Consider the following 55,444-nt stretch of genomic DNA (forward strand, 5'->3'; position numbering starts at 1 on the left):
GGCGGTAAGAATACCGCCAGGATGGCGGCGTTACCTAATCGTGCCTAAGTCCTGTAACTTGCAGAAACTACGGCAATAACTTCAACCAGTTATTAACATCAACTGTCAACTTTTGACCTAACTCTAATAACTTCCGAATCTGAGGTAATTCCCAGCGAACTTCCGCCTCAATACAAACTAAAGCATGAGAATCTGTAGAGCCGTTTCCTTCATCTGATGCGATCATCTCCTCGGCTTCTTGGCGTTGTACCCATCCCAAACATACGGGCACGATTTGACTGTGAAGCGATTGGAAATACAACTCTTGGACGCGATCTAGATTTAAGCCGAAATTGAGTTTATTTCCCAAATTAATCAGCGTATCCATACGGTCAATTTCAGCTTCGATGATGGTTGTGTTTTCCTCTTTTAACATCGCCTCAAGGGATTGTAAAATCAAGCGTTCTAAAGTTTCTTTTACTTCTGGAATATTCATCCGACACCGAAGCTGACTCGCTTCCACCGCGATCGCCTCCAATTCTGCTATGGTTGTCAAACTATAGCGTTCCTCGTAACTTTCAGCGACAAGAGCCCTCGCCGCCGTTAAACAGCGATGTCCCAAAGCCACCTCCGCAGCTACTTGTAACTCCGCAGGAACTGTCAACTCATCGCGGTGGAAAGCCATCATCACCCCGTAATTGTCCCGGTAAACTTGACTATAAAGCTGATCCAGCCGTGTCAAAGTTTCCTGACTCAATAACCTCATAATTCGGTGACGTTCCTCAGCAAATAAATTCCGCAAACTAAAGGATTGATCTCCAAACAGCCGTACCATTTCCAGAATTGCCTGGGCCGCAGAAGCCTCTTCTAGAACTGCAAACAAGCGCTCTTTGAGCATCGTATACGACCTGCGACCGCCAAAAGGTTGAATGCAGCAGTGGAAATCCCACCCCCCCAAGTGAAACACAGCAAACACAAAAACCTGAGCTTCTTGAGTAATTTCTGAGACTAACTGCACTTGACCTACTGCTAACGCCAGAGAACCCATCCGCTGCATTTGGTAATCTAGCTGGTGCGCTTGGTAACAGTAAACTTGTTGTTCGCGGGCAAAAGTAGTAAAGAGAGAACTGATCGCATAATGAGCAGTCACTTGCTCTAGACTAATTTGGGCAGTGACAACCAAATGCCGATAAACTTCCGCACCTGTCTTAAAAAAGTCCACATTACTTGGTGCAAGACTTAGACGCTGAATAAACTCCGCTTCGCAATGTATTCCTGTCACATCGGCCGCCAATTCCAAAGCACGAGCCGCATAGCGGAGGATTTGTACCCCTTCCGGTCGGGAAATCTCCTCAAAAAACCAGCCGCAGCTAGTGAACATCAGCAAGGCGTGTCGCTGCATTTCCAAGAGTCGCAAAGCGTCTACCCGTTCTGAATCATCGAGTTCGCGATCGCAATGCTTGGTTAAAAAGCGATTGACATTAGCAATAGAGCGATCGCGAATTACCTCAATATACTCATCCCGCGCCGCCCAAGGATCGGTAAAAAACTTGCGCCCCGCCCCCTCATAAATGGGAATCAATCGATCCCTGAGCCAATTGAGGCTATCTCGCAGGGGTCGCCGCCATTGTTGATGCCATGCGCCACCACCACCACAACCACAATCATCCTGCCAGCGATCGACACCATGACCGCAACTCCAAGCCGTCACTGGCTTCAGTTCCACTTCCCAAGTAGGAGAGTTGATGCTCAAATAATGGGCAAAGTTCGTCACCGTCCAGTTGCGGCGTGGAAACTCCTCTGTAAAACTATAGGCGAGGCACTTCTCAGTACCGCCTTTATGATGGCCAAAAGTTTCCCCATCTGTTGCCACTGCGATTAATTGTGCCGGTCGATGATCCCCTCGCACGGCTTGGCCCAAACGCCCTGACAAGTGCTGAGCACTGCTGAGAACATCGCTAAAGCCCATATCCCGCGAGATGGGGCCATCGTAGAAAAAGATATCAATGTAGGGCGTGTTTGGAGTAGGGATTGGCGACTTGGAATGATTGCGGCTGAAATGTTGAGTGCTGAGAGATTCTAAAGTTGAGGTGAGTGTAGGCTTGAGATAACAGCGGTAGGGGCGAGTGGGATCGATTTGGCTGCCCCCTACTTCGTGCCATTCTGGGCTGGGATCGTCCCCACTAGGAAGGGGACGGCAACGTTCTGCTTGCGATGGAGCCAAGATAATGAAGCGAATACCTTCAGCTACTAGAGTTTCTAGGGTGGCGTAGTCTACACCCGTTTCTGCCAACCACATCCCTTCGGGATCGCGGTTGAAGCGCGATCTAAAATCAGCTATCCCCCAGCGAATTTGAGTGTATTTGTCCCGCTCATTTGCCAGGGGCATGATGATATGGTTGTAGACTTGAGCGATCGCATTGCCTTTGCCCAGACGAGCGCAGGATTTGCGATCGCCCTCTAAAATTCGTTCGTAAACTTCGCGATCGTATCGTTCCAGCCAACTCATCAGCGTTGGGCCGATATTGAAACTCAGATACTCATAGTTATTAACGATCCCCACCAATTCCCCGCGATCGTTCAAAATCCGAGCAAAAGCATTCGGACGATAGCATTCATGGTGAATGCGTTCATTCCAATCGTGAAAAGGAGCCGCCCCCGGTTGGCGCTCGATCGCATCCAGATAAGGATTTTCGCGAGGTGGCTGATAGAAATGACCGTGAACCGTGACATAAACCCCTATAGCCGTGCGTGCCGGATCGACTGCTAGTGAATCAGTGGGAACCGCTGCATCCAAGGTAGAAGGTTTGACCCAGAGCGATTGAGCCGTCGTAGAATGTAGAGCCATAGAATGAGCATTCCTCAAATATTAAACACAAAAACAACCATACAATTAGCCAGACAGACCGTGCAGCAGCGCCGCCTTTTGTTCACAGTCTGTCTCAACTAAGTTTTGTAATCAAAACTTTGATAAGTAGGGACGGATTTAGCCGATACTTTTGGCAATGGAAAGATAATTTGTTTGCAAAACCCGCCCAGAGTGTCCGCTAGTAAAGGCTTGAGCATTCGTCCTAACACACAAGCCGAACCAGAAGACGGAGATTTTTTACACAAATGCCGCAACCCCCAAAGGCAAAATAGAAAAGACGTGCTACTGCTCTAGCGAAATCTAACACCGAATCTAGGTCAGTGCTTAAAGGACTAGGAATTTAATTGCCATCTATTTTACCCGATCGTAAAGTCTAATCAATTGCAGAGCAAGTTCCTATTAAGAAAATTTAACCTTTAGCAATAAGACTTTGCCACTTTAACGTTAAATTTGATATTTTACTACAAGTTTTGACACCCCCACTCCGCTCTAGGCTCTGGGGATGGGATTCTTGAGAGCTGGGCGGAACCTAAAGGCGCACTCGCTTAGCCCAAAAGCTGACTGTATAAACATTCTTCCTTCCTCCTTCCTCCTTCTTCCTTCTTCCTTCTTCCTTCTTCCTTCTTCCTTCTTCCTTCTTCCTTCTTCCTTCCTCCTTCTTCCTTCTTCCTTCTTCCTTCTTCCTTCTTCCTTCTTCCTTCTTCCTTCTTCCTTCTACTTAGCAAATTACATTAATCAGATTGTCACAGGCGATTGCACATAAACTGTAGGGTCTTCCATCGTAAACACAATCCCATGAATCGAGAGGGATTTTGCAATTTCAGCGCTTGCCAACTCTAGTAGACGTTTACGCACCTCGATCGCATTATCTTGAGAACCTAAAATTACAAAACTAACCCTTAATCTTTTTCCTGTCACATCAGCCTGATGAATATTTGTGCTATTAATATCAATCCCTGATAGATAAGCAGTTTTTTCCACTATCACTTGTTGCACTAGGGCATATTCCCGTTCTCCTAAAACACTAGCAAAGTCCATATACAATAATACCATGATTTTTTTGGCAAGAGTAACATTTTCAATTTCTACATTTACAAGAATGGAATTAGGCATCACAATAATTGTACCAGTGCCAAGGGAACGAATTTTGGTCGATCGCAAGCCAATACTTTCTACTTTCCCTAATTCTCCACCTGGTAAGCGGATATAGTCACCACTAACAAAAGGACGATCTAGATATAGAACTAAAGTCGCAATCAGTTGTTCGAGAATTTTTTGAGCAGCAAAGGCGACGGCTAAACCGACTAACCCTAAGCTTGCTACCAATCCAACTAAGTCAAAGTTGAGGCTGCGGGCAAAGGCAACTAAAGCTACAATGAAGATCAGGATATTAATAATCGTCTCAAATACCAGAATAGCATCATCACTACTAGGACTAAATTTGCCGCCTAACTTGAATCCATAGCTACGTAGGTAGCGGCTAGCTAGTTTTATCGATAACCAATATAAGCTGCCAATTAAGAATAGATTGACCAGCGGTTTTAGTAGATTATAAACCACTGGTGCTAATGGTTCTAATAAGCTCAAAGACCAACTGATAGAAATACTGAGAAAGGCAAATTGCAAAAGGCGTTCGCTCTGTTGAAAAACTTCTCTATATATATTTTCCAGGGCGTGGGGAGCTAGTTTTTTAAGCACTAATCTTAGTAAGTCTGTAGCATAGTAGGTCAATACAAAAGATCCTCCTAATGCTCCAAAAAATATCAGCCACTGGGGTTGAGAAAAGGGGGAAACCAACTGATAGCGTAGACTGCGTAAAATGGGAAACCATTCAGAACTAACTATGGCGATCGCAACCCAGCTAACACTAAAAAAAATCTTGCTAAAAAATCCAGTTTTAAACTTAAATAATCGGATTGCTATTCCTAATAAAATACGCACTACGAGCAGTGCTGCGATTACGATCGAAATCCATAGACTTCTCTGTAAAATATATTTGGAAGTGCGTTCTTTTTTAGCTTTGGCGATCGCTGTTTTTAGAATATTCCGCCATTGATCGGCTTGTTGAGATGGAGAAAAACCTGGCAGAACATCATTTGCTGTAACTGTGAGCAGGTAGTTATTATTTAAAGAAATAGAAGTAGCGCTGTTACTATCATTATTCCGCACATCAAAAGTTATGGCTCCATCAGTAGCGATCGCGTCAGCCAGTAAATTATTAGCAAATTGGGTGCGATCCCTGGCGCGAAAATTATCCACAGCTTGCAAATAAAAAAGTGGGATGCCATCAACAACCACAGGAGCGCCAGTATCACCAAAACCTTGAGCCGACACCATCGGAGTCAGCACTAGCAACCAACCCACCAGAAATAAGACAATCAGATGAATTGCACGTTTAGATACTTGTTTAAATCGCGATTGGGGAATCCACATAAATCGTTGGTTGGTCAAGGATAAAAGAAATATTATGCTTTTGAAGTTGCTTTGTAATTTGTTGGGTAGCCAAATCCAGCAATTGCCGTCTCAGATCCATTGATAACTCATTAGAACCGAGAATAAAAAAGGAAATTTGGGCATGATTCTCACCAAATGCCACCTCTGTACTACGCCAGTCTAAACCAAAAATGTCCATAGTGCTGTCCATTACGGTTTGGCGGATCAGTGCTTGCTCATTGGCAGATATCGGTTGAGGAAACTCAATCATCATTACAGACATGACTTTCTTTGCACCTGAAAAATTTTCAATGGTGGCTTGAGTGAGCGCATTATTCGGAATAATAGTGAGAGTGCCTTTACCAGAGGTGCGAATTTTAGTTGACCTCAAACCGATACTTTCTACTCGCCCAAAAGTACCTTGCTTACCCTGCTGCCCATCGGATAAGCCAATATAGTCACCAACGGTAAAAGGACGGTCAAGATTTAAGACAATCCCTCCCAAAAATTGTTCTAAAGTCTTTTGAGCGGCAAAGGCAATGGCAATACCTCCAACCCCTAAACTGGCAACTATGCCTAAAACGTTGATGTTATGACTAATGCAAAAACTTAAAATTAACGCTACAGCGATCGCAAAGTCTCCAAAATACCGAAGTAAGAAGATGGACTCGCCTTTAACTTGAGGGTTTGACTCAAAAGTTACTCCTAAAATTGTGGTATCAAAAAAGTCTCTAAATAGTCTTGACAGCATCCATCCACTAAGTATAGTGATGCCCACACTCAGGCAAAACTCGATTAAACTCAGCCATTCAGTTTGAGGGATTAGAAGTAACGTTACTTCCATTGCCGATAGAGTTAGTAACACCAAAACTATATTTCTTGAGGCAACCAATACACGGATATAAGTCTGCGTTAATAATTTGGGAGCGAACCAACTTAACGGTAATTTTAAGATAGAAAAGAGCGTCATTCCTGCTAATAGCGCCATCCCTCCTGCTATCAGAATTAAGGTGATTTGCAGTAAGCGATCGCCATTATTTAAAACCAGTTCTGATGCTTGAGAAATCTCATTAGTTGTTTCTATCATGGCAAAGTTTAATAATTTAAGTTTCTGGTTTATTATAACGGATCTTCTAATTCTACTATTTTCCCCTTGATAAATCTGTCTTAGGAATTAGTTCTTCACTGTCAAGCGTAATAATGTTTTACCATCCTGGGGTAATTTGATGGGAGTAACTTGATTGGAAATGCTTGACTGTGGGGAAAGAGTTAAACGTTCTTGTCCGATCTGCCACTTGGTATACAGATATGATGAAATCGCTGCATATCGAGATCTCTCAAAATTTATTTGTTCGGAACTGCGCCGTGAAACTGATATAATCAAACTGAGGGAAGGATAACGATTTAATAAAGTACCTATTTTGTCTAATGTACTACTTGCGGATGATGGAAGAGTGGATAAATATAGCTCAAACAAAATCTCTCCAGCTAATGAATCGATCTGTTCTAACTTTACATTCGCATCTTCAACACCCAAACGACTGCGAATATCTTGAATCACTAAGGAACGAGCATCCTCACTCATACTGCGATCGCTCAGATAGGTAATCGAAATCATCATTGACTGGGCTTTACTCGTTGTTACAGCATAGTCTAGTAACTGAACTTTTGGCGGCAATGCTAGATTAATCAGGGAGGAGTTTAGTTTTTGCAAGAGTTCTCCCTGCAATTCATTGAAATTGGGCGCAGGAGTCTCTACTGCCGCTCGCACTTCTTCTTGTTTAGCCAGAATTTCGTTGGAAGCGATCGGAATCTCGTTCAGAGTAAATTGAATCTGTTTTGGTTCCTTGTCAAATTTTTGAGCAAGTTCCTTTATATAGCGCTCTTTTTCTACAGGTGAGTAAAGTTTGCTGGTAAAAATATTTAATTGCAAGTTCATTAGCCGATCTTGTTCGCGCACGGCAACTCGTTCAATCGTAGAGCGTGGTTGCCCATCGGGGAGAGTGCTAAAGTCTCTTTGCCAAACCTCAGTAACAGTGCGACGCAAGAAGTTTTGCCTTTGCTTTTGAGCAACCTCATCGCCCAACTTGACGAAGGCATTACTCAGGGGAATTAAAAGTGCCACAATCGCCAACAATCCTACCAGTAATCTGCCTGGTAAGCTACCAATTGGGCGCAACTTTTGTAAAAATGGATAGCGACCTAGAAATTGCTGAATAGTATCGCTTTCAAGATCGTTTGTTTCCCAAATTCTAACTTTTTCGCGTACCGTATCTGTATCGATGTGTAGAGCTAGAAAAACAAGCAGTGATGAAAATGCGATTGCGACTAAATTAGTTATAAATAGCAGCCCTCCGCCCCTTGCGGTTTGGAATCCATCGGACTGATTCAGGCTTAAAGCAGTACCGATACCATAGCCAACAACGCATAGAGGTGGCATTAAAGCAACGGCGATCGCGGCCCCTGGAATTGAGTTAACCACGCCTTTAATCGGACGACAGGTTGCTAATGCACCAACGGCTCCCGAAAAAAGGGCAATTACCAGATCGAGGGTGTTAGGTTGGGTGCGCCCAGCAATTTCGCTAGTTATTTCCTTAAAAGGCAGTAAGAAAATTAGAATTACGGCAAAACTAATGGCAACTGCACAACTCAAAGTCAGGTTAGCGATCGCACGAGCCAGCAAAACAAAATCCCCTGTTGCCAATGCTAATCCTAGGGAGAGAATTGGCCCCATTAGAGGAGATATTAGCATTGCCCCAATAATTACCGCAGGGCTATTGAGAATCAGCCCAAGGGTGGCTATACCTGCGGCAAAAACAACCTGAAGCCAGTAGGAGGCATCGCGTAGTGTCGCAGCTTGCGAGATTTCTAAATACACCTCGGCTTTACGCTGTTCGTCTACGCCCATTTGCATTCCTAACCAATTACGGTAGTTTTGCCATAGGGTAGGAATATCGTCGGACTTATTCATGGGGTCTTACTCTCTTTTGTTTACTATATACTCTTAAGGCTAAACTTTACCTTACTTTGCTTAACGATTAGGTTAGCTACTCATCCATAGCGGTTATTTTTCCCACTGCGGAAAGCGCAGTGCTATAGTTAGGAGACAACCAGGGGAATAGTTTTGCCTAGCAAGCGTGTTTGAGCGATCGCGTTCGTCAAATCACGATCGCCATGAACGAACTTATAATAATTCGTCAATTGCCACCATAATTCATTGTATAAGTATATGTCAACAAAGTTTTTTACGAATAGGGAAGAAAACACTTTAATCAAAAAATTTGAAGGGGTTTTTACCTATAATCCCAACATTCAATATTTTGACGCTTTAGTAGGCTACTTCAGGGCATCAGGTTATTTCAGAATCAGACCATTTTTAGACAAAGTTCCAAATATTAGAATATTGGTAGGGATCAACATTGACAAAATGCTGGCTGATGCTCACAAATCTGGGCTTGATTTTTTTAGTAACTACGAAAGAACAAAAGAAGATTTTATCAGGGAAATTCAAAAAGATATTGCACAAGCCAATTATGACAAAGACACCGAAAACGGTATTTTACAATTCATTGACGATATAATTCAAAAGAAAATACAAGTCAAGGCACATCCCGAAAAAAAGATCCACGCCAAAGTTTATATTTTACGTCCTGAACCATTTAATGAACATACACCTGCCACAGTAATCACGGGTTCTTCAAATCTTACGGATGCTGGACTTGGTGGAGGAAACTTTTATAATTATGAGTTCAATGTTCAACTAACAGAATATCCTGATGTCCAATTTGCTACCGCAGAATTTGAAAAGCTTTGGGCTGAATCTGTTGATATATTGCCAGTTGATATTCAGGGCATCAAAAAGGAAACTTATTTGAATGAAGAAACAAGTCCCTTTGAATTATATATAAAATTGCTGACTGAATATTTTGACAAAAATATTGAGTACGATCCAGACTCTATAGGTGATTTACCTCAAAACTTTAAAAAACTTTCTTATCAAGTTGATGCCGTCAATGAAGGCTTTAATATGCTGCTAAAACACAACGGCTTTATCTTGGCTGATGTTGTGGGATTAGGTAAAACTGTTATTGCCGCAATGGTTGCCAAAAAGTTTTTAATGCAAAATGGTAGAGAGAATACAAAAATATTAGTTGTTTATCCGCCAGCAGTTGAAAAAAACTGGAAAGACACTTTTAATAATTTTGATATTGACAAATACACCAAGTTTATCAGTAATGGAAGCCTGGACAAAATCTTGAACTCGCATCAAGACTATTGGAACAAAGAAGAATATGATTTGGTGATAGCTGATGAAGCACACAAGTTTCGTAATTACAAAACAGGTACTTTTCAAAACTTACAATTAATTTGCAAAAGCCCCAGAGCAAATGAGGGTTTAATCAAAGGTAGTCAGAAAAAAGTAATTTTAGTATCTGCCACACCTTTGAATAACAAACCTGATGATATTTTTTATCAAATACAAATGTTTCAGGATGCCAGACAGTCAACACTTCCTATTACAAATTTGACTGCTTTTTTTAGTCCCTTAATGGAGCAATACAAAAGCCTAAAACGCTTGGAAGAATTAGATGTAAACAAGCTTAGAGAGATTTATGGTAAAATTCGTAAAAATGTAATTGAACCTATTACTATTCGGAGAACACGAACTGACCTAGAAAATATTGCTGAGTATAAATTAGACTTAGCAGAACAAAAAATTAAATTCCCAAAGGTAGAACCACCTAAAAAAGTGGAATATATAATGGATGATAAACTAAATGAATTGTTTAACAAAACAGTTTCTTATCTAACAGATAAAGCTCAACTAAAATACAGCCGTTACCAAGCCATTGCCGGGTTAAACCAACAAGTTCAAAGCCAGTATTACGAAAACGCAGAAACGGTTTCTAAATCCTTAGCATTTATAATGAAAACTCAGTTGATTAAAAGATTGGAAAGTAGTTTTTATGCCTTTAAAAAATCTCTAAGCAATTTTCAAAAAGCCACCGACAGAATGATTGAAATGTTTAACAATGACAAAATATTTATTGCACCGGATACTGATGTAAACAAACTATTAGATAAGGGTTGGAGTGATGAACAAATTGAGGAAGAAATAAACAAATTAAGCGCAGACAATCCGAAAAACCAAACTTTTAAAAAGGCGGATTTTAAGCCAGATTTTATTGCGAGTTTAGAGAATGATTCTCTACTTTTAAAGGAATTAGTTGAAAACTGGAATGCTATAGAAAATGATCCCAAATTAGATGTATTTATTGCACAATTAAACAAACTATTCCTTGATAAAAAAACTAATTTAGAGGGTAAGTTGGTGATATTTTCTGAGTCAAAAGATACTGTTGACTATTTAGCTGAGGCTCTAAAAAATGAAGGCAGAAAAGATGTGTTGGTAGTTTCAAGTGAAAATAGAAACAAATTGTATGATACGATAGTAACTAACTTTGATGCTAACTGTACGCAAAAACAGGTAAATAATTACAGTATAATCATTACTACTGAAGTTTTGGCAGAAGGAGTAAACTTGCATCGTTCTAATGTCATTATTCACTATGATACACCTTGGAACTCAACCAAATTGATGCAAAGGATTGGGCGGGTGAATCGGATTGGTACTAAAGCTACCGCCATTTATAATTATGTCTTTTATCCTTCGGCCCAAGGCGATTCGCAAATCAAGTTAAATAAAACTGCTTTGATGAAAATTCAGGGTTTTCATACTGCATTTGGGGAGGACAATCAAGTGTTTTCAACGGAGGAAATTTTAGATGAAGTTAAACTTTTTAGCGGAACTTATAAGGAGGAACAAGACGAACGCTTAAAATTTCTTTACTTCCTACGCAATTTCAGGGAAAACAACAAAACTTGGTTCGATAAAATTAAAAAAATGCCTTTAAAATCAAGGGCGGGCAGAAGTGCAACTAAAATTAATAAACCTGATTTACAAAATGGCACGGCGGCATTTTTAAAGACAGATAAAAAGTTTGAATTTTATTGGGTGGATAGCAACAACCAACCCAGAGAAATTACACCCATTGAAGCATTTAAGATATTTGAAGCCGATCGAAACGAAAAAAATGCAGAATTAATCGCCAGTCATCACGATCATGTAAACAATGCGATTAAACATTTTGAAACACTGGAATATGAGTTAGTTCAGGCGCAAACAGACCCAGAAGCATTAGGCGGTGTGGCGCAAAGGGCAAAAAAAGGGCTTTCAGAAATGATTAAATATCCCAAATTAACTGAGAAACAAAGGGAAAATATTAAGAAAATTATCAACCTGATTGATATAGGGAAATATACTAATTTACCTTCGGAGGTTGACAAGCTGCAAAAGAAACAAGTAAAATCAGATACGGCGATTTTAGAACTTGATAAAATTGCTCAAAAATATAGTGTTGATGTCTCGGATGTCCAAAAAGGACAAAAGAGAAAAGTTGAAAAACCAGTTTTAATTATTTCAGAATCTTTTGCATAATTATGACACAACAAATTAAAGATATATTCAATCAACGTTACAATCAAGCCAAATGGAAACAATTTCTAGGCCAAACCTTTGCTAATGCTCAATTAACACCAACTCCCCAAACTCTTACGGGAATTGATAATCATGTAGCTTCCCATGCCCAAAAGTTAGGCTATATTCTGTTAGATGAAAATGGCATTAAACGACAAATTGGGGTGTATGAAGTAACGCTGGAGCCCGGTATTATCTTAGAACGTAATCGGGTAGGATTAAGAAATTTATTGCGTAAATACTGGAAAGATATTGATGCGGCTTTTATTGCTTATCATCGTCCAGAAAGTGCAAATTGGCGTTTTACTTATGTTTCGGAATTAACGGGCTATAATCCAGAAGGCGAATTTATAAAAATCAAAACTGAACCTAAACGCTACACCTATCTATTAGGTGAAGGTGAAAGCATAAGAACCGCTGTTGAACGGTTTGAACTCATTGCTAAAAAAGGGAGTAAAGTTACTTTAGATGATGTCAAAGAAGCTTTCTCAGTAGAGAAACTTTCTAAAGCATTTTTTGATAAGTATAAAGAGCATTATGATATTTTTTGTAAATATATGGTTTCACAACCAGGAATTAGCCAAACGATTTTTAATGGTGACGAAAAAGCTATCCGTGATTTTAATAAGAAATTATTGGGGCGGATTGTGTTTTTATATTTCATCCAGAAAAAAGGCTGGTTAGGTGTGCCCAAAAATCAAAGTTGGGGAAAAGGGGATCGTAACTTTTTAACTAATCACTTTCAAGGTTTTCCCCATCCAGAACTTTTTTATCACGATTTTTTATCAGTATTATTTTTTGATACGCTCAACACCAAACGCCGGGATGATTTAATTAAATTGGGAGAATGTGAACCTTGCAGAATCCCTTTTTTGAATGGTGGTTTATTTGAAGAAGAAAATAAGAATCATCGCAACTTAATTTTTACTGCTAACTTATTTAAAAATCTTTTTAACTTTTTTGATCAATACAATTTTACCATTTATGAAGATGATCCCAACGATCATACTGTGGCGGTTGATCCTGAAATGTTGGGGCATATTTTTGAGAACTTACTGGAAGATAATAAAGACAAAGGCGCATATTATACACCGAAAGAAATTGTCCATTATATGTGTCAGGAAAGTTTGATTGAATATTTAACTACTTGGTTTGAAAGTCAGGGTTATGATATTATTGGTTATGCCAGTATTGGGAATCTTGAACAACCGGAATTATTTCCTATAAATCAAGGAAGACAAGGACAATTAGAACTAGAAATTGTAGTCACATCCTCATCAAAAAAAATAGACCGGATATTAATTGAAAAGTTGCTTAAAAAGACTTTAGATGATGAGGATCAGAAATTAATAAAAAAGTATTCTACTGAATTTCATCAGGCATTAGACAAGGTAAAAATTTGCGATCCGGCTATTGGTTCGGGGGCTTTTCCGATGGGTTTGTTGCACGAAATATTTACGGCTAAACAAACACTGCATACTTTTGAATTTGGCAATACGACTAATTTTGATGCTTCGGGTGTGAAGCTAAATATTATCCAAAACAGTATCTATGGTGTAGATATTGAACGCGGTGCGGTGGATATTGCTAGACTACGTTTTTGGCTGAGTTTAATTGTAGATGAACCTGAACCCAAAGCATTACCTAATCTGGATTATAAGATTGTGGTGGGTAATAGTTTGGTGAGTAAGTTAGATGATAATATTATTGATATTGACTGGAATATAGATCAAACTGCTCACGGACTTTTTGGGCATGATTTAGCCAAACAACAGCGCGTATTGCTAAGGAAAATAAGTCAAGAACAAAAAGAGTTTTTTAGCCCAGATAGCGATAAGAAAAAACTATCTGCTGATATTCGCAATCTAAAAATTGATTTGCTTATAAACCAATTGGAGTTAATGGTTAAAACCCAAGGGCAAGAAACTGAACCCCTGGCTGTAAACTTTAAGGATAAAAAGAAATTTGTCAAAGCCACTGAACAGTATTATGAAAGCCTTGGTTGGAAAAATACTATTACTCAATTAAAGAAACTGAAAACTAAACCAGAATTACCGCTTAATTTTTTTGAGTGGAAGTTAGATTTTCCAGAGGTTATGAATGAGCAAGTTGTGGAAAATGTGGGTTTTGATATTGTGATTGGAAATCCGCCTTATGTAAGTGCCAATAATATGTCAATAAAAGATAGGGAACAACTTAATAATTCATTAGAATATTTAACTCTTACTGGTAAGTGGGATTTATATATTGCATTTACAGAAAAAGCTCTCAGACTTGTATCAAATTGTGGTATTTTTACTTTTATCATTCCTTATGGTTTTTTGAATCAACCTTTTGCTAAAGCAATACGCAAAAAAATATTAGAAAAATTTACAATTCTTAGTATTGTCGATTTGCACAATGAAAAGATTTTTCAAAATGCTACTGTTCCATCTTGTATTCCATTAATTCAGAATCAAATAAAAGAAGATTACAGTCTTGATATTTTGGAATTTTATGAAGATGATTTCCAAGTAAAATACTCAATAGATATTCAAAAATACCATAGTGCAGAACAATATATGTTTAGAACAGAGAACCTAAATAAGTTCTCTAAGATTCTTGAAAAAATAAAAAAAGATAATAGTAAGATAAAGTCATATTTTTATGTTTCAACTGGGGCAGAAATTCATGGTAAAGAAAAACGTTCTAAAGATGGATCAACTGTTTCTGGAAAAAGTAAGTTTGAGGTTTTATATCATAATTATTCAGATAATTTAAAACCTTATATAGAAGGCTCTGCAATTATTAAATCTAAAAAAGGAAGATACTCGTACCCAAAAATTGATACATGGCTTGATTATAGTAATCCAGAAAAAATGCGTTCTTCAAAATTTAAAGAACTATTTGATAGTGAAAAAATTATCATTAGAGGAAGCTCCGGTTTATTAAGAATACTTGCTATTTATGATGAAGAAAAAATTTACACATCACACAAATGCACTTTAGTAATCAACAAATGTAATTTACCACAAGAACACAGAGAATATTTATCTCAAAAAGATTTGGAATTAAAATATTTATTGGCAATCTTAAATAGTCAATTGATTGATTTTTATTATGCTTCTGTTTATGGTGGTTTTATTGATGTTTACCCAAATAATTTGAAAGAATTACCCATTAAAGTTATTTCATTTGAAAAACAACAAACTCTAATAAAATTAGTAGATGAAATATTGAAAAAAAAGAAAAAAGATGTTAAGGCAGACGTATCAGAAATAGAGCAACAAATAGATAATTTAGTTTACAAACTTTACGAATTAACATATCAAGAAGTAAAAATAATAGACCCAGAATTGGGATTAACTGAACAAGAATATGATGCCATCAAAGTAGAATAGATATTGCCTTAAGCATGGGTTGTGCTAAACTAGAAATAACTCTAAGACTCAAAGGAGAAAGATGATAATAATTACCTTAGAAAAGGCGATCGCTTGTAGAAGTCAAATAAATCCGTTCGCCGTTCGAGCGAAAGGTTCCTGTTCCCTGGGCGGTTTGACTTGGCTCCACTGACTGTGGGATCGAAGTGCTTACTGCTGGAGCGGTTTAACTGGACACCACTGACTGCGGGCGCGATCCACATTACTTGCAAAGTGCCAGAATTACTTGGATTGATGGGTAGCTGTAGGAGACCACAATTATAATCATTCAAGACCACATTGCTTACTTTCTTGTTGCCTTGTCCTCCTTTAAACCTAAATGCTGAACACAAAGAACTTACTTTCACTGTTGCTAGTATTTATCCCGATTTCTATTGCCTCCCACTTCCTGGGATGGGGATCGACCACAGTCTTTATCACATCAGCCTTGGCGATCGTGCCTCTAGCCGCTTGGATGGGCACCGCCACCGAAGAAATCGCCGTAGTCCTCGGCCCCAACCTCGGCGGCTTACTTAACGCCACCTTCGGCAATGCCACAGAACTGATCATTGGCATTATCGCCCTCAATGCCGGACTCATTGATGTCGTCAAAGCCAGCATCACAGGTTCTATCATCAGCAACCTCCTGCTAGTCATGGGTTTTGCCATGTTCCTAGGAGGGTTGCGCTACAAAGAGCAAGAATTTCAGCCAATGGTGGCTCGCTTGAACGCCTCCGCCATGAATCTCGCCGTGATCGCGATTTTAGTGCCGACAGCCGTTGATGCCACATCTCCGGGGATCGATGCTGCAACCATGCAGAAACTCTCCAGCGCCGTCGCCATAGTGCTGATTATAGTCTACGTGCTGACGCTGCTGTTCTCAATGAAAACCCATACCTACCTCTACGATGCAGGAGTTGCAGAGACGGATTTAGAGGGATTAGCCGAAAACAACTTGGCAGAAGACTCCCCCGATCATAAAGTTAATTTGCCCCTGTGGATTGGGGTGTTGTTGGTCTGTACCCTCACGGTAGCCTACGAGTCAGAATTACTCGTCGATACTCTCGAAGAAGCTACCGCCGTTCTAGGGTTAACGTCCCTGTTTACTGGGGTAATTCTGGTTCCTATTATTGGTAATGCCGCCGAACACGCTACAGCGGTGACAGTGGCGATGAAAAATAAAATGGATTTGTCTGTGTCAGTGGCACTGGGATCGAGTTTGCAAATTGCTTTGTTTGTAGCCCCCGTCTTAGTCCTAGCAGGGTTTATTTTGGGCAAACCGATGGATTTGAACTTCAACCCCTTTGAACTGATCGCTGTCACCGTATCAGTGCTGATTGCCAATTCCATCAGTTCAGACGGCAATTCAAACTGGCTCGAAGGTATTTTGCTCTTAGCTGCTTATCTGGTTTTGGCTCTTGCTTTCTACTTCCATCCAGTTGTTGAAGGACTAGCGTTATAATCTTTGAAGTGGCTGATAAGTAATCGTAGGGTAGCTGCTGCAATGACCGTATAGCCTCAAAAGCTAAACTATGGTGGTGGCTACCCTACAGACTGAGTGCCTAGGTCTTAGGGAAAAGAGTGGGTTGAGTTATTTGATTTGAAGAATTCCAAATCAAAAAAGTAATATATCACTGCCAAGATACAAAACTAAAGGGATAATTTATCCCGTTTCTTTAGACCGGGGAGTGTCAAGGGAATTTTAATTTTGAGCAAATAAAATTACTCATGCAGATTTAGGGTATTTTAAATTAAGTGGCTTTATGACCCGACTGTGAACTATGCCAAAGCAGTCTCAACAAGATATTTTGAGCAATGCGTGAGCAAGACAGAGAGTGAGTGAGTCAGCGTGAGGCTAGAATGCTTGCTAAGTAAGGCGTTATGAGCTTATTGTATGAGTTATTGCCTCAATCCCAAATGCCCAAATCCTTCTGACCCAGCGAATGCTGACAGACCCGTTTGTCGTCACTGCGGTTCGGAACTCGTGCTGGAAGGTCGATATCGGGTGATTGTGCCTCTCGGAGGCGGCGGCTTTGGCAAAACTTATGAAATAGACGACCGAGGCGAGCGCAAAGTCTTGAAAGTCTTACTCAAAGACCATCCTAAAGCTGTAGCTCTGTTCAAGCAAGAAGCAGATGTATTGGCTAGACTACGACATCCCGGCATTCCCAAAGTAGACCGCGATGGCTACTTCGTTTATTCGCCAGCCGAGAGCACAGAGCAATTCCATTGTCTGGTGATGGAGAAAATTTCTGGCGCAAATTTGCAGGATTGGCTGAAAAGTCGGGGTAAGCCGATTACTCAAGAGCAAGCTGTGGAGTGGTTGAGACAACTGGCGGATATTTTGGATAAGGTTCACGGACTCCATTATTTCCACCGCGATATTAAGCCGCACAATATCATGTGCAAACCTAATGGGCAATTAGTGCTGATTGACTTCGGAACTGCTAGAGAAGTCTCGGCTACCTACTTTGCTAAGGTGGGTCAAGGTCAAAATGTCACGGGTATTGTTTCTCCAGGCTATTCGCCTCCAGAACAAACAAATGGTAAGGCTGTCCCTCAGTCAGATTTTTTTGCGCTAGGCCGTACCTTTGTCTATTTACTAACAGGAAAACCGCCGACGGCTTTTCCAGAAAACCCCCGCACGGGTAAGTTGATGTGGCGCAAAGGTGCACCCCACGTTTCGGATGGGGTGGCGAGTGTGATTGATTATTTGATGGCTCCATTTCCGGGGAATCGGCCTCAAAGTCCACAGATGATTTTGCAGTGTTTAGCCGAAATTGATTTAAGTGGGGAGCCGATTTCGTCAGCAACTCAGTTTCCAGGGGGTTCGCAGCTTAAAGGCAGGGGAAATACTAATCCGCCAGTGACGACTAGGCAAAATTCTGGAAGTAGGCTTCAAACTAATACGAAGAATGGGTCTACTAAAACCTACAGGAACCCCGCACAATTACAAAATAAATTGTTAGTGGGTGGTGCAGTGCTACTATTGGCGCTGGGTTTTTCTCAAGTTTACAGTTCGGTGCGCTACGGATTTTTTGCTAATCCTGTCTGGTTGCTTTCGAGTTTACCAAGCAGTCAATTTTTAGAAAGAACTTTTAGCGATGTTGGTAATGTTAATGCGATCGCGGTTAGTCCAGATGGTCAAACTCTAGCTTCGGGAAGTTTTGGGACGATCAGGGTTTGGAACTTGAAGACGGGAAAGTTGCTCCGCACGATTAATCAGGTACATTCTAAGAAGTGGGTGAGATCGTTGGCGATCGCGCCGGATAACAGGACTTTAGTTAGTGGTGGTGATGATAATAATATTAGTATTTGGAATCTGAAAACTGGTAAGGCGCTCCGTACAATGTCTGGTCATAAGGGTGGGGTGAATGCGATCGCTATTAGTCGCGATGGTCAAATTTTGGCTTCTGGTAGTGATGATAAGACTGTGTGTTTGTGGAATCTGAAAAATGGCAGCCGGATGCTTACTTTGAGTGGTCATGGAGCTCAGGTTAATGCTCTTACTTTCAGCCGCGATGGTCAAACTCTGGTTTCTGGTAGTGATGATAAGACGATTCGTTTGTGGAATTTTACAAGTGGGAAATTAAGAACTGTGTTGAAAGGCCACGCGGGTGCTGTGAAAACTTTAGCTATTAGTTCTGATGGTCAAACTTTGGCTTCTGGTAGTAGTGATAATACGATTAGAATTTGGAATCTGAAAACTGGTAAATATACTAGGACTCTTGATGGTCATTCTAGTTGGGTGAGAACTCTGGCTATTAGTCCAGATGGTAAGACTCTTGTAAGTGGCGGTGGGAGGGTGATTGTGTGGGATTTGAGGAAGGGTAAGGAGGAAACTACTCTTCAGGGGCATAGTATGTTTGTGAGTGCGATCGCGATCTCTCCTGATGGTAAGAGTATTATTACTGGGAGTCCCGATCAAACTTTGAAAATTTGGAAAATGCCTTAATATAGCAACCGCCTTGGCGGTTGCTATAATTGCCCTAATGCGCTAAAGCGCAACTACGTACCTTTGAGTAAATTATTGAATTTTGATTCTACTGATAGCTAAACAACCTCTACAAACACACCACTGCGGGCAAATTGTTCTTCATCAGCAGTGAAGTGTGGGGCTTTATCAATCAGGTCAGGATCGAAGTAGTATGTATCCTGTAGGAAATTTCCGCCGATCGCAGCCTCCTCCAAATCCTTGATATAATCTTCGGCGATCGTACAAGCCGCCTTAATCCCTTCGATATCGCCTTTTTCCAAAAGCTTTTGCAAAGTAGTTCTCACAGCCGAAAGCCGGGATGCAGGCTTCAGCATCCCATAAAGACCATAGATGCGATCGGTGGAAATGCTAATATGTTTAAGTGCTTTGGCTCGCGCTAACTCAGAATCAAGACTCGGCCAATAGCGAGTAGTGTAAAAAGCTTTTTCATCCTTGTGATACCACTCTTCCGAACGAGCAATAGATGAAGACACAGTGTTGTGTAATTTCCAGAAAAATAAGCGCAGAGAAGGGCCATCAACCACAGTAGAAAGCTTTGCTTCTAGGGACACCTTAAAGTCAGTAAGATTCAAGTCTCGGCCCAGTACAAGGTACTCCACAGGGTACATTTCCACTTCCTTATTCTGCACAACATAGGCATTGAGGTGGTGGCGACAGTAAGGACAGGGATACATCGTGGCAAACAGTTGAAAAAACTCCTTGAAAACGGCTACCAAGGCTTTTTGTTGCTCAGGCGTTTTAGTAGATACAATTTCCGCACTGGTGTGGAAGAAACGCCAAACCGCTGGCCCGATATAGTATGGGAAACTGACTCGCATCTGGGCATCTTTGATATCACTGCGGCCCAGAGATATATCAATGAATGATACATAATGGGAAAGTGCGCCAGAGTCGCGTCCAAACTCCTGGCGTTCCCGCCGTTTTTGCACCCCATTTAGGTAGTTGTGAGTGAGCAACCAAGCTTGTTTAAGCATTAGCTTTTGTTGAGGAGTGCATTTTGAAAAGCCATCTGCAACATCCGCACCATAAGTGTCAAATTCCCCTGACTCTTTTGTGGATTGATACCATTTGTCCAAAGCCGCTGCGTCAGGAATAGTATTACTGTGGATATCGGCGGCGGTGCTGACGCTGAAAGCAGCCAATAGTTTTGGCATAAATTCTTCATACCAATAAGCCACCGGCATCATTGCACCATCTACTTGTTCAGAGGCATCAGAGAGGATGACGCGGTTCCACTTTTTGAGGTAATCTTTGGGATCTCCGGCTGATTGCTCTACTTCTGGAGCATTCTCTTGATTGAGTTCCATCTTTCTGAGTCGATTGAGCTCATTAATGGCAAGTACACCTTCGGCAACATCGCGCAAGTTGAGACGTTTTTTCTTGATAGTGATGGCAAACTCAACTCCGGCGGCAAACTTTTCTTTAACAGTGGCAGATTTACCTCGCGCCTCTAACATGGCTTTTTGTTCTGCCAACATTTCTGGGGTTTTTTCGATCGCCTTCCAATTCTTAATCCGGTCTTCTAGTCGGGCATACTCATTAGTAATTGATTCTACCACTGCATCGAGTAAGGGGTTGCAAGCTGGTTCGACGATACCTAATCCTTTGTAAAGCGCGATCGCGGTCTTCACAAATTTGACAAAATCAGTGATTCTGTAGGGTAGATTTCTTACCCGCAAATGGGTTTCGTGGTTGGCGGAGAAACTCTCGCGGAAGCAGCGATAGGCGGCTCCCTGAATTAGGCGAAATAGACCAATTTGCATCTGTAAGCGGGATGTACCGCGCTTTGTCTCGTTTTGTGGGTGTTTGGCGAGTAATTCTGTTAGCCTCGCTACCTCTGCATCTATTTCACTGGGTGCTTCCTGTGGTGCGGGTGCTGTGGTGGTGGGTTCTACCTCATTGGTAGTTGTGGGTGTACTTTCGGTAGCTGTTGTACTCGCAGCACTTGCGGCTGGCTGAGGTGAAGTGGTAGGCGGAATTGGTGAGTCTTGATAACCTGTAGTTATCTCGGACTCTTCGGGTACGAGTTTACAGAACTCTTCAAAGTCAATGGAAGCATCGCCATCATGATCGACTTCTTGTACTATCTCATTAAGTTCTTTATCTGTCAGCCCAAACTGGCTCATTACACTACGGAGCTCATCGGCGGTGATTTGACCGCTTCCGTCTTCATCAAAAACGGTGAATGCTAGCTTTAGGCGACTGGTGCGATCGCCTTGCTGGGAAACTATCAATGCTTTAAACTCTTCAAAATCGATACTTCCCGACAAATCAACATCTACTTCTTTGATCATGTCGCGTAGTTCGGTGTCGCTAGGGCTCTGTCCCAAGGAACGCATCACTTGACCGAGTTCTTCTGCTGAAATAGCACCGCTACCGTCTGTGTCAAACATTTTGAATGCTTCCCACAGCTTTTCTACCTCTGCCTCAGTCATTGGCGTTCTTTCAACTTCTACAGGTGTCATAATTATGTTCTCCAAAGTATTGATGTAGAACTTATGCAGTTAAGTTTTTTGAATGGGTAAGTCTGATTCTAGTTAGTTCTCACAATACCAGAAATAGTACGGAACTCTAACCTGGCAAATTTTGCAGGGGATGGTTTTGATGCCGAAGCGATCGCCAGATAGAGTCATACTCATAACGATTTCACGCTATCACAAGTGTGGCACTTATCACTGACGATCATCCGTGCCATAATGTCAAGCATTGACAGTAGCTTTTTCTAAAGGATAAAGTAGAAGGCAATTAAATCTTTCCCACAAATACAATAAGTTTTATGGCTCAAACAATGATTTTACCCGGCACTTACGTTGAAGTGCGGGCGGAAGGCTTAATTGCACCCAGTGGAGTTCCAACAGGAAATATTGGTATTGTTGGTACTGCCAATCAGGGTGCTGAAAATGAAGTGAAATTGGTAAGTAGTCTGTCAGAAGCTAAAGAAATTTTTGGTGATAGTAAGCAAGCGCCAGAAATTCAAGTCGAACTAACTTTAGTTCGCGCCTTAGAACTGATTTATAAAAATGGCGGACAAACAGTTTATGCCGTGCGAACTTCGGGAGCAAAGCCAGAAGATTATCAAAAAAGTTTAGCACTGCTAGAAAATCAAATTGTCAATATTGTTGTCTTAGCGGGGCAAGATGCTAACCAAAAGTCGATGGTAGATGCCCTCCAAGGACATTTGAAAACTACAGCAGGAATTAAACGCGAAAGAATTGGTATTATTGGCAGCGGATTTAAAAACGATAAAGATGATTTCGATCAAATTAGAAATCATACTCTTAGCGATGATGAAGGTCGCCTGATCTTTACCGCCCCCGGAATTTTGATGACTTCTGCTGGCAAGGTAGAAACAAAATCTGGAGCTTATTTAGCGGCGGCTATAGCTGGTTTAATTGCTTCTTTGAACGTGCAAGCTAGCCCCACGAATAAAAACCTGAGTATTGAAGGACTTACCACTGAGTTTAACAATGCTCAACTAGAAGAATTGGTGCAGAAAAAAGTCTTGACGGTAGAAGCTCGGAGTGGATATCGAGTTGTTAAAGGAATCACTACAGCCAACAGTCCTTGGAATCAAATTACCACCCGCCGGATTGTTGACTATGCAATTTATGGAGTTCGCTCCTCTTGCGATCCTTATATTGGCAAGTTGAATAATGAGCGAGTGCGTGGAGCAATGAAAGCAACCTTAGATGCTTTTTTAACGAGTATGGTAGAAAGCGAAGCTCTGATCGGTTATCAACTGGAGGTTTCGGCTACTCGCCCACAGGAAGTTGCTGGACAAGTCGCTGTAAAAATGATTTTACAACCGACATTCAGTATTGATTTCATCCAAGTGACGATGTATCTAGGATAAACGATTCATCAATTCAGAAAAATTACCGAGTTGTTAATTATTAGGAGGAAATTATGCCGAATGTAAATGTTTTTAGAGGTTCCGATGCTTCGTTGGTTTTAGCGGTAGATAATAAAGAATCAGTTGAGGGGAAATTAGCAGAGGCTCTGATCGGTGATTACGAATTTTCTAATATGGTGGGACGCTTACAAAATGTCCAGGTTAAGGTAGAAAACGAATTACGAGCCTATCACGAATTAGGAAAGAGCTTTGCTACGGAATTACGCCCAGGTAATATTAGCGTTTCTGGTTCGATAGAGCGAGCGCATATAAATGGAGCTTTGTTGCGGTTGCTACTAGGTGATGGCGCTAAAAGTCCTCCTCCAAATGGATCGATTCCTCAGCCTTCTTTTAATATTGTTATCTCACTCAAAAATCCATCTTTACCCGATAACAGCAGTACGCTAACAGTATTTGGTGTTAAGTTTGAGAGCTGGAGTTTTGCTTTGCCTGAAGATGATTTTGTCATGGAAGGAGCGACATTCAAAGCTTTACGAATTAGTTCTGAGGAAACGGGTTGATAATTGGTTAATATCTGACCTATTACACAATTTTTATAATAGGTCAGTTAAGCTCAAGCTCACAATTTGGAGCAAATATAGTTATCTTAAATGATTTTTTTAGGACTAAAATAGGATTGCTATATCTCCAGATTTTTCTATCTTATCCTCTCAATTATGCCATTTTTCACACCGGAAGAACTGCTTGGTGGCTCAGAAATTATTTTTGATGTGGCAATTCCACCAGAGGTATTGCAACCTGCCAGAAGAAGCACTAAAGTTGATGGGGAGTTAGTAGTGCAATTACGTCCGCTAACGATTGGTACTTTTGGGTTGATTATGAAAGCTGCCAAAAACGATCCTGTGTTGATTCCTTTGTTGATGATTAAAGAATCTTTAGTGCAACCAACTCTTTCGTTAGAGGAAGTTAAAGGTATGAATATAGGGCTAGTTAATTTTTTAATTGCTCAAATTCGGCAAATTAGTGGACTGTCGGAAAAAAAAATGAGTTCGAGTTAAGTGATTCACCACTGGTTTTAGCTAGCTATCGGTTAGCGCGGGCTTTTGGTTGGACTCCTCAACAGGTGCGATCGATGACTATGGCGCAGGTGTCGATCTATTTACAACTTTTAGATGAGGAGAAGCGGGGGGGACAAGAAAAATAAGACAAGAGTTAATACTTAATAAGGGGATGGGAGAAGTGGAGACAGATTACAGGAGTTTAATAGATATTGGCATCAGTCTCAAGAAAGACTTTGAGGCTTTGGTGCAAAACTATACAAGTAGATGGTTAGCTGATGGTATTTTCTGTACAGAATATTGGCAAGAAGTTGATAATTTATTACAAGTAACTGCTCAAGTAGAGGAGGCGATCGATGAAGCAGAAACGTGGAAAAAATCGCTGACTTTAGGGTTTATTCCTTCTGATTTGGTTAGCGATCGCTCTGTCAATGTTGAGGAGAAAAAAACATCTGATATTCGTGGAGTAATTCGTCCATATTTAGAAACTGGGAAAAGATACGAGTTTTTAGTTGATGCTGATGCACCAGTTTCTAGTGCGAGCGCTAAATCTAGTTACACAGATTCTTCATTTTTCCCTATAAGACCGATAATTCAAAATCAGAGTGATTCTATGGCGGATTTTTCATCAACACCGCAAATTGAACCTAGAGTTGCATCGCAGAGCCTCAAACCGATGTTTGGCAATTCATCAGCAGATATAGGAGAAGTTTCTTTACCTAATCAAGTTGACACAGAATTTGCTCATCTTCAACCTAGTTCGGTTCAGTTTGATTCTGAATTATCGACTTTTGCTGAAGTTTTGCCAGTTGATAAATCTGCTAGTTATCTCCGTCCTGAATGGCAAAATATTGATGTCAATATTGAGAATTTGAATGGTAATAGTGAAGGGAAGGAGTTATCACAAGCAGGAAGAAACCATAGGGATATTCAGGAAGATTTAGGTACTAACTCGAATTCGATTAAAGGCTTTAAAGACCTGGCTAATTTTTTGGCAGCTCAACCTAATCAAGAACATATAATTGATGATGTTACATCGGACAAGCCACCAGCAAATAAAGGTAAGTTTATGGAGACAATTAATTCTAAAATGTCGCAGTTTGCAGAGGAGGTTGTATCTGGGTTAAAATCTGAGAGACAGCAGATAGGGAATGTGGTAAGTTTCTCAGAAAAATCAGAACAAAATTCTGGTTTTTCTGAGTTAGGTAAGCAAGAAATTAGGGAGGAAAGAATTACAACATTATCCAATTACCGTCAAGATGTAGAAGCAGGGATAGAATTTATACCGATGAGTAGCGATCGCATTCCAGAACTGGATATGGAGACGATTGTATCAGCGATCGCCCAAGAAATTAGTCGAGAATATCGCCGATTTTATGGAGAGTAATTATGGCTATTAAATTAGGACAAATTGAGCTGAATAGAGTGCATAAAATTGTCACCCTAGAACAAGCTGATTGGGTGAGTCATCGGATTCCCGGTAAATTGGGAAATCTCGTGCAAGATTTGGGTCGAGATTCTGTACAATTGGAAATTAACGGAATTTTTTATGGACAAAATGCAGGAGAGGGTTTAGAATTTCTACGAAAAATCTACAAAGAGCGAACGGCTGTTGATTTTGTAGCGGAAATAGTCGGTCAATCATATTTTAGCAAAGTTGTATTAGAAAAAATTGAAGTTTTGCAGGTGGCGCGATCGCCAGATGAATTTAGCTATCGGCTGATTGTTGCGGAGTATATTGAGCCTCCTAAACCCAGTGCATCCCCAGGAGTTTCTAAGTTAGATCTAAAAATCAAACTTGAGTCTGCTACACTGATGAATGTCGCTAGTTTAAGTGATGCTTTGCAGATGGGGAATTTGCCAGAAATTACTAACCCCATAGAACCTTTAAAAACTTCCTTAGAGCCTGTCAAAGAAGCAACTAAAGACTTGGATAAAGCGACGGCTGGATTGAAAGCACTTTTTAAAATTTAGTGCTGATTTATGATTGTTTAGCTTGAATTTATACATTCCATATTTAACCTTGATGGAGCAATTAAACTTATGACACTGACAGAAAATTTAGAAGCGATAAATCCTAAAGTTGCATTTGCTGATTTCACAAATCAACTTAGTCAGCCAGAAACTATTCTGGGAAAAGTTACGCCCCAATTACCAGATTTTGATGAATTTAAAAATAAGTTAAATCTACCGCATTTAGATTTAAGCAATATCGAAAGCAAAATTTCATCAGTACCTTTATCTGCAAATGAACTGAAGGCAGAAATAACTGAGAAATTCAATCAACTAACAACTCTGAATCTGGAAACTTTATCAGCAGCTATTCCGCTTCCCAGTGCTGATACTTTCAAAGATTTGGACTTGGTGGTTGAGGTTAAATCAACTCTATCTAGTTTAACTAAAGATTTGAGTTTTAACTTTAGTATTGGAAATTTGCCTCCTGCTGCTAACTCAATATTTGGTGAGTTTAACGAATTTCTCAGTAAGGCGGAAATGTTGCCAGTGCGGACATTTAATGCTTTGTTAAAGGTGTTTCAGAAATTACTTGAAAAACTATCTAATCCTGATGAATTACTGAGTCAACTGGGCGCGGATAGTTTAACTAGCATTTTTAATAATCAAATTGTCTCGTTAACTCAACAACTGCCTTCGGAAGCAATTAAGAGCATTGAAGCTAATATTAATCTGCGCCGCCAGTATCTAGTTGAATATCAAGAAATTCTCAACCAGTTGTCAGATCCAAGCAAGTTAGACCAATTGTTGACTAAGGAGTTACGTCAAAAAATCAGAGTAATTTCTCGGAATATTGAGGAGATAGATCGCAAAAATCAAAGAGCGATCGCTAATTTAAGTAGTTTCACAATAGAAAGTTTTAATGCTGCTTTAGAACAACTTTCGCAAGTGGCAGAAAGTGACGAAAGTAGCCTTTCGTTACTGCCATTATTTAATCAAATTCAAAGTTATCTTGATAGTATCAATCAAAAAGTTGCAGATATTACGGCTAAACTGCGAGAGTTTACCAAAAAAATACCGCAACTGATTGATACGGCAATTAACAAGGCTGAGGAATTGGCTAGAAAAGCGACTACAGCAATTGCTCAAGGGATAGATAAAGGTAAGGAAGTTTTAATTAAAATCAAAGATTTTCTTTCTGATGCTATCCGAGAAATTAAAGAATTTATTGACAAAGTTTGCGCTGAATCTACAGAGTTGGTTAAACCGCTAAAGCAGGGTTGCAATCAAGCTTCAACATTTATTGTCGGTAACATCGATCGAATTTCTGGAGAAATTCATAAAACAACTGAGCAAGTAAGAAGTGCTATCGGAGGAGTGAATAGCAAAATTGAAACGAATCTAAATCGTCAAGCTTTAGAGTTAAAAATCAATCAATTGCTGGATAAAGTTGCTCAAGTTTTAGATAGTCCCCAGGTCAATAATGGTTTAAAAGAAGCAGAAAACGGATTAAAACTGATTACTGATAACTTGGAAAAAGTATCGCTGAAGCCAGCATTTCAGGCGGTAGTAGATAAAAGTGGCGATTTAGAAACAAAGTTGCGAGGGATTGATACTACTAAACTCAGTACCCCAACCAAAACTGCTTTGAAAGTGGGGACGACAATTATTAAGCAGGTAGATGTGCCAGGAATTGTGAATCCAGAATTAAAATTAGCTTTTGCAGAAATTTTGGAACCAATTGAAGGTATAGTGGGGTTAATTGAAGGTGAATTTCAAAAGATTGATGCTCAGATTCAATCATTTAAGCCGGGAAGTTTAATTGAAGAATTTATTAAGCCGTATTTAGATCCGGTGGTAGTTAAACTCAATGAGTACAAACCTTCAATTTTGCTGCAACCAGTTAAGGATTTTTATTATGAAATGCTGGGTAAGTTGGATGCGATTGACCCTCAGCAGTTAATTGATAAGTTAGAAGAACTTTATCAAAATCTGGTTCAAATAATTGAATCTCTGTCGCCGACTACGATTACTGAATTTCTAAATCAGCAGTTGCAAACGGTGAATACAACTTTGGATAATATTCCGGTAGAAGCTTTGGTGGAAAAAGTGAATCAGGGATTGGATCGAGTAGATAAGCTGATGGCGAGTGTGGGATTAACGGATGTCTTAAAATCGGATTTTTGGGTGACATTAGAAAACATTTTGAGCTATAGTTTTGCTGATAAAATTAAGCAAATTGAAGGCTTGCGCGATCGCGTGGTAGAGCGAGTTAATGCTATTAATACAGAGCAGTTAACCATATCCGTAGGAGGATTAGAACAGGCAATTATAGATTATGTAGAAACTCAGAAAAGACCCAATATCGGTTTTGATTTGAGCAGTTTACAAGGAATTATAAGCGAGTACAATCCTGTAATTATAGCTGTGCAGGAGCGATGGGAAGAAAAGAAGCTGGCTTTAACTCAATTTAATCCTCAACCTGAGCTGGCGGTTGAATATCAAGATTTGCGCGATCGCTTACAAAAGCTGTATGACAATTTTAGTGCTACCAATCCCCAGTCGGTTTACGAAAATGTGGAGCAATTACTCAGAGAAAATATCGATCGCCTCAAACCTGCTAAATCCGATCGCAGCGAATTGATTAAAACTTTTAACTCGGAGCTGATTATTTCCAGCTTTAAACAAGCCTTACCCGTAGAATTGGATCGACAACTAATTAATCCCATAAAAAACCTGCTTAATTCTTTAGATAGCTTGCTAGCACAACCTCGTTCCGTGTTGGGTGATATTAAATTGGTGATTCAGAAATTGCAAGAAGCACCGGGAAGGTTGGCGGCAATTTTAAGCAATGTTGCTACCAGTTTAGGTAATCAAATTCGCGATGCGATTAATGCAGTTAAAGCTGTCGTTAATAGTCTGGTTGGGGAAGTGGTGACGGCATTGCAAGAAACCTATAATAACGTTGTTTCGACGGTGCGATCGCTCAGCCCTCACCGATTGTTAAATAGTTTTGAGGACAGCGATTTTATCAAGTTTGATAACTTGCTCACAAAACTACAGGAATCTAACGACAGTGTTAGTGCCTATATCAAATCCCAACTGACTGCAAATACTCAATCTTTACTAGCTATTAATTCGCCAGGGACGAAAACAGCAGTAATTCGAGACTTAAATCGCTTACTGCTAGATGAAAACCTATATACACCAGAAAGATTTAAGGATGTGTCGCTGTCAGCAGAAGCACAAAAATTATCTCAAGGCGACTATCGGAATAATATTGTCCACTTCAACCGCGTGTTAATTGAATCGAATTATAGCGGTGAATTAGTAATGAATGTTGAGTCAATTTTCCCTTATCTCCAGAGCCAATTAGCACAGATTTATCCACAAAAAATTGTCGATGAATTGGATAAATTGCACGCGAACCTTGTCAAATTACTAAATGATATTTTGTCGGCTGTTGGGAGTGCCTTAGATGGTCAATATCAGGAAAAGATTGTTAAGAAAACTCAAGCATTGCGCGATGCAGTCAATAATTTGTTTAAAGGATTAAAGGCGCGGCTGAAACAATTACAAAGCGAACTAGATATTGGTTTAGAAGATGTGGCGGAAGCGTTCGATCGCTTATTAAATGCTATACCTGTATAGGGGGATTTCGATGTTGAAGATTAATTACAAAATCAAAATCGGCAGTACCATCTATACAGCTAACGATAAAACGCTGTTACTGGATCTGCGATCGCAATCATCTTTACAGGTTCCAGTTAACACTTGCCAAATCGTTTTAGGCATTCCGAAAAACGTGCAAGTTGCTCCTAAAGATCCGATATCGGTAGAAATCGGTTACGATCGCCAAACAAGCTTGGTTTTTACAGGGCGAGTGATGCGGGTGGATTGGGAAATCGATCGCATTAATATTGAAGCTGCTAGCACTTTGACTGAGTTAACTTTGCTGCGAATAAATCGGGTTTATGAAAAATCTCATGCAGGGGATATTGTCAAAGATATTCTCAAACAAGCAAATTTAACTGTTGGCAAAGTTGAGAATGGGATCGAGTTTGCTGTCTATGCAGTAGGCGATCGCGAAACGGCTAGCGATCGCTTGCAAAATTTAGCCCAACAGTGCGGTTTTGATATGTATGCCAACGAGCGCGATCGCGCGATATTTGCTCAATATAGTCCTGCTAATACTCATACTTTTACCTACGGGGAAAATATCCTCAAATACCAATCGGAACAACCCCAAACAGGCATCGACAAAATCGAGATTTATGGAGAAAGTCCCGCCAGTCAAGGACAAGGAAATCAAGCTTATTCTTGGTTGACAAAAAAAGAAGTCAAAGCTACAGCAGGTTCTGGTAAAAACGTTTTGCGACTGGCAGATCCTACTGCACGTAGCCAAGCTGTTGCTCAAAACATTGCACGGGGAATGTTAACTCATCTGCAACAAAAGCAACACGGACAGATTGCAGTAATTGGTACTGCTAATGTTAAATTAGGCGAGGCTATTCAAATCACAAAAATGCCGATTAGCAAACAAAATGGTACTTTTAAAGTAACTGGAGTTAGGCATACTATCAACCGCCGTAATGGTTTTTTAACTACAATATATTGGGAGAAAAAATAATGGATTCAATTATTGGGGTAATGCAAAAAGTTGCCCAGCAAGAAGCACAGAAAATTTACACTACCGAACTTGGCATCGTTACGGGAATATTTCCCCATGCTGCCGATAGCGATAAAGATAATTACCAATGTTCGGTCAAGTTAAAAAACAAAAAGCAACCAAATGGCAAAGATTTTGAACTAAGAAAAGTGCCAGTAATTACGCCCCATATTGGACTTGCTAATATTCCCAATGTGGGGGATTTAGTATTAGTAACTTTTATTGGGGGTGATATTAATGCACCGATAATTATTGGACGTTTGTATAATGATGAAGACCAACCGCCAGTTAACAAAGAAAAGGAATTTTTACTGCAACACGATCGCGAAAAGGGGGGCAGTTTAAAAATTGATGGCGAGGGAGCAATTACCGTCACCAGTAAAAATGAAAAGCAAATTATTACTGTTAATGACGATAAAGTTGATATTACTAATGAAAAATGCCATTTGACTTTAGAGGGAGGAGATGCTACGCTCAAAAATGAAAAATGTAAAGTGGTCTTGAGTGGTGGTGACATTACCATTGATAATGGCACGTGCAAAATTAAAATTGAGGCGGGTGGCATTACTATTGATGCTGCTAGTAACAATATCACTGTCAAAAGTATGGGCAGTATTAAAATTGGCGATGCAGCTACAGGTTCCATCCAAGTTGGTGGTAGAGTAGTAGCAAATGCTGTGGGTGACAATGATGATGTTATCCTCAGTATGCACACTCACGTTGGCAATTTAGGTGCGCCTTGTCCGATCATGGTACCTACAGAAAAAATTAATTCTATTCAAGCCAAGGCAAGAAATACTAAGGTAGGATAACAATTAAGTTTTGTAGCAAAATTATTACTTTCCAAACTCATTATGGTTAGAATCAAAGGTGCTAATAGCGATTATGTTTATACAGGCAATCCCCAACAACCAATTGAGGAAAACAAAGATGCCGATCCTTTATATTTAAAGATTTTCATCTGTCCCAATGATATGCCAAGCAGGATCGAAAAACCTCATGCTAATGGCTGGTGTGAGGGAACTGATGGAACTTGTCCCGATGATAAGCCTAGTAAAAAATCCGGTCATGCCATGATTTGTTTGGATGAGAAGGAAGGCATTTCTTTGGTGACGGAAAATCAGATCGTTGCTAAGGGTAAGTTTACAGTTGAAACTGATGGGAAGAAAATAATTGAGGTGACAGATCGAGCGATCGTGGTTAGCTATGGTGGTACTATTATCAGAATTGCCGATGGTGAAATTCAGTTATCGAGTCAGAACGATAAACCCATACAAATTTCTGGTAATTTAGCGATTACTGGAGATGTAAAAATTACCGGAAAAGTCGATCTGAGCCAAGCAGATGTAACGTTTTCTAAGGCAACGATTGAACAAATCAAAAAATCGTGATAACTTATGGCTGAGGATTTACAACAATTCGATTTAAAGCTAACTCGCCGCTACTCTGGGGAAGCGATCGCAGATTGGCAAAGCATAGATTTACAAGACAAAAATCGCGACTTAACTACAGTTACGGAAATAGATAATCTGAATCAAGCGATTTTAAATCGACTTCATACCCGCCAAGGAGAACTAGCTGATTTAGGACATCCAGATTATGGTTCGCGTTTATATCTGTTAGTAGGTGAACTAAACAACATCAAAACGCAAGGTTTGGCAAATATTTATATCCGTGAATGTTTGCAGGAAGAACCTCGAGTTGAAGAGGTGATTGATGTTTCCTTTGAACCGCCCTCTCGATTGAAAGAACCTAACACTTTAAAAGCCAAAATAATGGTGAAAGTTCTAGGTTTAGATACGGTAGTGACAGTGAATTTATCGATAGTTGCCAATTAATTTTTTTCTTATGGCTTTTGAACAGAAGAATTTTACCCAAATATTTGAGGCAATGCGCGATCGCACCGCCTCCAACCTCAGCGACTTTCAAACCGGAAGTGTGGTTCGCAGTCTGTACGAATCCTTCGCTTATGAAATGGCAATTTTGTACGAACAAATGCAGCGGGTTTACTTATCTGCGTATGTAGATACCGCCGAAGAATTCGATTTAGACAAAGTGGTAGCAGTTTTGGGGATTAAGCGCGGCGAACCCGATTATGCTACTGGGATAGTTAGTTTCGAGCGAGATTTAGGATTGGATGAAAATATCACGATTCCTTTAGGAACTTTAGTAACGACAGAAGATACGGAAGATTCACCGAAAAAAGCTTATAAAACTATTGAATTGCAAGTTATTCCCCCTACTGAAACCTCAATAACAGTGCGGGTACAAGCAATACAACCCGGAGAAACAGAAGTTACAAAAGCTGAAACTATAACGATTATGCCCCAACCGATACCAGGGGTAAAAGTAGTTAATAATCCCGAAGCAATTGTATTTACTGGTAAGCTACGAGAGACAGACGAACAACTGCGGGAACGGGCGAAAAAAACTTTGCTTGCGGCTAGTAATGCTAATACTACATCCATTGAAAATGCCCTTTTAAGTTTGCCTGGAGTTAGAGAAGTTAAGGTGCGAGAGAATTTTCAATTTGCCAAAGGGAAAGTAAAACTATCAATTGACAATGAAGTTTCAGAGATTACAATTCCTAGAAAAACAGAATTAACAATTGTTTTGGAAACCACCACCGCAAAATTTGCCACAACAGAAACTATCACTTTTACAGATAAGATAGCGGAGGTGAATGTCCAAGCATTAACACCGGGAAAAGCAGGAGAATTAAACCAAGGCTATAGTGCTGAGTGGGAACCATTACGAATTAATGATAGGAATTTGAATGTTAGTAATACTGAACCAATTGAGTTACGAGAGTTTGGTATTATTGAAGTATTTGTGGACGGTATAGATTTTAAAGATACCAATAAAGTCAGCCAAATTAAACAGGAGATTGAACGAGTAAGGGCGGCTGGTATTTATGCAATCTTAAAACCAGCAAATAGGATTGGAATAGATGGTGTTTTCCGCATTGAATTAAAGTCAAATTTGCGTTTCTCCTCAGCGGAAAGGATAGAAATCGAAGAACAGGTAGAAAAGGCGATCGCCAGCTATCTAAAAACTCAGCAAATGGGACAACCTCTATTAATTTCCCAACTCACTCGCAAAATTTTAGACTGCCAAAATGTCAGCGATTTATTAGACTTTACCCTGACAACGACGCGCCAAATAGGGGACAAACCAGAAATTAACTCCTATCCATCCACTATTAAAAGATTAGATGCAGATATCCTTGAAAAGTTTGCTTCTCAGTCGATCCGCGTTGCTTCAGAAACTAAACCTTTAATTGTAGATCTGCAAGTGCAAGCGACAAGTTTAACCCCAGACACCTATAAAACTCTGTTGCAATTACTCAAAGAATATTTCCAACGGCTTCAAGTTGGTGAAAGTATTACCGCAAATGCGATTAAAACTCAACTCAATGCTGAAGTACAAGTGCAACTAAATCCTCATTTGTGGAAGAATTCGGGGATGAGTTTTAATCGCGAGGAAGTAACAGTTAGCTTTGTCGAAAAAGGACAACTAGGAAAAGTCTTTATTTACTCTAGCTTCCTGACTATTACTGGTGCTATTAAACTGACATTACCAGCAGCTATTACCCGCGAAGACAAAGATAAAGTATTAATACGAGTCAGACAACAAGTAGTTGATTATCTCGATCGTCTAGAAGAGGAAGAGAATATCAAAATCGAACAAATAATCAATCAAGTGCGTAAAGTTGATTCAGTTCTTGATGTTAATTGGAAGGTCTCAGATTTTCAGGTATTAAACTTAGAGAATGCCCGCGATCGCCTTGATATTGACAAAGCAGAAATTCGGGTAGAACCCTTTGAGAAAACCCAATTAGCCCCTGATTTTGCCATCGATAGCGATGTTAAGCTAGTGGAGATATCTATTAGCAAGCTACACCTCAGACTCAATGCTACTGGATTGCTACCAGAAAATATCAAGTCTGATGATTTAAAAGCTGCCATGACTACAACATTAACCAGCCTGTTTACTCCCACTTTAACCGAAAAATTACTAAGTTTAGATACGGGAGAAGATATCAACTACGAACAATTGCGAACTAACTTCCAATCCTTAATTCGCGATCGCGCGAACAATATTTCCCTGGCTACCCTGCAAACCTTGATTACTTCCGGCGACAACAAAACACAACTCATTGATGTTACCCGTATTTTTCTGCGGGGGGCAGAATATAATTTAGATATTTTGGAACTTAAGGTAGAAGAAACAACTTTTACCCAGGATATGCCGATTCGGATTGTGGAACGCGCCCAACTGCAACCTCTCAACATTAGCGGAGAGAATTTACAAATTATCGTAGAAATTATCGGAGGTTAATAGTCATGGAAAAACTCGGTAAAACACTCAATATTGCCAGTCGTTTACCTCACTTTTACGACACCAAAAATGTTGAGAGTTTGTTGTATCAATTTTTAGATGTTTTTGGTTACATCATCGAACAAGCAGAAACCGACTTAATGGCAGTGATGCGAGCCCATTATGTCAATACGGCAACGAATGAAGATTCTCAAGGTTTTATTGGTACGCGCAAAGGCGATTTAGATAAAATTTTTACGCTCTATTTAGAAGCCTTGGGCGGTACATCTCAACTGATTCAGGTTAGCGATCGCTTTACCCTCGGTTCGATCAAAAATGTTGATAGCTTCCTTAGCACTTTGGAAATAAATACTGATGAAATATCCCAGTATTTACGAAAGCAATTTAGTTCCCAAACTCAAAACTTGCTCAAATGCTACCAAGTAAATCGAGCTAATTTTGATGCTAATTCATTTAAAAACTTGCCTCAGTTAGCAATTGCTATTTTGGTAGCGAAAGATCCCATTAGTAGCTATCTTAAAACTGAGATCGATCCTAAAGACTACCAGTTACTCACACTTTACGACGGTAGCGAAACAGTTCCTCAAAAACTGCAAGAAATAATATTAACACTTCTGAATCAGCAACTTGAAAATCCATATCTTTACGGAAAAAACAAGTCCTATTTTCAAACTTTGCCCCTACTAGAAAGCGTCAAACAACTAATAGCTGCACCAATTACGCACGACAATCGCCAACGACTGCACCGACTACTATTAGAAGCAGCTTATCCCGAATATATTGAGGCCAGCAATATTCCTTCAAAAGGTGAAGTTGAAAAAGCCTTAATTGAAGAAATCAATAGATTTTTAGAAGCTTATAATAGTGAAGGTGATGACGCAGATTCTACCAAGCTAATCAACCAAAATCGGCTGCTGTTAGAAGCGACTTATCCTAACGAACTGGAAAAAATTTATGTTCCTTATCGGGAAAGACTTAAAGGGATAATCGCCATTTTGCGGCAAGGTGCAGCCAATCGCCAAGGGATTCTAGATTTAGTCGCCGCCAACTTAGGGATTTTAGGTGATTCTGATGCTGCTTTGGCCGCTAAAAAGCAAATTCGCCTCGAAGAATTTACCCCAGAAATAACGTGGCTACGTCCTCCCAATACTTCATTTGGTAGACTCGCTTATCGCTATCCTTTAAGGTTATTTCAAGAGTTTATAGTTGCTAGTTCTAACCCCGAACCATCGGAAATCGAAATTGTTTTGGAGATTGCCCAAAACTTACCTGTAGAATGGTTGCATAATCTTCGGATAGTGCGCCTCGATACCAAAGAAGAAATCCGCTATCAGGGAAGGGCAAAATCTGGCGATAAGTTGTTATTTAAACGCGATCAAATCTTACTCAATGGACAAAATGCTGCTGTTAAAGGTAGCACGCCTTTATTACCAATCGATAACTCTCAATGGCGTTTTGAAGCGGAAATTGTTCTCAATGAAACCGTTGGCCTATTCGACCAGCAAAAATTCAATTCTAGTACCTTGGGTTTTGGCGAAGTTGCCGTTCATTTAGAGATGCGAACTTACAAACTTAATCCGGGAACTTTTGAGGTGACAATTCCTTGGGATATTCCGGGATATAGTGATAAGTTTGATGAAGCTGCCGATCACCCGCGACACCAAATTGATAATATCATTAATCATGTGAAAGCTGCCGGGGTTTTGGCAATCATTAGTTATGAGAAAATTTTCCAAGAGAAGCATGATTTACAAGTTCGGTTAACTGTCGAAAGATCGCCTTTTCTGGAAAATCACATTGCCGAAGAAAAATTTAATCTCATCGGCTTAAAAGTTCCCTATCCTCAAGGTATTAAGCATGAATTAAGCGATAAATTGTTAACCGCTGGCGTTTTCGACTATGCTAGATTTGACTGGGGCGATCGCTTTTCATCTATTCCACCTCCAACTGTTGAGGAGAATTACCATGAGATGACCGATAAGTTCTTAATATCTGGTATATTTGATTACACAGACTTCGACTCTGGCAATGGCTTTGAATAACTACTAAAGTGAGGAAAAAACTATGAAAATGGCTGACGCAATGGACATGAAAGGAAGATTAATTATCCAGCAATTCAATCCCAATGGAGAACTTGTCGAGGAAGTTAAGGCTAATAACTTCATTGTTTACAGTGGGCGAGATTTAGTTGCTAAAATGTTTTTAAATCAACAGATCGCGCCGATCCGTTATCTCGCGATCGGTAGTGGCAATAGTCCAGTTAATCCCATTAGCGATACCGCCTTACAACAAGAAGTATTTCGCAAAGAAGTTAAAGCCTTGGATCTATCCAGAGACTTAAGCGATACAGATGAAGTCACGGTTAAAGTTGAAAGCGGAGTCATTACTCAAAAAAATCGTAAGGTGAGATTGAGCGTTGATTTAGACTTTGCTGAACCTCCCAATCAACCTGTAGCTTTGACGGAAGCTGGACTATTTAATAGCGCCGAAGGCGGGATTATGTACAATCGAGTTGTTTTTCCCAACATTACTAAAACGGCAGATTTCAAGCTGACTTTAGTTTGGGAAATCATCTTTTAGATTGGATACTTTATCTTTTTAGTTGAAGTCAAAAATTAAGCAGAGGTCAAAACAATGGCTACTAATAACGGCAAGTTTGCTCCCGAACATAAAAATCCAGGCGATCTAATTTTATCTGATGATTGGAATGCGGGGATGCAAGAAGCAGTCCGCTTAGAAAGCGATAAAGTTAACCGGAAGGGAGGGGATTCTTTAGAGGGGCCGCTGACGATTGAATCAGCATTAGCAGTCGAGACAAATGCTATTGCTAGCGTGCAATTAGAAGTTAAAGGTGCTTTAAAGTTGGCAGAGGGAGTAGCTGTCAATCAGTTTTCTAGTGATGATAGCCTTAGCGCTAATACAGATAGTATTGTCCCTACCCAAAAAGCGGTCAAAACTTATGTAGATACAGCAGTTCAAGGTCGTGAAACTCAAGATTTTAAAGCCAAAGATTTGCGTATTTATGGCACTCTTACTGTGGAAGGAAATGTGATATCTAAAGACACTCAAAAGATGGAGGGAAATGTCGAACTTGGTAATGAAGATGGAGATATTATTACTATTTTTGGTACAATCAGATCGGGGCATTCTACAAATAGATTGGTGGTCAATAATCCGATAGTAGCGACAGCTTTTATTGGTGAAGGTGCTGTTGTCGCAGGGATGATTTTGATGTGGTCAGGGCAAAGCGATCGAATTCCTACAGGATGGGCGCTTTGTAATGGTCAAAATGGTACACCAGATTTGAGAGATAGATTTATTGTTGCCGCTGGCAATAAATATGCTATCAGCAATACAGGAGGTGAAGAATTTCACCGCTTAACAATTAATGAAATGCCAAATCACAATCATTATGAGAGTCCCTATGGTTATCTTTTAAAGATAGATGGGCGTGCAACTGCCGGAAGCACTGATGATGATAATTATTGGAGGGAACCTAATTTATATAGTTGCGGATCTATAATGCCGACTGGTGGCGATCAACCTCACGAAAATAGACCGCCCTATTATGCGCTTGCTTTTATTATGAAACTATAAATAATCACCAACAATAATTTAAATAATTAACAAATATTTGGGAGATTAAGCAATGACTACCAACAACGGTAAATTCACACCAGAAACGAAAAAAACAGGCGATCTTATTCGCTCGGCGGACTGGAATGCAGCCATGCAGGAAATCGTCCGCTTAGAAAGCGCTAAAGTTAACCGGAAGGGAGGGGATTCTTTAGAGGGGCCGTTGACGATTGAATCAGCATTAGCAGTCGAGACAAATACTATTGCTAGCGTGCAATTAGAAGTTCAAGGCGCTTTGAAGTTGCAAGAGGGAGTTGCTATAAATCAGTTTTCTATCGATAGTAGTCTTAGCAGTAATAGCGATAGTATTGTTCCTACCCAAAAAGCTATCAAGGCTTATGTAGATACTGTCAAAACTGATTTAGATACAGTTACAACAATCTTAAATACGGCTTTAATAAAACATACGGCTTTAATAAACTATGTGGACAGGGTGGCTAAGGGTACTGTTATCAAAGGCATAATTGTGATGTGGTCGGGGAAAGCTGAGGAAATTCCCACAGGATGGGCGCTTTGTAACGGTCAAAATGGCACTCCAGATTTGAGGGATAGATTTATCGTTGGTGCTGATGAAGCAGGAAGTACGCAAACACCAAAAGCTGGAGAGTATGGAGATGCCGACCAACACAATCATTCTATGGCAAGCAAAAGTTTAAGCACGTCGAATGCTGGTCAACATTTTCATGCGTGGTGTTCGGAAGGGTGGAGTAATGAGCCTAAATCGTTTAATCATGAAGGTTGGAGTGTTAGATCAGGATATTACAATGGGTCTCGGAGTCATATTACCAGTGATGACGGTTCCCATTCCCATACGGTGAATTTTGACGGACTAACGACAGCAAATAGCACTGGAAAGAACCGACCGAAATGGTATGCTCTCTGTTTCATTATGAAACTATGAAGTATTCAGGTAAATTTAAGTTTTGAGGGGTTGATTAAAACAACGCCTTCACGAACTTAAAGCAGAACCCACTGCATGACTTTGCCAGTTTATGGTTATGTCATATAACTAATCATTTTTCGAGAATCAAGCAATGACTACCAACAACGGCACGAAATTCACACCAGAAACGAAAAAAACAGGCGATCCTGTTCGCTCGGCGGACTGGAATGCAGCGATGCAGGAAATTGTCCGCCTAGAAACTGCCAAAATGAACCGAGAGGAAGCCGGATCTTTACAGAGTTCTCTCACGATTTCTGAAGCTTTGACTGTTAGCGCGATCGCCCCTCCTGCTAGCACTCCTTTAGAAATAAAAGGCGCTCTCAAACTATCAGCAGGAGTTGCAATCGATCGGTTTTCTAGCAATGCGGATTTAAGTGATAATAGTGATAGTATTGTCTCCACCCAAAAAGCTGTTAAAACTTATGTGGACAACGCTGTAACGAATGTAAATGCTACTGTCAAAACCTATGTAGATACGACAAGAGAAGGTAGCGAAACCCAAAATTTTCAAGCTAAAGATTTGCGAATTTATGGGAATCTAGTTGTTGAAGGTAGCACGATTTCCAAAAGCACAGAAAAAATGGAAGGAAATGTCGAGCTAGGTAATGATGATGGAGATATTATTACCGTTTTTGGTAGGGTGCGATCGGGACATTCCTCTGGTTTTCTTCAAGTGCATACACCTTTACAAATTACTGAGAATTTGATGGTGGATGGCAATATTGGGATTGGCACAACAACTCCTACAGATAAACTTTCAATCCAAGGCGGTGCTATTTCTTTCTACAATCCAGATACTCCAGTTCCTTATGTGGGACTAGACTATGACAAACAATCTGATGGGTTAAGAATAAGAGGCAATCAGGGTTCAACATCTTTAAATACTGAATACATTATCATCAAACGAGTTAGTGGTAATGTTGGCATTGGGACAACAGATCCTAATGAGTTATTACACATCTATCGCTCCAGGGAAAATGCTGCTGTGATATTGCAACGCCAAGATGGAGGAACCCTGAAACTAAAAGCACAAGATACCAATGTCAGGATTACTTTTGATAAGCCTCTTTATTTTGATTCCGATGAGGTAGGAACTACACGACTAGCAGTGACAACTGACGGCAAAATTGGTATTGGTACAATAACACCAGGAGCAACATTAGAGGTTAACGGTACAATTCGAGCCAAAAATATTGAGTCTACAAACCCGTTCAGACATCGAATGTATCCGAACGATCCGATTGTTTATCAAGATCTTTTTGTAGCTAGAGGTGCAGGCGCGATCGCGAAACTAGGAAATCCATCTTATTATGACGATACAACTTATACCTCAAAAAACTTGTGGAACGATCGCCCAATGATCGCCTATGGCGCTAACAATGAGACTGATGGAAACGGGGCTGTCGTCACTATTCCCGATGGCTACAATACTGTCTGGGTAAGGGTATTAGGCGAACGATGGAATGCGATCGCAGCGTACTTACTAGATAAAGACAACAAAAAAACACAAGACCTCGGAATCTGGACAGGCGGATTTAGAGGTACAAATTGCTACTGTCCCGAAGGTTCGCTGAGTGATAGTTACGAAAATTTGCATCAATGGCTACCAATCCCAATTGTAGCAAATCTAGGGCAACCTGGAGGCACTAGGAAACTAGCGCTGATTTCTAAACCTAATACTAACAGCTATTTTTGGCTTTCTGGGTTAGCATTCAGCAAAAATCCTTGGAGTCATGCCACTCAATCCGCCGTCGGATATTACTGGAAAATTAATGGCGGTGATGCAATAAGCTGGCACTCAGAAAATTGGAATAATGACGTATTGGCGTATATTGCACCAAAGACAAACTTGGAATTAAAGGTTCCTGTTGTACCGTCTGGACGTGACAAGTTGCTCTATCTTGTCGAGCATAACAATAACTGGAACGGTTGTATGCACTCTGGTATTACTGTCAATGGAAAATCTATTGAACGGTTGATCGCGACTTATGACAATCCCTTCGCCCGCCATTGGAACAGCAAGTTTTATCAACGCTATATCGCAGCTTGTATTCCTGCCGATTTGATTCCTGACACCAAAGGCATGATATCCTATCTCAGTGTAAAAATTGACATGAGCAAGCAAAAGAGCAATATTCATTTTCGCGAAATGGGAACTCACGATCTAGAAGTTCCTGATAATTACTAATTAACCAGACTTATTAGCAATTTTTCCTTCAGTAAAACAGCCATGAAACAACAACTTCAACAACGCTTACAACAACTCAAAGCTGAATACGAATCGGGGAAAAAAGTTTTAGCTGAATTAGAAGCTAAACAAGCTAATGTGAGAGATACTTTGCTCCGCATTGCTGGTGCAATTCAAGTTTTAGAAGAAGAACTTGCCCAGGTGGAAAGCGAACCTCTTAGCGAATATCCCCTTTATCCCAAAACCCCTACCATAGAAGTCTCTCCTCCACCAGAAATCGAGGATTAATTTTTATTGATTATGATCTATAACCTACAGACTGCGATCGCGAACCTGCTAAAAACCGAACTGAGCGAATATTTACCTCGCTCAGAACAACATTTTACGACTAAACAGCTAACTGAATCCACCTCACAACCCTTGCCAAAAATTAGTATTTATGCTAGCAATTTTAGCCTAGAGCAAAATCTTAAAGACTCAAAATCTATCAAAACATATCCAGAGGCAAGCCGCCAAGAAATTACTGTTATCCGGGAATTTGAGCAAGACTTTTTTATTGATATCTACGACAATGACTTAGGAAGTATTGAAAAACTTGCCTCCCTGATTCTCGGCATTATCTTAACTAACTCGGAAGATTTACTTCAGGAATATAACGTTACTAAACCCACTCATTACCAAGAAAATGCAAACAAAAACCCGTCTACAACAACCACTCACTTAATTAACCAGATTAACTTCCTAGAGGGGAATTATAAAACTTCAGTCACTCCCATGATTTTTGAATTAAAATGGCAAGTTAAAGGTAACATAAAACTGGTAAGAACTGTTGCGGGAGTGCCGATTCCAATTCGAGAAATTATCTTAGAAAAAAATTAGATCTAAATAAATCCAACGAAATCAGTTATAGCAAAAGCAAGAACTTGTGCTACCCTACTATTGAATAGCACCAAATTTCACCCGGAGGCAGTTAACTTTGCTAACCCAACAACCTCAAGCTTTCCTTTTTAAATGGTTCAGCATATCTATTTGCCTCTTAGGATTTGCCAGCGAGTCTAGTTTCGCCCAAACTCCTAAAGAAACTCCCAAGGATCGAGACATCAAAATCGGTGTAGTACAAAGATTTGGCACTAAACCAACGGATAAGCTGACGCTGAAAGCAACGCCAGGTTCAAGTCTAACTTTAAGCTTCCAAACTCCCAAGGGTGTAGAAACGGCTAACACCGCCAGTGTGAAGTTAGAAGTGGCGATGAAATCCTTACCTGCGCCTGTAGTAGATGAACGAGTTATACTCAGTGCTCACCGCAGTTTTGAGAGTGCTGAAGATAGTGCTAACCAGTGGAAAGCTAAGGGAATTGAAGTAGAAATTGCTCAACCGGAACGATGGCAAGTTTGGGCAAAAAGAGATGTTTATAAAACTCCTTTATTGCGAAGATTGCTGTTAGAAAGCTTACAATCTCAAGGCAATAAAACGGCTTTTATAGATACAAAAATTGTCAAGCAAGTACCGCAGGCATTTTGGGTTTTAAATGGCTTCCGCTACAATCGCAATCAGTTAAAGGTGACGGCGGGAAATAATGCGATCGAGGTTGCGGAAGGAACTAATCCTACTCCTCAAGATTTTCGCCGATATGGGGGGAGACTGGAACTTCAAACTAATGCTTACGGTACTTATAGTTTAGTTAATGAAGTGCCTGTAGAAACTTATTTGCGGGGAGTTGTTCCGCACGAAATTGGGGCATTTTCGCCCTACGCTTCGATTGAAGCTCAGACAATTCTAGCACGGACTTATGCGCTGAGAAATGTCCGCCGTTTTGCTATTGATAATTATGAATTGTGTGCGGATACAAATTGCCAAGTTTACAAGGGATTGACTGAGGTTTATCCTGAAACTGATAGAGCAATTTCTGCGACTCGTGGTTTGGTGGTAGCCTATAATAATGAATTAGTGGACGCGCTTTATTCTGCTGCTAGCGGCGGAATTACTGCTACTTTTGGGGATGTTTGGCATGGGCCAGAAAGACCTTATTTGCGCTCGGTGATTGACGCACCTGGTAATGTTTGGGATTTATCTAAGCAGAGTTTGGCAAATGAGCAAAATTTCCGGCGATTTATGAGTTTGAAGAAGGGCTTTAATGAGGAAGGTTCGGATGCCTTTCGCTGGCGGGAGGAAACTAGCTTAGAGGCGATGACTGCGTTTCTGAAGCAATATTTTCAGAAGAAACAGAGCCCTCTAGCTAATTTTAAAGCGATTCAGCAGGTACTAATCACGGAGCGATCGCCTGCGGGTCGAGTTCTGAAAATGACTGTGCAAACTGATGGGGGTAAAATCGAAATTGATAAAGATGAAATTCGCAACGCTTTTGAGCCGCCAATCAGTACGCTGTTTTATTTAGATCCGGTGTATAACCCAGATAAAACGATGAAAGGATATGCCTTTGTGGGAGGCGGTTTTGGTCACGGTGTAGGAATGAGCCAAACGGGGTCTTATAATTTGGCTAAATTGGGTTGGAATAGCGATCGCATTCTCAACTTTTATTTTCCAGGTAGCAAAGTTGTACCCCTCGATCGATCTATAGTTTTTTGGCGATCGCCCGAAAATAAAAATTAGTAGGGTGGCAATTGCCCACCCTACTACTGAAAACGATCGTCTGTTGCTGATTTAGTCAGACTACATTTAACTTGCATCTCTTGGGAAAGCAGGATACTTAACCCATCTCTGGATAGATTGAGATGCAAGCGAAAGATTTTTTAGCTTAGTACAGAGATTCTTCTTGGTGGGTTTGGATAGTACAGTCAGACTTAGGATAAGCGACGCAGGTTAAAACAAATCCAGCCTCGATCTGATCGTCATCCAAGAAAGATTGGTCAGACTGATCCACTTCACCGCTGGTGATTTTGCCAGCACAGGTAGAACAAGCACCTGCGCGACAAGAGTAAGGCAGGTCAAGTCCTGCTTCTTCAGCAGCGTCGAGAATGTATGTATCTTCCTCAACCTCAATCGTTTGGTTAATGCCTTCAGCTTCGTTGACGAGTGTTACTTTATAGGTTGCCATGCACTGATCCTCTCAAAAGTTCTACAAAACCGATAAGCTTGCCTAATGCAAACCTTAATGTTCTATTAGCCCGTTAGGTTTGCACTTTGGTTAGTTCACTCTCTGATAGTAGGGGAAACTAGGAATTTTGCAACACTGATTTCACAGATATTCTGAATGGGATTAGTTATAACTTTTTCTAATTTCATCTTGATTACTTATACTTATGCTATTTCTGGTATTTTAAGGTGTCAGTATTCCGTCATTGCGAACGCAGTGAAGTAATCTCAAACTTCTTCCCTAGCCCCTACCCCCTAGCCCCTAGTCCCTAGCTATACTTACTGATGACAAACGACCCAGCACAAATTCAAGCCATATTTAACCGCATTGCCCCAGTTTACGACCAATTAAACGATTGGCTAAGCTTCGGCCAGCACCGCATCTGGAAGCAAATGACCGTAAACTGGAGCGATGCTCATCCCGGCGATACTTGTCTAGACTTGTGCTGCGGTAGCGGTGACTTAGCTCTGCTATTAGCAAAACAAGCCGGTGCTACAGGTCATGTGTTCGGTCTTGATTTTTCACCCGAACTATTGGCTCAAGCCAGCCGTCGAGACCAACCCATCCTTTTCCCTGCCAGCCCCATCACTTGGGTAGAAGGAAACGCCTTAAATTTACCTTTTACCGATAACCGCTTCGACTGCGCCACAATGGGTTACGGCCTCCGCAACGTCACTGATATCCCCCGCTGTCTGCAAGAGTTGCACCGAGTCCTCAAACCCAGTGCCAAAGCCGCAATCCTCGACCTACACCGCCCCAGCAGTTCCCTAATGCGGAGCTTTCAACAGTGGTATTTAGAAACCTTTGTAGTGCCGACAGCGAAACAATTTGGCATGACCCAAGAATATGCTTACATCAATTCCAGCTTAGAAAAATTTCCGACAGGCTCACAGCAAGTAGCTTTATCTCGCCAAGCCGGATTTGCTAATGCCACACACTATCCCATTGCCGGGGCTATGATGGGAGTATTGGTAATTACAAAGTAATTGTAGAGTAAGCAATGCCTAGACTAAAATCTACCTCTTAATATCAGATTTTCTCCCAGCCATTCCCCACCCTAACAGATTAGGCAAAAATATCTGTAACGCCGCCATCCTGGCGGTTTCTTTACCGCTAGGATGGCGGCGTTAAGTAGTCGGACATAAATAAACGTAATCATGTCATTGCGAGCCAAGCGAAGCGCGTCAAGCGCAGCGCGTCAAGCGCAGCGCAGTTGCGAGGCGCGAAGCAATCTGAGGCTTCCGAAGCAATCTGAGGGTGTTGCGAGCGAAGCGAAGCAAACTAATCCCGAAGCAATTCGCTTGCGCTTTGAGTTTGCTTCGCTTCGCTCGCAATGACATTCTTTATTTTTGTCCAACTACTTACTATGAGCGTGCGTAAGTCCTATCTAGGTTTTTTATTTTAAATTTTGATTTTTAATTGTGATGAACTTGTCTGACATTTTGGTTCTTTTCGCTCCTCCTATCGTAGGCGGAATCATTGGTTATTTCACTAATGATATAGCTATAAAGATGCTATTTCGACCTTATCGACCTATTTATATTAGCGGTCGGCAGATGCCGTTTACTCCCGGCTTAATTCCCCGCAACCAAGAACGTTTAGCTAAACGAATTGCTGACACGATCATGGGTTCACTGCTAACACCAACAGAATTGGAAAATTTGGCACGTCGCCTGCTACAAACTGAGCGGATGCAAGCAGGCATTCTTTGGTTGTTACAACTAGCAATGGATAAAGTCAAAGCAGATACAGATCGGAAAACAGCCAAAATTCTTGCCAATATTCTTAGAGATTTACTAGGAGAATCGCTCCCTAAAATCCTGAATATTTTATCACAACGCGAAGATTTTTTAGAAGGTCAACTCAATCAAATTTTTGACCAAGTTTTACTAGAATTGCAGTTAACAGAAGCTCAATCTGCTCAATTAGCAGATTGGCTATTACAGGCAGTATTACCCCCAGATGTGCTGCGGCAAGTGTTGATTGATTTTCTTACTGACCGCAACATTTCAATTATTGATGAAGGCTTTCGAGAAAAGACTAGCGGCACTTATTGGGTAGTAGCTAATTTATTCGGTTTGCGTAATACTTTGACTCGGCTACGGACTTTTTGCCTAGATGAAAAAGAAGCGACAAATCAAAGATTAACTGAATTAATTGTTTCTCTTGGGTTGCGAGGCAGAATTCAGGAATGGCTGCAAAATCTGTCAATGCAAAATTTACCAGTGGCGACAGTGCGGCAATTACGAAAAACAATGCGAGATAGCGTCCGCAGTTATCTACAAGAAAAGGGAGTTGATTTAATTCAAGGATTGAGCAAATCTATCGACTGGGAAAATATGTCAGTCTTAATTCTGGACAGATTGCAAAATTCATCAGTGATGAATGCTTCCCTAGAAATAGTCAGCAAAGAACTTGCTTTGGTTTTAGAGCGCTATCTAGAGCGAGATTTAGAGAAAATTGTAGCTCAGGCTATCCCAATTTTGAATATCGATCAAGTAATTATTGACCGGGTTAAGAATACCTCCCCCGAAGAACTTGAACTGGCGATTCAAGGAATAGTTAAAAGTGAGTTGCAAGGAATTGTGAATTTAGGCGGAATTTTGGGTGTAGTAATTGGTTGTTTACAGACTTTTGCTCTGTTACTTCAACGGTAAATTACCGCGAATCTGACCTTTGTAACGCCGCCATCCTGGCGGTATTAAAAATTTTCGTCTGACCTTTGTAACGCCGCCATCCTGGCGGTATTAAAAATTTTCGTCTGACCTTTGTAGCGCCGCCATCCTGGCGGTATTAAAAATTTTCGTCTGACCTTTGTAACGCCGCCATCCTGGCGGTTCCTTTACCGCCAAGATGGCGGCGTTACCAATATTATGGCTTAATTTAGATGTTTTACCGCCAAGATGGCGGCGTTACCAATATTATGGCTTAATTTAGATGTTTTACCGCCAAGATGGCGGCGTTACCAATATTATGGCTTAATTAGATGTTTTACCGCCTTGCGATAGTTAGTAAGTATTTGATATTGACTAAAAATTAAATAGCCTAATGGTAGCCCTGTTAATCCTAATGCCAGCATGACAAATAAATTCATAAATCTATATTGGATTGCAATTCCCATAGTAAAACTAAAGGCTGCAATCAAACAGGAAATCAATCCACCTGTTGAATACATTCCCGCCCGAAATCCTGATAAATTTCCTGATAGCGACTTACCCAAATTATGCCTGACAATATACCCTGTCGTCGCTCCAATTATAAAGCCAAATACAAACCCCAAAGAAGATTTATAACCAAAACGATATTGATAAACTACTGCTGTACTTACCGTACTCCCCAGTATAGGGATAGAGCCAAATGCTCCTGCTAATCCACCTAAAAATCCAGTTCCGGTTCCCAGTATTATGCCTATCCAAGCCATCAATTCTATTAGACCTTCTTCCTGTTGTCCTACTATCAAGCTTTCAAGAAATCCCACAGCTAAAGTAACTATAAATAACACAGCTAGAGAGCGTTTAGGCAATAAATTGGGAGCGAGTTTGGGGGTTTTAACCTTAATAGTTACCGAGTGAGTTGGTGATGAGGCGATGGCGTTCAATAAAATCTGGCGTTCATAAGTTTTATCTGCCAGCAATTGACTGGTATCAACTATCACTTCGCACTTAACGCGGTTGCCTTCAAATTGTTTGGGTTCAAAGGTAATCCAAGGCTTGTAACCACTACGGCGGTTCGGTTCTTTTGGGTGATAAGCAACTTCCCAACCTCCTTTTAAGATAGTATCAGGAATGGAGTTGCTAACTGTAATACTTTGAGCGATAATTTCACCGTATTCTGTTGGTTTAAATTCCAGACTATCGGGATTAATCCTAACTTCTGGTAAACGTTCAATCTCAATTTTATTCAGCGCTTCTAAGGCGGCGGCGGCGCTGGGATAGCGTTGGATAGGATAAGCTTCCATCATTTTTTCTAACCATTGAATAAAAGAGAAGCTAATCTGTTTAGAAACTAAATTTTGAAAATTAATGCGGCCTTGGGTATCAAATAAGGTTTTAATTTGGCTTGATGGTCTCTGAGACAATAAGCAGGCTAGGGTGGCTCCTATACTATAGAGGTCTGTAGCTCCTGTGAGTTCGTTATTGCGGAGTTGTTCGTGGGGCATGAAACCAACTGTTCCAGCAGCGGCGTTATTGATAACAGTTTGTGTTCCCTGAATATTTGGCAAGCTAAAGTCAACCAAATAAACCTTAAAATCCTCGTCTATTAAGATATTTTCTGGCTTGATATTCCGATGAATTACTGGCGGAGTCTGAGTTTGCAGATAGATAAGAATTTCTAACAAAAAAACTGTTAATTGCTTGATTTCTTCTGGGTTCCAAATGCGTGTTTCTCCTAACGATTTTGCTTCTTTATATTCCCATACTAAAGCTACTCCGTTAGGAATTTGAAAGGAATTAAGGCAGCAGGGTATACTGGGATGAGAAAGTTTTTGTAGGATTTCAATTTCGCTTTGATATGCTTTGAAGCCAGCCCATTCTGAGTCTGGTTTTGCAAAGATAAATTGCTTGATCGTGACTGGATTTTGTGTTAAATTATCCTTTGCCAGATAGGTAATACGACCTGCTTCTGGATTGCGGCCTAGTTCTCTAATCGCCTGATAGCGGGAGCGGGGTTTAGCTGTTGGTGAGAGGGTGTTCATGGCTTTTCGCCTCAAGGTAGATGTCAATGATTTGAGTGCAAAGGAAGAAGGAAGAAGGAAGAAGGAAGAAGTATTTAGTTATCTAGAACAGAAGTAAATATCAATTGCTATTATCAATAACAGCGGTAAAGCTGATAGGATACACCCACAGTGTGGTAACGAGCAAGGTCAATATTACAAACCCTTTGCATTTTATAACTTTTAGACGATCGATCGGAAAGTGACAACTTAAGGGGATAGTCTGGTCGTCCCAATCCAGCGCCAACGACCCACAAATTGAGCGGCCCTGCTGGCAAATCTCGCAACTTAGAGAGACTTTGCCATACAGTATCATATCCGCTAATAGGAGGTGCAGTATCAAGACTATTTCGCTGCAAGAAAGCCAGATAGACACCAGGCGTACTATGGGGATAGACTTTACGGAGTTCTAGGGCAAAACTTAGCCCTAAAGCTACGTCCTGAAAATTATTATACCCTACCGCAACCAAAAGGGGAATAGCTGAATTTAGGCTCATATCTTTTACCGCTTTGTGAGGATGATAAGGTTTTTGAAAGGCTAAATTTGAGGTGACAAATACTGAACTCAGAATGCCAACTAGCAAAATAATAAACAATGAGTATGTATACTTATGTTGTTCAAGTTTGATTTGGTTATTTTTAATACAGCTTGCTCCTAAAAGAGCGCATAATGCAGGGAAATAAACATAGTTATAGCGAGGAGCAAGGGTGATATCTTTGTTCAAGATGTAGACAATAATCAAAAAAAATATCAATGCAATTATAATAAAACTTACCAGCATTTTTGCTGTTTCCTGTGTTTGGTAACAGGAGCAAATTTGCCCAACATTTAACCAGAGGTATCGCCCCAACCAGCCTGCGAATATAATCATTAAAAGAGCTGCTGGGATTTGAATCCAGAGAGATTGCTTTTCTATAGGTAAGGCGATGTAAAAAATTAGCCATCCCGCTAGAGTTTGGTAGAGTGGAGCAATCGGATTGGCAAGTTTTAACCAGTCAGTTTCACCTTGGCTAGAATAGCGAATTAGTGTCATCATTCCCGGTATACAGAAGGCAAAAGGTAATAGTAATAGAGGAATATTAGAAGATAATAAAAAGGCAGAATGCGGAGAAGGCGAGACTCGGATACAGGGAGAAGTTGAGAGGCCGGAGATAGGTAGATTGTTTTCTGTATTCCTATTTCTGCATTGCGTATTCTCTCCTCTTATTTTTCTCTTCTTATTTCTGCTTTCTACATTCTGCCTTCTGCCTTCCGTCTTCTGCGTTATTAAAGTTATTACTTGAGCGATAAAAGCGATGATCGAGAAGTAGTGGACATAGAAACTAATACTATTAGTTGCTATCCAGAAAAACCAAACAAAGGGACTAGGTTGTTGTTGACGAGATAAATCTTGCTGTATTTGGATAAATCCCAGAAGTGCTAAAGTAATTAGTAGCATTGGTAAAGTGTAGTGGCGGGCTTCTTGGGAAAGGTAAACGGCAAAAGGAGAAACGGCCATAATCGCTGCTCCTGTAAGGCCTGCGGCGGCAGAAAATGCAATGCGGTTGAGGCAATAAATAGCTGCGATTGTGGCGACTCCTGCTAATGCTGGTAAAGCTCGCAGTTTCCAAGTAAGCGAATGGAGTAAGTCAAAATTAATTGCTTTTAGCCACTGGTACATTAAACAAAAAAACAGGGGCGGATGGGTAGACTGAGTAGCAACTGTATGTGCAATTTGAGGACAAGTAACTCCCGGTTTAAGGGTAAAGATTGGCTCCAAATAGTTGAGGGAGAATGCTATATTTAGAGGAATGTCATTGTAGCTTCTTCCTAAGCTGAACAAAGTAGTAATGACTTCATCCATCCAGAGAGGTTTCAAGTCCAGATGCCAAAACCGTAGGACAGTGCCGAAAGTGAGGATTCCCAATAAAGCTAGGTAATGTGGAAGATTTTTCATTCTGTAATTTATATCGGAGCATAGTTGCTAAATTTACACTAAACATCTACCTTTAGATGTAAATAAAATACAAATTTCATGTCGAAACCAAGCGATCGAATATGCGATCGCTATAAATAATAATTAAAGCCATGTATAAATTGACGTAGGAGTTACTGATAATTGGTTTGTAACGCCGCTCTGGCTTGAGGTTAAGATACCGCCCAGAGGGCGGCGTTACGTGAGGAATGCGTAAGTCCTAGTTTAATTGGAAGCTGGAGGATTTGGATCTTTAACAGGGGGAATAGTCTGCTGTTTCCGCAATCGATTAAGGCCGTAAATCCCACCTGTAATCAGCAGCAAATAAGGGCTATAGGCTAATAACCAAAGACTTAAAGCAAACAAACCAAGGGTAAATTCGCCCACAGAATGAGTTGCTTTCCCCCAGGATTCTTGTACGCGCAAACCTAAAGATGGTTCTGGTGTTTGTGTGGCAGAAACTGCGGCTTCTAAATTGAGATTAATGGTAGAGTAAGCTACTTGATTTCGTAAGCTTTTTAACTGAGCGTCAATGCGTTCAATTGACTCCCGAATATTACTCAATTCTTGAGAAGCTTTGAGTACGTCGCTAATAGAGCCGGATCTGTCCATAATTTTCAAGACCATTTCTTCTGATTTACGCAGGTTTCGCAGTCTGGCTTCACTATCGACTAATTGATCGGTAACATCCTCGGCTGTGAGGGAACGATTTTGTACATTTCCTAGTTTTGCGAGAGCGTTTAGTGTGGTTTCTAACTTTTCTTCAGGAACTCTAATTTGCATTGAGGCCGTGTGGCGAATACTGCTATCTGGTGGTTTTTGGTTTTGAAAACCTAAGATATCGCCTTGCTGTTTTTGAACAAGATTAGAAACTGCTCGCGTACTCTCATCAATGGATTTGACAACAAGAGTTATTTCTGCTTTTTTAATTAGTTGAGGGCGCGATTTTGGTTTTTCTGCTGTTGCTTGTTTCTGTGAAGGTGAAGCTGCATCCATTACTGCCTGTGGTGCTGCGGTTGATGCCATTGGAGCTCCTGCTTTTGGCATATTTGCTTCGTTTTGCATTGTTTGATTCCTTTGGCTATTGCTACCACAGCTAGCCATTCCCAGCGCAGACGACACAATTAAGGCGATAATCATCATAGTTTTTCTGGTGCGGTTATTGGCTTGAGTCTGGTTTTGCTTAGGGAATTGTGGCAGGAATTTTACTGAGGTGTGAGTTTTCATTGATGGTTTTTCCTATAAAAAACTTTAGGGGATTGAGTTTTGTACTTGATTTAACTTAATCTCAAGTAGATAGTGCTAGCTTAGCTGATACAAAAATTGAAACGACCTAAACTATGCAGCTTTCTGCTGAAATCTCTAATTTTTAATTGCCATGACAGACGATTTTGATGCTAATTTCACAGACTCAACTATTAAAATGCTTGATACTGCATCGCCACAGTCAGACTCCGGTACAGCAAAGCCAACTGCGATGCCTTCGGCTGGCGCGATCGCACCAATTTCGCGAGAGGAAGCTTGTCATCAACTTCTCAAGACTCTCCGGCCAGGACAAGATCGAATGGGTGAATGGCAAGGTGGCAGACTCGCGGTTTCGGCGGTTCCAGGTGCGGGTAAGTCTACTGGGATGGCGGCGGCGGCAGCTTTGGCGATCGCAAATTTTCACCTTAATAGTCGCCGTCAATTAATAGTTGTCACTTTTACCCGTTCCGCAGCGGCAAGTATTAAAGCTAAAATCCGCAAGAACTTGCAAGCATTATCTTTATCAGAGGGTGGTTTTATTGTTAACACGCTGCACGGTTTGGCTCTAAATATTGCTCTCCGTCACCCTGATTTATCGGGTTTAGATTTGGAAAATTCGACTTTGATAACGCCGAACAAAAGTCACAGGTTGATTCGGATTTGTGTAGAACAATGGATAGTAGAAAATCCGCGACGCTATCAAATTTTACTTGAAGGTAATCAATTTGATGGTGAGGAAACAGAACGAATGCGTCGCCAGTCGGTTTTGCGTACTGAAATTTTGCCACAATTGGCTAGTACAGTGGTTCACGAGGCAAAATCTTCTGGTTTGTCACCTGAAAAATTGGAGGAAATGAGCGATAATGTTTTTGATGACAATTATCAAATTTTGGCGGTGGCTGCTGGGTTGTATAAGAAGTATCAATCGCTATTACGATCGCAGAATTTTATCGACTACGATGAAATGATTTTAGCAGCAATTCGGGTACTAGAAAATCCCAACGCTTTAGCGATGGAGCAGAAGCAAGTATTCGCAGTTTTTGAAGATGAAGCTCAAGATTCTACGCCTTTGCAAACTAAGTTATTAGAAATATTAGCTAATGATGCTACTAATCCTCATCTACCTCCTAATTTTATTCGAGTCGGAGATCCAAATCAAGCAATTAATTCCACTTTTACTCCTGCCGATCCGATTTATTTTCGTCAATTCTGCGAAGATTGCCAAGTTGAAGGTAATTTAGCCACAATGAACCAGGCTGGCCGCAGTACGCAAAGTATTATTGATGCTGCTAATTTTGTTTTAGAATGGGTGAATAATTCTAAATTAACTGGTAAAGAAAAACCTTTCCGCAATCAAAGTATTCTGGCTGTATGTAATGATAAGACCAAAGCTGATGTTAATCCAGCTCCCGAAGGTCGAGGTTTAGAAATATGTCAACCTGTTGATATTTATGACTCTATAAGGTTAATTGCTGAGAGAGTTTTACAGTTGTTTGCAGACTTAAAAAATGACAAATCAGCCGCAATCTTAGTAAGGGAAAATAAACAAGGACGGTTTGTTAGAGATGTGTTAGAAAACCCCCTCAAATATAACATGAAGTTTGATTTAAGTAAATATGAGATTAGAGTGGAAGATGTATCAGAAAGAGAACGCTATTCTCAAGTTCCCTCTGAAATTTTAGCATTACTCCAATTTATCGATCGTCCTCATTCCCCCGATTATCTCAAGGCTGCCTTAAAAGTCTTGAGCGATCGCGAACTTATCCCTAAGCAAGATTATAATGCTCTCGCTACACAATCAGAGCAGTTTCTTTACCCCGGCCCCCTCGATCCACCACAGTCGGAGCGGGTTCGTAAATGTCGGTATTTTTGTTGTAACTTGCTTCATGCTAAGTTAGAATTGCCGATTTATCAGTTAATTTCTTTTCTAGCTTTATCATTACAATATAACCAGACAGAGTTAGCTACTGCCGACAAATTGGGAGAAAGAATTTTCAAACAAACTGCTGGTAATAATTCTATGAGTGCGATTTTAGATGCACTCATAGAAATTGTTGGTTCTGAGCGATTTGAGCCTGTAGAAGTACCGCTAGAAAGTGATAACGATAGAGAACATCCCTATGTGCGAAAGCGCCAAGTTACTATTATTACTATGCACAAAGCTAAGGGGTTAGATTGGGATTATGTTTTCCTACCATTTTTACAGGAAACAACTATTCCGGGCGGTTTGCGGGTATTTCCCCAATCTCGGTTTTTAGGAGATTTTACATTAGCTGAAGTAGCACGCGCTCAAATTCGCGCTAGTTTACATCAGCAATTTCCTTTGCCAGATATCGGTACTGCTTGGGAGTTAGCGGGATATTTGAAGATGTCAGAAGAGTTTCGATTGCTGTACGTGGCGATGACACGAGCGAAGCGTTTGTTATGGATGGCGGCGGAAAAGAAGGCTCCTTTTAGTTGGAATAATTTGGATAATTTGCAGGAGCAAAAGGCAAGTCCTGTAGTGTTAGCTTTGAAGGAGAAATTTGCTAATTAGGAATTATAAGTTACGTAACGCCGCCCTCTGGGCGGTAAAATACC

General features: G+C 40.4%; 37 protein-coding genes. 26 read left to right on the forward strand and 11 right to left on the reverse strand.

What is annotated here, in order from left to right:
• Window positions 1-67: 67 nt before the first annotated feature.
• The 5 genes from PY364_RS01600 to PY364_RS01620 all read right to left on the reverse strand — a co-directional run bounded on the left by PY364_RS01600 (window position 68) and on the right by PY364_RS01620 (window position 8,252).
• Entirely contained in the window at window positions 68-2,827 is a 2,760-nt protein-coding gene (locus PY364_RS01600) for a DUF3536 domain-containing protein (RefSeq protein ID WP_275519873.1), read from the reverse strand.
• A 566-nt stretch (window positions 2,828-3,393) separates the two neighbouring features.
• A complete protein-coding gene (locus PY364_RS01605) occupies window positions 3,394-3,573 on the reverse strand; it encodes a hypothetical protein (RefSeq protein WP_275519875.1) in 180 nt (59 codons plus the stop codon).
• Between the two features lie 10 nt (window positions 3,574-3,583).
• A complete protein-coding gene (locus tag PY364_RS01610) occupies window positions 3,584-5,281 on the reverse strand; it encodes a mechanosensitive ion channel domain-containing protein (RefSeq protein ID WP_275519877.1) in 1,698 nt (565 codons plus the stop codon).
• Window positions 5,256-6,368 (reverse strand): mechanosensitive ion channel domain-containing protein, encoded by a 1,113-nt coding sequence (locus PY364_RS01615; protein ID WP_275519879.1) that lies wholly within the window; start codon window positions 6,366-6,368, stop codon window positions 5,256-5,258. Before PY364_RS01615 ends, PY364_RS01610 begins: the two co-directional genes overlap by 26 nt.
• 87 nt (window positions 6,369-6,455) lie before the next feature.
• Entirely contained in the window at window positions 6,456-8,252 is a 1,797-nt protein-coding gene (locus PY364_RS01620) for a DUF389 domain-containing protein (RefSeq protein WP_275519881.1), read from the reverse strand.
• A 258-nt stretch (window positions 8,253-8,510) separates the two neighbouring features.
• Between PY364_RS01620 and PY364_RS01625 the strand changes: the two genes are divergently transcribed.
• Both PY364_RS01625 and PY364_RS01630 read left to right on the forward strand, forming a co-directional pair.
• On the forward strand, window positions 8,511-11,780 hold the full coding sequence (locus PY364_RS01625) for a helicase-related protein (RefSeq protein ID WP_275519883.1): 3,270 nt from the start codon (window positions 8,511-8,513) through the stop codon (window positions 11,778-11,780).
• 2 nt (window positions 11,781-11,782) lie between these two features.
• Entirely contained in the window at window positions 11,783-15,199 is a 3,417-nt protein-coding gene (locus PY364_RS01630) for a TaqI-like C-terminal specificity domain-containing protein (RefSeq protein WP_275519885.1), read from the forward strand.
• Between the two features lie 71 nt (window positions 15,200-15,270).
• Here PY364_RS01630 and PY364_RS01635 read toward each other — a convergent pair whose 3' ends face one another.
• Window positions 15,271-15,510, reverse strand: a complete 240-nt coding sequence (locus PY364_RS01635) for a hypothetical protein (RefSeq protein ID WP_275519887.1) — start codon at window positions 15,508-15,510, stop codon at window positions 15,271-15,273.
• 47 nt (window positions 15,511-15,557) lie between these two features.
• On the opposite strand from PY364_RS01635, the gene cax reads away from it, so the two are divergent.
• Both cax and PY364_RS01645 read left to right on the forward strand, forming a co-directional pair.
• Complete coding sequence (gene cax / locus PY364_RS01640) at window positions 15,558-16,679, forward strand: calcium/proton exchanger (RefSeq protein WP_275519889.1); 1,122 nt, start codon at window positions 15,558-15,560, stop codon at window positions 16,677-16,679.
• Window positions 16,680-17,111: 432 nt separating this feature from the next.
• Window positions 17,112-19,172 (forward strand): serine/threonine-protein kinase, encoded by a 2,061-nt coding sequence (locus PY364_RS01645; protein ID WP_275519891.1) that lies wholly within the window; start codon window positions 17,112-17,114, stop codon window positions 19,170-19,172.
• 98 nt (window positions 19,173-19,270) lie between these two features.
• Here the strand turns inward: PY364_RS01645 and PY364_RS01650 are convergent, their stop codons facing one another.
• Entirely contained in the window at window positions 19,271-21,679 is a 2,409-nt protein-coding gene (locus PY364_RS01650) for an EF-hand domain-containing protein (RefSeq protein WP_275519893.1), read from the reverse strand.
• Between the two features lie 311 nt (window positions 21,680-21,990).
• On the opposite strand from PY364_RS01650, the gene PY364_RS01655 reads away from it, so the two are divergent.
• The 19 genes from PY364_RS01655 (at window position 21,991) to PY364_RS01745 (ending at window position 44,466) form a co-directional block, all read left to right on the forward strand.
• Window positions 21,991-23,067 (forward strand): phage tail sheath C-terminal domain-containing protein, encoded by a 1,077-nt coding sequence (locus tag PY364_RS01655; protein WP_275519895.1) that lies wholly within the window; start codon window positions 21,991-21,993, stop codon window positions 23,065-23,067.
• A gap of 53 nt (window positions 23,068-23,120) precedes the next feature.
• Complete coding sequence (locus PY364_RS01660) at window positions 23,121-23,627, forward strand: hypothetical protein (protein ID WP_275519897.1); 507 nt, start codon at window positions 23,121-23,123, stop codon at window positions 23,625-23,627.
• Window positions 23,628-23,783: 156 nt separating this feature from the next.
• A complete protein-coding gene (locus PY364_RS01665) occupies window positions 23,784-24,125 on the forward strand; it encodes a hypothetical protein (RefSeq protein WP_275519899.1) in 342 nt (113 codons plus the stop codon).
• 181 nt (window positions 24,126-24,306) lie between these two features.
• Window positions 24,307-25,512, forward strand: coding sequence for a hypothetical protein (locus PY364_RS01670; RefSeq protein WP_275519901.1), 1,206 nt, complete (start codon window positions 24,307-24,309; stop codon window positions 25,510-25,512).
• Window positions 25,513-25,514: 2 nt separating this feature from the next.
• Window positions 25,515-26,099: a DNA circularization N-terminal domain-containing protein gene (locus tag PY364_RS01675; RefSeq protein ID WP_275519903.1), complete on the forward strand. Its 585-nt coding sequence runs from the start codon at window positions 25,515-25,517 to the stop codon at window positions 26,097-26,099.
• A gap of 69 nt (window positions 26,100-26,168) precedes the next feature.
• Window positions 26,169-29,729, forward strand: coding sequence for a hypothetical protein (locus tag PY364_RS01680; RefSeq protein WP_275519905.1), 3,561 nt, complete (start codon window positions 26,169-26,171; stop codon window positions 29,727-29,729).
• Window positions 29,730-29,739: 10 nt separating this feature from the next.
• Entirely contained in the window at window positions 29,740-30,708 is a 969-nt protein-coding gene (locus PY364_RS01685; RefSeq protein WP_275519906.1) for a contractile injection system protein, VgrG/Pvc8 family, read from the forward strand.
• Window positions 30,708-31,559 (forward strand): phage baseplate assembly protein V, encoded by an 852-nt coding sequence (locus PY364_RS01690; protein ID WP_275519908.1) that lies wholly within the window; start codon window positions 30,708-30,710, stop codon window positions 31,557-31,559. Before PY364_RS01685 ends, PY364_RS01690 begins: the two co-directional genes overlap by 1 nt.
• Window positions 31,560-31,601: 42 nt before the next feature.
• Complete coding sequence (locus tag PY364_RS01695) at window positions 31,602-32,138, forward strand: hypothetical protein (protein WP_275519912.1); 537 nt, start codon at window positions 31,602-31,604, stop codon at window positions 32,136-32,138.
• A 6-nt stretch (window positions 32,139-32,144) separates the two neighbouring features.
• Window positions 32,145-32,585 (forward strand): DUF2634 domain-containing protein, encoded by a 441-nt coding sequence (locus PY364_RS01700; protein ID WP_275519914.1) that lies wholly within the window; start codon window positions 32,145-32,147, stop codon window positions 32,583-32,585.
• Between the two features lie 10 nt (window positions 32,586-32,595).
• Window positions 32,596-35,088, forward strand: coding sequence for a baseplate J/gp47 family protein (locus tag PY364_RS01705; protein WP_275519916.1), 2,493 nt, complete (start codon window positions 32,596-32,598; stop codon window positions 35,086-35,088).
• 5 nt (window positions 35,089-35,093) lie between these two features.
• Entirely contained in the window at window positions 35,094-37,130 is a 2,037-nt protein-coding gene (locus PY364_RS01710; RefSeq protein ID WP_275519918.1) for a hypothetical protein, read from the forward strand.
• Window positions 37,131-37,152: 22 nt separating this feature from the next.
• Window positions 37,153-37,668 (forward strand): hypothetical protein, encoded by a 516-nt coding sequence (locus PY364_RS01715; protein ID WP_275519920.1) that lies wholly within the window; start codon window positions 37,153-37,155, stop codon window positions 37,666-37,668.
• Window positions 37,669-37,722: 54 nt separating this feature from the next.
• A complete protein-coding gene (locus PY364_RS01720) occupies window positions 37,723-38,685 on the forward strand; it encodes a hypothetical protein (protein ID WP_275519922.1) in 963 nt (320 codons plus the stop codon).
• Between the two features lie 52 nt (window positions 38,686-38,737).
• Window positions 38,738-39,625, forward strand: a complete 888-nt coding sequence (locus PY364_RS01725) for a hypothetical protein (protein ID WP_275519924.1) — start codon at window positions 38,738-38,740, stop codon at window positions 39,623-39,625.
• 133 nt (window positions 39,626-39,758) lie between these two features.
• Window positions 39,759-41,855, forward strand: coding sequence for a hypothetical protein (locus tag PY364_RS01730; RefSeq protein WP_275519926.1), 2,097 nt, complete (start codon window positions 39,759-39,761; stop codon window positions 41,853-41,855).
• Window positions 41,856-41,897: 42 nt separating this feature from the next.
• A complete protein-coding gene (locus PY364_RS01735; RefSeq protein WP_275519927.1) occupies window positions 41,898-42,143 on the forward strand; it encodes a hypothetical protein in 246 nt (81 codons plus the stop codon).
• Between the two features lie 12 nt (window positions 42,144-42,155).
• Window positions 42,156-42,734: a hypothetical protein gene (locus tag PY364_RS01740; RefSeq protein WP_275519929.1), complete on the forward strand. Its 579-nt coding sequence runs from the start codon at window positions 42,156-42,158 to the stop codon at window positions 42,732-42,734.
• A 97-nt stretch (window positions 42,735-42,831) separates the two neighbouring features.
• Complete coding sequence (locus PY364_RS01745; RefSeq protein ID WP_275519931.1) at window positions 42,832-44,466, forward strand: SpoIID/LytB domain-containing protein; 1,635 nt, start codon at window positions 42,832-42,834, stop codon at window positions 44,464-44,466.
• Window positions 44,467-44,611: 145 nt separating this feature from the next.
• Here PY364_RS01745 and PY364_RS01750 read toward each other — a convergent pair whose 3' ends face one another.
• Window positions 44,612-44,911, reverse strand: coding sequence for a ferredoxin (locus PY364_RS01750; RefSeq protein WP_275519933.1), 300 nt, complete (start codon window positions 44,909-44,911; stop codon window positions 44,612-44,614).
• Between the two features lie 323 nt (window positions 44,912-45,234).
• On the opposite strand from PY364_RS01750, the gene ubiE reads away from it, so the two are divergent.
• Both ubiE and PY364_RS01760 read left to right on the forward strand, forming a co-directional pair.
• Entirely contained in the window at window positions 45,235-45,936 is a 702-nt protein-coding gene (ubiE, locus tag PY364_RS01755; protein WP_275519935.1) for a bifunctional demethylmenaquinone methyltransferase/2-methoxy-6-polyprenyl-1,4-benzoquinol methylase UbiE, read from the forward strand.
• Between the two features lie 438 nt (window positions 45,937-46,374).
• A complete protein-coding gene (locus PY364_RS01760; RefSeq protein ID WP_275519937.1) occupies window positions 46,375-47,607 on the forward strand; it encodes a DUF445 family protein in 1,233 nt (410 codons plus the stop codon).
• Between the two features lie 314 nt (window positions 47,608-47,921).
• Here the strand turns inward: PY364_RS01760 and PY364_RS01765 are convergent, their stop codons facing one another.
• The 3 genes from PY364_RS01765 to PY364_RS01775 all read right to left on the reverse strand — a co-directional run bounded on the left by PY364_RS01765 (window position 47,922) and on the right by PY364_RS01775 (window position 52,846).
• Entirely contained in the window at window positions 47,922-49,646 is a 1,725-nt protein-coding gene (locus PY364_RS01765) for a serine/threonine-protein kinase (protein WP_275519939.1), read from the reverse strand.
• A gap of 113 nt (window positions 49,647-49,759) precedes the next feature.
• Window positions 49,760-51,601, reverse strand: coding sequence for a glycosyltransferase family 39 protein (locus PY364_RS01770; protein ID WP_275519941.1), 1,842 nt, complete (start codon window positions 51,599-51,601; stop codon window positions 49,760-49,762).
• 243 nt (window positions 51,602-51,844) lie between these two features.
• Complete coding sequence (locus tag PY364_RS01775; protein WP_275519943.1) at window positions 51,845-52,846, reverse strand: DUF4349 domain-containing protein; 1,002 nt, start codon at window positions 52,844-52,846, stop codon at window positions 51,845-51,847.
• A 151-nt stretch (window positions 52,847-52,997) separates the two neighbouring features.
• On the opposite strand from PY364_RS01775, the gene PY364_RS01780 reads away from it, so the two are divergent.
• Entirely contained in the window at window positions 52,998-55,400 is a 2,403-nt protein-coding gene (locus PY364_RS01780) for an ATP-dependent helicase (protein WP_275519944.1), read from the forward strand.
• Window positions 55,401-55,444 lie beyond the last annotated feature (44 nt).

Source organism: Kamptonema sp. UHCC 0994 (assembly GCF_029167235.1).
Lineage (GTDB): Bacteria > Cyanobacteriota > Cyanobacteriia > Cyanobacteriales > Microcoleaceae > Kamptonema.

What these genes read in the sequence shown, in the direction of transcription:
- PY364_RS01725 (WP_275519924.1), top strand. Translation starts at nt 38,738, where the DNA reads ATGACTACCAACAACGGTAAATTCACACCAGAAACGAAAAAAACAGGC.
- PY364_RS01600 (WP_275519873.1), bottom strand. Translation starts at nt 2,827, where the DNA reads ATGGCTCTACATTCTACGACGGCTCAATCGCTCTGGGTCAAACCTTCT.
- PY364_RS01660 (WP_275519897.1), top strand. Translation starts at nt 23,121, where the DNA reads ATGCCGAATGTAAATGTTTTTAGAGGTTCCGATGCTTCGTTGGTTTTA.
- PY364_RS01710 (WP_275519918.1), top strand. Translation starts at nt 35,094, where the DNA reads ATGGAAAAACTCGGTAAAACACTCAATATTGCCAGTCGTTTACCTCAC.
- PY364_RS01775 (WP_275519943.1), bottom strand. Translation starts at nt 52,846, where the DNA reads ATGAAAACTCACACCTCAGTAAAATTCCTGCCACAATTCCCTAAGCAA.
- PY364_RS01650 (WP_275519893.1), bottom strand. Translation starts at nt 21,679, where the DNA reads ATGACACCTGTAGAAGTTGAAAGAACGCCAATGACTGAGGCAGAGGTA.
- PY364_RS01730 (WP_275519926.1), top strand. Translation starts at nt 39,759, where the DNA reads ATGACTACCAACAACGGCACGAAATTCACACCAGAAACGAAAAAAACA.
- PY364_RS01675 (WP_275519903.1), top strand. Translation starts at nt 25,515, where the DNA reads ATGGCTATTAAATTAGGACAAATTGAGCTGAATAGAGTGCATAAAATT.
- PY364_RS01715 (WP_275519920.1), top strand. Translation starts at nt 37,153, where the DNA reads ATGAAAATGGCTGACGCAATGGACATGAAAGGAAGATTAATTATCCAG.
- PY364_RS01765 (WP_275519939.1), bottom strand. Translation starts at nt 49,646, where the DNA reads ATGAACACCCTCTCACCAACAGCTAAACCCCGCTCCCGCTATCAGGCG.
- PY364_RS01685 (WP_275519906.1), top strand. Translation starts at nt 29,740, where the DNA reads ATGTTGAAGATTAATTACAAAATCAAAATCGGCAGTACCATCTATACA.
- PY364_RS01655 (WP_275519895.1), top strand. Translation starts at nt 21,991, where the DNA reads ATGGCTCAAACAATGATTTTACCCGGCACTTACGTTGAAGTGCGGGCG.
- cax (WP_275519889.1), top strand. Translation starts at nt 15,558, where the DNA reads ATGCTGAACACAAAGAACTTACTTTCACTGTTGCTAGTATTTATCCCG.
- PY364_RS01705 (WP_275519916.1), top strand. Translation starts at nt 32,596, where the DNA reads ATGGCTTTTGAACAGAAGAATTTTACCCAAATATTTGAGGCAATGCGC.
- PY364_RS01680 (WP_275519905.1), top strand. Translation starts at nt 26,169, where the DNA reads ATGACACTGACAGAAAATTTAGAAGCGATAAATCCTAAAGTTGCATTT.
- PY364_RS01740 (WP_275519929.1), top strand. Translation starts at nt 42,156, where the DNA reads ATGATCTATAACCTACAGACTGCGATCGCGAACCTGCTAAAAACCGAA.
- PY364_RS01735 (WP_275519927.1), top strand. Translation starts at nt 41,898, where the DNA reads ATGAAACAACAACTTCAACAACGCTTACAACAACTCAAAGCTGAATAC.
- PY364_RS01625 (WP_275519883.1), top strand. Translation starts at nt 8,511, where the DNA reads ATGTCAACAAAGTTTTTTACGAATAGGGAAGAAAACACTTTAATCAAA.
- PY364_RS01695 (WP_275519912.1), top strand. Translation starts at nt 31,602, where the DNA reads ATGGTTAGAATCAAAGGTGCTAATAGCGATTATGTTTATACAGGCAAT.
- PY364_RS01610 (WP_275519877.1), bottom strand. Translation starts at nt 5,281, where the DNA reads ATGTGGATTCCCCAATCGCGATTTAAACAAGTATCTAAACGTGCAATT.
- PY364_RS01720 (WP_275519922.1), top strand. Translation starts at nt 37,723, where the DNA reads ATGGCTACTAATAACGGCAAGTTTGCTCCCGAACATAAAAATCCAGGC.
- PY364_RS01780 (WP_275519944.1), top strand. Translation starts at nt 52,998, where the DNA reads ATGACAGACGATTTTGATGCTAATTTCACAGACTCAACTATTAAAATG.
- PY364_RS01750 (WP_275519933.1), bottom strand. Translation starts at nt 44,911, where the DNA reads ATGGCAACCTATAAAGTAACACTCGTCAACGAAGCTGAAGGCATTAAC.
- PY364_RS01770 (WP_275519941.1), bottom strand. Translation starts at nt 51,601, where the DNA reads ATGAAAAATCTTCCACATTACCTAGCTTTATTGGGAATCCTCACTTTC.
- PY364_RS01630 (WP_275519885.1), top strand. Translation starts at nt 11,783, where the DNA reads ATGACACAACAAATTAAAGATATATTCAATCAACGTTACAATCAAGCC.
- PY364_RS01690 (WP_275519908.1), top strand. Translation starts at nt 30,708, where the DNA reads ATGGATTCAATTATTGGGGTAATGCAAAAAGTTGCCCAGCAAGAAGCA.
- ubiE (WP_275519935.1), top strand. Translation starts at nt 45,235, where the DNA reads ATGACAAACGACCCAGCACAAATTCAAGCCATATTTAACCGCATTGCC.
- PY364_RS01620 (WP_275519881.1), bottom strand. Translation starts at nt 8,252, where the DNA reads ATGAATAAGTCCGACGATATTCCTACCCTATGGCAAAACTACCGTAAT.
- PY364_RS01645 (WP_275519891.1), top strand. Translation starts at nt 17,112, where the DNA reads ATGAGTTATTGCCTCAATCCCAAATGCCCAAATCCTTCTGACCCAGCG.
- PY364_RS01700 (WP_275519914.1), top strand. Translation starts at nt 32,145, where the DNA reads ATGGCTGAGGATTTACAACAATTCGATTTAAAGCTAACTCGCCGCTAC.
- PY364_RS01665 (WP_275519899.1), top strand. Translation starts at nt 23,784, where the DNA reads ATGCCATTTTTCACACCGGAAGAACTGCTTGGTGGCTCAGAAATTATT.
- PY364_RS01760 (WP_275519937.1), top strand. Translation starts at nt 46,375, where the DNA reads ATGAACTTGTCTGACATTTTGGTTCTTTTCGCTCCTCCTATCGTAGGC.
- PY364_RS01615 (WP_275519879.1), bottom strand. Translation starts at nt 6,368, where the DNA reads ATGATAGAAACAACTAATGAGATTTCTCAAGCATCAGAACTGGTTTTA.